General features: G+C 66.4%; 50 protein-coding genes and 1 riboswitch. Of the genes, 19 read left to right on the forward strand and 31 right to left on the reverse strand.

All coding sequences use genetic code 11. From position 1 onward, the window contains the following. Positions 1 to 131: 131 nt before the first annotated feature. From NJF35_RS21735 to cobO, 10 genes are read right to left on the reverse strand one after another with little or no spacing between them, the layout of a single operon-like run. Complete coding sequence (locus NJF35_RS21735) at positions 132 to 872, reverse strand: adenosylcobinamide-GDP ribazoletransferase (protein WP_225788293.1); 741 nt, start codon at positions 870 to 872, stop codon at positions 132 to 134. Position 873: 1 nt separating this feature from the next. After that, positions 874 to 1,443 (reverse strand): alpha-ribazole phosphatase family protein, encoded by a 570-nt coding sequence (gene cobC, locus NJF35_RS21740; protein WP_225788294.1) that lies wholly within the window; start codon positions 1,441 to 1,443, stop codon positions 874 to 876. Further along, a complete protein-coding gene (gene cobT / locus NJF35_RS21745) occupies positions 1,440 to 2,495 on the reverse strand; it encodes a nicotinate-nucleotide--dimethylbenzimidazole phosphoribosyltransferase (RefSeq protein WP_225788295.1) in 1,056 nt (351 codons plus the stop codon). The genes cobC and cobT overlap by 4 nt, the downstream gene beginning before the upstream one ends. After that, entirely contained in the window at positions 2,492 to 3,013 is a 522-nt protein-coding gene (cobU, locus tag NJF35_RS21750; protein WP_225788296.1) for a bifunctional adenosylcobinamide kinase/adenosylcobinamide-phosphate guanylyltransferase, read from the reverse strand. The genes cobT and cobU overlap by 4 nt, the downstream gene beginning before the upstream one ends. Position 3,014: 1 nt before the next feature. Beyond that, the gene (locus NJF35_RS21755) at positions 3,015 to 4,469 is read right to left on the reverse strand and encodes a cobyric acid synthase (protein WP_225788297.1); all 1,455 of its coding nucleotides are present in this window, start codon (positions 4,467 to 4,469) and stop codon (positions 3,015 to 3,017) included. Next, positions 4,466 to 5,458, reverse strand: a complete 993-nt coding sequence (cobD, locus tag NJF35_RS21760) for a threonine-phosphate decarboxylase CobD (protein WP_253091472.1) — start codon at positions 5,456 to 5,458, stop codon at positions 4,466 to 4,468. Before cobD ends, NJF35_RS21755 begins: the two co-directional genes overlap by 4 nt. Then, the gene (gene cbiB, locus NJF35_RS21765; RefSeq protein ID WP_225788299.1) at positions 5,451 to 6,359 is read right to left on the reverse strand and encodes an adenosylcobinamide-phosphate synthase CbiB; all 909 of its coding nucleotides are present in this window, start codon (positions 6,357 to 6,359) and stop codon (positions 5,451 to 5,453) included. Before cbiB ends, cobD begins: the two co-directional genes overlap by 8 nt. After that, the gene (gene bluB / locus NJF35_RS21770; RefSeq protein ID WP_225788300.1) at positions 6,356 to 7,006 is read right to left on the reverse strand and encodes a 5,6-dimethylbenzimidazole synthase; all 651 of its coding nucleotides are present in this window, start codon (positions 7,004 to 7,006) and stop codon (positions 6,356 to 6,358) included. Before bluB ends, cbiB begins: the two co-directional genes overlap by 4 nt. Continuing rightward, entirely contained in the window at positions 7,003 to 8,298 is a 1,296-nt protein-coding gene (locus NJF35_RS21775) for a cobyrinate a,c-diamide synthase (RefSeq protein WP_225788301.1), read from the reverse strand. Before NJF35_RS21775 ends, bluB begins: the two co-directional genes overlap by 4 nt. After that, positions 8,295 to 8,906 (reverse strand): cob(I)yrinic acid a,c-diamide adenosyltransferase, encoded by a 612-nt coding sequence (gene cobO / locus NJF35_RS21780; protein ID WP_225788302.1) that lies wholly within the window; start codon positions 8,904 to 8,906, stop codon positions 8,295 to 8,297. Before cobO ends, NJF35_RS21775 begins: the two co-directional genes overlap by 4 nt. Positions 8,907 to 9,023: 117 nt before the next feature. Then, positions 9,024 to 9,247: riboswitch (cobalamin riboswitch) on the reverse strand. A 150-nt stretch (positions 9,248 to 9,397) separates the two neighbouring features. Between cobO and NJF35_RS21785 the strand changes: the two genes are divergently transcribed. Next, positions 9,398 to 9,976 (forward strand): hypothetical protein, encoded by a 579-nt coding sequence (locus NJF35_RS21785; protein ID WP_253091473.1) that lies wholly within the window; start codon positions 9,398 to 9,400, stop codon positions 9,974 to 9,976. Between the two features lie 97 nt (positions 9,977 to 10,073). Continuing rightward, on the forward strand, positions 10,074 to 11,390 hold the full coding sequence (locus NJF35_RS21790; protein ID WP_253081116.1) for a PQQ-dependent sugar dehydrogenase: 1,317 nt from the start codon (positions 10,074 to 10,076) through the stop codon (positions 11,388 to 11,390). Positions 11,391 to 11,539: 149 nt separating this feature from the next. Here NJF35_RS21790 and NJF35_RS21795 read toward each other — a convergent pair whose 3' ends face one another. From NJF35_RS21795 to NJF35_RS21815, 5 genes are all read right to left on the reverse strand, one after another. After that, positions 11,540 to 12,076, reverse strand: a complete 537-nt coding sequence (locus NJF35_RS21795) for a C40 family peptidase (protein WP_225788305.1) — start codon at positions 12,074 to 12,076, stop codon at positions 11,540 to 11,542. A gap of 140 nt (positions 12,077 to 12,216) precedes the next feature. Beyond that, the gene (locus tag NJF35_RS21800; protein ID WP_225788306.1) at positions 12,217 to 12,855 is read right to left on the reverse strand and encodes a C40 family peptidase; all 639 of its coding nucleotides are present in this window, start codon (positions 12,853 to 12,855) and stop codon (positions 12,217 to 12,219) included. Positions 12,856 to 12,982: 127 nt separating this feature from the next. Then, positions 12,983 to 13,687, reverse strand: a complete 705-nt coding sequence (hda, locus tag NJF35_RS21805) for a DnaA regulatory inactivator Hda (protein ID WP_225788307.1) — start codon at positions 13,685 to 13,687, stop codon at positions 12,983 to 12,985. Positions 13,688 to 13,837: 150 nt separating this feature from the next. Beyond that, positions 13,838 to 14,911 (reverse strand): AI-2E family transporter, encoded by a 1,074-nt coding sequence (locus NJF35_RS21810; RefSeq protein ID WP_225788308.1) that lies wholly within the window; start codon positions 14,909 to 14,911, stop codon positions 13,838 to 13,840. 12 nt (positions 14,912 to 14,923) lie between these two features. After that, positions 14,924 to 15,985 (reverse strand): DUF2066 domain-containing protein, encoded by a 1,062-nt coding sequence (locus NJF35_RS21815; RefSeq protein ID WP_225788309.1) that lies wholly within the window; start codon positions 15,983 to 15,985, stop codon positions 14,924 to 14,926. A gap of 301 nt (positions 15,986 to 16,286) precedes the next feature. Between NJF35_RS21815 and purM the strand changes: the two genes are divergently transcribed. The 4 genes from purM (at position 16,287) to NJF35_RS21835 (ending at position 19,354) form a co-directional block, all read left to right on the forward strand. Further along, positions 16,287 to 17,345, forward strand: coding sequence for a phosphoribosylformylglycinamidine cyclo-ligase (purM, locus tag NJF35_RS21820; RefSeq protein ID WP_225788310.1), 1,059 nt, complete (start codon positions 16,287 to 16,289; stop codon positions 17,343 to 17,345). Then, positions 17,345 to 17,998 (forward strand): phosphoribosylglycinamide formyltransferase, encoded by a 654-nt coding sequence (gene purN / locus NJF35_RS21825; protein WP_225788311.1) that lies wholly within the window; start codon positions 17,345 to 17,347, stop codon positions 17,996 to 17,998. Before purM ends, purN begins: the two co-directional genes overlap by 1 nt. An 8-nt stretch (positions 17,999 to 18,006) precedes the next feature. Continuing rightward, complete coding sequence (locus NJF35_RS21830; protein ID WP_225788312.1) at positions 18,007 to 18,717, forward strand: DUF3108 domain-containing protein; 711 nt, start codon at positions 18,007 to 18,009, stop codon at positions 18,715 to 18,717. Between the two features lie 454 nt (positions 18,718 to 19,171). Next, a complete protein-coding gene (locus tag NJF35_RS21835) occupies positions 19,172 to 19,354 on the forward strand; it encodes a hypothetical protein (protein ID WP_225788313.1) in 183 nt (60 codons plus the stop codon). A gap of 144 nt (positions 19,355 to 19,498) precedes the next feature. Here the strand turns inward: NJF35_RS21835 and NJF35_RS21840 are convergent, their stop codons facing one another. From NJF35_RS21840 to NJF35_RS21870, 7 genes are all read right to left on the reverse strand, one after another. Further along, positions 19,499 to 20,038, reverse strand: coding sequence for a DUF2058 domain-containing protein (locus tag NJF35_RS21840; protein WP_225788314.1), 540 nt, complete (start codon positions 20,036 to 20,038; stop codon positions 19,499 to 19,501). Between the two features lie 26 nt (positions 20,039 to 20,064). Beyond that, complete coding sequence (gene mazG, locus NJF35_RS21845) at positions 20,065 to 20,898, reverse strand: nucleoside triphosphate pyrophosphohydrolase (RefSeq protein ID WP_225788315.1); 834 nt, start codon at positions 20,896 to 20,898, stop codon at positions 20,065 to 20,067. A 133-nt stretch (positions 20,899 to 21,031) separates the two neighbouring features. Continuing rightward, positions 21,032 to 23,272 carry a GTP diphosphokinase gene (relA, locus tag NJF35_RS21850; protein ID WP_225788316.1) on the reverse strand — a complete coding sequence of 747 codons (2,241 nt, stop codon included), beginning with the start codon at positions 23,270 to 23,272 and terminating at the stop codon, positions 21,032 to 21,034. Between the two features lie 98 nt (positions 23,273 to 23,370). Further along, positions 23,371 to 24,729 (reverse strand): 23S rRNA (uracil(1939)-C(5))-methyltransferase RlmD, encoded by a 1,359-nt coding sequence (gene rlmD, locus NJF35_RS21855; RefSeq protein ID WP_225788317.1) that lies wholly within the window; start codon positions 24,727 to 24,729, stop codon positions 23,371 to 23,373. Continuing rightward, a complete protein-coding gene (cysM, locus tag NJF35_RS21860; RefSeq protein ID WP_225788318.1) occupies positions 24,729 to 25,628 on the reverse strand; it encodes a cysteine synthase CysM in 900 nt (299 codons plus the stop codon). Before cysM ends, rlmD begins: the two co-directional genes overlap by 1 nt. A gap of 121 nt (positions 25,629 to 25,749) precedes the next feature. Next, positions 25,750 to 27,162, reverse strand: coding sequence for a sensor histidine kinase (locus NJF35_RS21865; RefSeq protein WP_225788319.1), 1,413 nt, complete (start codon positions 27,160 to 27,162; stop codon positions 25,750 to 25,752). A 2-nt stretch (positions 27,163 to 27,164) separates the two neighbouring features. Continuing rightward, complete coding sequence (locus NJF35_RS21870; RefSeq protein WP_253091474.1) at positions 27,165 to 27,890, reverse strand: response regulator transcription factor; 726 nt, start codon at positions 27,888 to 27,890, stop codon at positions 27,165 to 27,167. 229 nt (positions 27,891 to 28,119) lie between these two features. Between NJF35_RS21870 and NJF35_RS21875 the strand changes: the two genes are divergently transcribed. The 4 genes from NJF35_RS21875 to NJF35_RS21890 all read left to right on the forward strand — a co-directional run bounded on the left by NJF35_RS21875 (position 28,120) and on the right by NJF35_RS21890 (position 32,865). Further along, positions 28,120 to 30,876 carry a response regulator gene (locus NJF35_RS21875; protein WP_253091475.1) on the forward strand — a complete coding sequence of 919 codons (2,757 nt, stop codon included), beginning with the start codon at positions 28,120 to 28,122 and terminating at the stop codon, positions 30,874 to 30,876. 129 nt (positions 30,877 to 31,005) lie between these two features. Next, positions 31,006 to 31,995 (forward strand): 2-hydroxyacid dehydrogenase, encoded by a 990-nt coding sequence (locus NJF35_RS21880; RefSeq protein ID WP_225788322.1) that lies wholly within the window; start codon positions 31,006 to 31,008, stop codon positions 31,993 to 31,995. A 31-nt stretch (positions 31,996 to 32,026) separates the two neighbouring features. Further along, positions 32,027 to 32,464: a hypothetical protein gene (locus NJF35_RS21885; protein ID WP_253091476.1), complete on the forward strand. Its 438-nt coding sequence runs from the start codon at positions 32,027 to 32,029 to the stop codon at positions 32,462 to 32,464. After that, positions 32,461 to 32,865, forward strand: a complete 405-nt coding sequence (locus NJF35_RS21890) for an META domain-containing protein (RefSeq protein ID WP_225788324.1) — start codon at positions 32,461 to 32,463, stop codon at positions 32,863 to 32,865. The genes NJF35_RS21885 and NJF35_RS21890 overlap by 4 nt, the downstream gene beginning before the upstream one ends. An 18-nt stretch (positions 32,866 to 32,883) precedes the next feature. Here the strand turns inward: NJF35_RS21890 and NJF35_RS21895 are convergent, their stop codons facing one another. Continuing rightward, positions 32,884 to 33,345 (reverse strand): TlpA disulfide reductase family protein, encoded by a 462-nt coding sequence (locus tag NJF35_RS21895; protein WP_225788325.1) that lies wholly within the window; start codon positions 33,343 to 33,345, stop codon positions 32,884 to 32,886. Positions 33,346 to 33,431: 86 nt separating this feature from the next. On the opposite strand from NJF35_RS21895, the gene arsC reads away from it, so the two are divergent. From arsC to NJF35_RS21910, 3 genes are read left to right on the forward strand one after another with little or no spacing between them, the layout of a single operon-like run. Further along, positions 33,432 to 33,785: an arsenate reductase (glutaredoxin) gene (gene arsC / locus NJF35_RS21900; RefSeq protein WP_253081559.1), complete on the forward strand. Its 354-nt coding sequence runs from the start codon at positions 33,432 to 33,434 to the stop codon at positions 33,783 to 33,785. Beyond that, positions 33,782 to 34,387: an NAD(P)H:quinone oxidoreductase gene (gene wrbA / locus NJF35_RS21905; protein ID WP_253091477.1), complete on the forward strand. Its 606-nt coding sequence runs from the start codon at positions 33,782 to 33,784 to the stop codon at positions 34,385 to 34,387. The genes arsC and wrbA overlap by 4 nt, the downstream gene beginning before the upstream one ends. Beyond that, complete coding sequence (locus NJF35_RS21910; RefSeq protein ID WP_253091478.1) at positions 34,380 to 34,787, forward strand: DUF2069 domain-containing protein; 408 nt, start codon at positions 34,380 to 34,382, stop codon at positions 34,785 to 34,787. The genes wrbA and NJF35_RS21910 overlap by 8 nt, the downstream gene beginning before the upstream one ends. A gap of 39 nt (positions 34,788 to 34,826) precedes the next feature. On the opposite strand, the gene NJF35_RS21915 is transcribed toward NJF35_RS21910, so the two are convergent. Both NJF35_RS21915 and ttcA read right to left on the reverse strand, forming a co-directional pair. After that, positions 34,827 to 35,498: a DNA-3-methyladenine glycosylase I gene (locus NJF35_RS21915; protein ID WP_225788329.1), complete on the reverse strand. Its 672-nt coding sequence runs from the start codon at positions 35,496 to 35,498 to the stop codon at positions 34,827 to 34,829. A 3-nt stretch (positions 35,499 to 35,501) separates the two neighbouring features. Then, positions 35,502 to 36,326 (reverse strand): tRNA 2-thiocytidine(32) synthetase TtcA, encoded by an 825-nt coding sequence (ttcA, locus tag NJF35_RS21920; RefSeq protein ID WP_225788330.1) that lies wholly within the window; start codon positions 36,324 to 36,326, stop codon positions 35,502 to 35,504. Between the two features lie 253 nt (positions 36,327 to 36,579). Here ttcA and NJF35_RS21925 point away from each other — a divergent pair, with 253 nt between their 5' ends. Together NJF35_RS21925 and NJF35_RS21930 are read left to right on the forward strand one after the other, a co-directional pair. Continuing rightward, positions 36,580 to 37,179, forward strand: coding sequence for a Yip1 family protein (locus NJF35_RS21925; protein ID WP_225788331.1), 600 nt, complete (start codon positions 36,580 to 36,582; stop codon positions 37,177 to 37,179). A gap of 126 nt (positions 37,180 to 37,305) precedes the next feature. After that, on the forward strand, positions 37,306 to 37,800 hold the full coding sequence (locus NJF35_RS21930) for a SprT family zinc-dependent metalloprotease (protein WP_225788332.1): 495 nt from the start codon (positions 37,306 to 37,308) through the stop codon (positions 37,798 to 37,800). 239 nt (positions 37,801 to 38,039) lie between these two features. Here NJF35_RS21930 and NJF35_RS21935 read toward each other — a convergent pair whose 3' ends face one another. The 4 genes from NJF35_RS21935 to NJF35_RS21950 all read right to left on the reverse strand — a co-directional run bounded on the left by NJF35_RS21935 (position 38,040) and on the right by NJF35_RS21950 (position 42,510). After that, positions 38,040 to 39,362, reverse strand: a complete 1,323-nt coding sequence (locus NJF35_RS21935) for a dicarboxylate/amino acid:cation symporter (protein WP_225788333.1) — start codon at positions 39,360 to 39,362, stop codon at positions 38,040 to 38,042. A gap of 393 nt (positions 39,363 to 39,755) precedes the next feature. Continuing rightward, a complete protein-coding gene (locus NJF35_RS21940; RefSeq protein WP_225788334.1) occupies positions 39,756 to 41,102 on the reverse strand; it encodes an ATP-binding protein in 1,347 nt (448 codons plus the stop codon). Further along, a complete protein-coding gene (locus tag NJF35_RS21945; protein ID WP_225788335.1) occupies positions 41,099 to 41,776 on the reverse strand; it encodes a response regulator in 678 nt (225 codons plus the stop codon). The genes NJF35_RS21940 and NJF35_RS21945 overlap by 4 nt, the downstream gene beginning before the upstream one ends. A gap of 131 nt (positions 41,777 to 41,907) precedes the next feature. Next, entirely contained in the window at positions 41,908 to 42,510 is a 603-nt protein-coding gene (locus tag NJF35_RS21950; protein WP_225788336.1) for an outer membrane protein, read from the reverse strand. A gap of 129 nt (positions 42,511 to 42,639) precedes the next feature. On the opposite strand from NJF35_RS21950, the gene NJF35_RS21955 reads away from it, so the two are divergent. Next, positions 42,640 to 43,431 (forward strand): dienelactone hydrolase family protein, encoded by a 792-nt coding sequence (locus NJF35_RS21955; protein WP_225788337.1) that lies wholly within the window; start codon positions 42,640 to 42,642, stop codon positions 43,429 to 43,431. 112 nt (positions 43,432 to 43,543) lie between these two features. Continuing rightward, the gene (locus NJF35_RS21960; RefSeq protein WP_225788338.1) at positions 43,544 to 44,245 is read left to right on the forward strand and encodes a 4'-phosphopantetheinyl transferase; all 702 of its coding nucleotides are present in this window, start codon (positions 43,544 to 43,546) and stop codon (positions 44,243 to 44,245) included. Between the two features lie 3 nt (positions 44,246 to 44,248). Here NJF35_RS21960 and NJF35_RS21965 read toward each other — a convergent pair whose 3' ends face one another. Then, entirely contained in the window at positions 44,249 to 45,853 is a 1,605-nt protein-coding gene (locus NJF35_RS21965; RefSeq protein WP_253091479.1) for an ATP-binding protein, read from the reverse strand. Next, positions 45,850 to 46,563: a response regulator transcription factor gene (locus NJF35_RS21970; protein WP_253091480.1), complete on the reverse strand. Its 714-nt coding sequence runs from the start codon at positions 46,561 to 46,563 to the stop codon at positions 45,850 to 45,852. Before NJF35_RS21970 ends, NJF35_RS21965 begins: the two co-directional genes overlap by 4 nt. A gap of 758 nt (positions 46,564 to 47,321) precedes the next feature. Between NJF35_RS21970 and NJF35_RS21975 the strand changes: the two genes are divergently transcribed. After that, entirely contained in the window at positions 47,322 to 50,201 is a 2,880-nt protein-coding gene (locus NJF35_RS21975) for a ribonucleoside-diphosphate reductase subunit alpha (protein ID WP_225788341.1), read from the forward strand. A 256-nt stretch (positions 50,202 to 50,457) separates the two neighbouring features. Continuing rightward, the gene (locus tag NJF35_RS21980) at positions 50,458 to 51,711 is read left to right on the forward strand and encodes a ribonucleotide-diphosphate reductase subunit beta (protein WP_225788344.1); all 1,254 of its coding nucleotides are present in this window, start codon (positions 50,458 to 50,460) and stop codon (positions 51,709 to 51,711) included. Positions 51,712 to 51,844: the final 133 nt, after the last annotated feature.

The following is a 51,844-nucleotide window of genomic DNA, read 5'->3' on the forward strand; positions in this document are numbered from 1 at the left end:
CCAGCAGCTCTTTGGGGATTTTGGGCAGGTCACGCAAGGGTTTCTTTTTGGTTGGCATACATGCACCTCTTACTCATGTTATGCCCGAACACAAAATTTCTGACACCCTCCCCCAGATGGCAGCCAAAGCCTTAACCGACCGGCAACAGTGCCACCCCCAGCACCACCGCCAGTTCCAGTATCTCCAGCATCGCCCCCGCCGTATCGCCGGTGGTACCGCCCAGGCGCCGGCACATCACATGACGCAACCAGGCGAACACCAGCGCTGCAAGCAGCAGCATGGCCAGCCCGCGCCACCCGCCAACGACCACGCAAAACCCGGCACTGGCCAACAGCACCCATCCCGCCCCACGCCTGGGCAGGTGTTCGGCAAGAGCCTGCCCCAGACCGCCCGGACGCACATAGGGCGTGGTCATGAACAACCCCAGCAAGGCAGCTCGCCCCACCACCGGCGCAAGCACCAGCATGACTCCCGCGCCTCTTTCCACCAGCACCCACAGGGCACAGAACTTCAATAGCAACACCAGCACCAGGGTCACCACGGCGATCGGGCCGCTGCGCGGATCCTTCATGATCCGCAAGGTACGCTCGCGATCGCCGAAACCGCCCAGCCAGGCGTCGGCACTGTCGGCCAGGCCATCCAGGTGCAGGGCACCACTGAGCACGACCCACAACACCAGCAGCAAGGCCGCGTGCAGCGGCGCCGCCGTGCCCTGCAACAGATGACTGGCCAACCACAGCAACAAGCCGAACGACAGGCCTACCAGCGGGTAGTACAACAGCGACCGCCCCACCTCCCGAGGTGCCGGCATGCCCGGCAGGCGTACCGGCAGGCTGCTGAGAAACTGCAGGGCAATCCAGAACGGCGACATCTCAGCAGCGCTCCTGTAGCCGGCCGTCGCTGCCCAGGGCCAGACGCACCAAAGCACCGTGCCCAACCTCCACCTGCAGCAGTTGCTCGCGCGGCAAACCACGGGCCTGGGCCAGCAGCAGGCGCATCACGCCACCATGGGTGACCAGCAACACCCGCTTGCCGGCATGCTGCCGCCCCAGGCCATCGAGGGCAGCCAGGACCCGCTCGGCAAAAGCGCTCACCGGCTCGCCCCGAGGCGGCGTGAAGGCATAGGGATCAGCCCAGAAGCGCCCCAGGGCATCGGCCTGGTCCTGCATGATCTGCGCCGCGCTGCGCCCTTCCCAGTCACCGAAATGCAACTCGCGCACACCGGCCTCCAGTTGCACCGGCAAACCCAGCCGTGCCCCCAGCTCGTCGGCGAACTGCGCGCAACGGCGCAGCGGCGAACTGACCAGCGCATCCCACGGGCCGGCCTGGGCCACGGCCTCGCGCATCTGCGCCCAGCCCTGCTCGGTCAGGAGGTCGTCGAGGCTGCCGCGCAAGCCCCCGCCCCGTTCGGTCTCGCCGTGACGCAACATGTCGAGGATCATGCCGGACGGTCCGCCACCGCCGCCTCGGCGAACGTCGCCATCTGCCCGTGCAGGGCACAGGCCAGGCGCAACAATGGCACCGCCAGCGCCGCACCGCTGCCCTCGCCCAGGCGCAAGCCAAGGGCCAGCAGTGGCTGCGCCTCGAGAGCTTCCAGCACGGCCTGGTGACCGGGTTCGGCCCCCTGGTGGGCGAACAGCAGCCAGGGGCGGCTCTGGGGATTCAGGCGCGCCGCCACCAGGGCGGCAACGCTGCAGATGAAGCCATCCACCAGCACCGCCACGCCCTGCTGGGCACAGGCCAGGTAGGCACCGGCCAGGGCCGCGATCTCGAAACCACCGACACAGGCCAGGGCCTGCAGCGGATCGTCCGCGCGCAGCCCGTGCGATGCCAGGGCGCGCTCGATCACATCGGCCTTGTGGCGCACGCCGGCGCTGTCCAGGCCGGTCCCCGGGCCACTGAGCGCGCGTGCCGGGCACCCCAGCAAGACGCTGGCCAGGGCGGCGGCGGCCGTGGTGTTGCCGATGCCCATCTCGCCACCGATGAACAACTGCACGCCCTGCTCGCTGGCACGTCGCACGCTGTCGCGGCCGGCCTGCAAAGCGGCACCTAGCTGTACCTCGGTCATTGCCGGGCGACGGGCGAAGTTCGCCGTGCCGCTGCCCAAGCGCAGGTGGTGCACGCCTGGCAGTTCCAGGTCGGGCTCGATGGTGCCCAGGTCGACCACTTCCAGGCGTGCCTCCAGTTGCCGCGCCAGCACGCTGATCGCCGCGCCGCCACCGACGAAGTTGCGCAGCATCTGCCCGGTCACGGCCTGCGGGTAGGCGGAGATCCCCTCCTCCACCACGCCATGGTCGCCCGCGAAGACAGTGATGGCGACCCGCTCCAGGGTCGGCCGCTCGCGCCCTTGCAAACCGGCCAGGTGCACCGCCAGGTCCTCCAGTTGGCCGAGCGAGCCGGCAGGCTTGGTCAGTTGCCGTTGGCGCGCACGGGCCTGCTCCATGGCGGCGGTGTCGAAGGGTTGGCAGGCATCGCGCCACCAGGGCTGGTTCATAGAGCGGGTCCTTTGAGCATGAGGGGAAGGCCGGCCACGGTCAGCACTACGCGCTCGCAGCGTTCGGCCACGGCCTGGTGCAACCAGCCGGCCTGGTCGACGTAACGGCGCGTCAGCTCGCCCATGGGCACCACGCCCAGACCGGTTTCGTTGCTGACCAGGATGAGCGTTCCGGGCAGCGTCCCCAGGCTGTCGAGCAGCGCGTCACGCTCCTGGGCCAGGCGTCGTTCATCGTCGAGCATCAGCAGGTTGGTCAACCACAAGGTCAGGCAGTCCACCAGCAGGCAGCGCCCTTCGGCGGCCTCGGCCCGCAGCACGGCGGCCAGGGCCAGGGGTTCCTCGATCAGCCCCCATTGCGCAGGACGGCGCTGGCGATGCAGGCGGACACGTTCGTTCATCTCGCCATCCAGCGGCTCGCTGGTGGCGATGTAGGTCACCGGCAGGCCGCAGGCAGTGGCCAGTTGCTCGGCCAGGCGGCTCTTGCCGGAGCGGGCGCCGCCGAGGATCAGGTTGCGCATGTCAGGCGACTCCACAAAGCTGGCGCAGGCGCGCGGTATCCAGGTGCTTGTCCACCAGGTCGGCCAGGCGCTCGATGTCACGTTCGCGCAAGGCTTCGTAGTCGATGGCCTCGGCATCTTCCAGGCCCGCCCAGCGCAGCAGCGCGGCGCACGACTGGCTGCCTTCGAACAGGCCATGCAGGTAGGTGGCGAGGATCTGCCCGTCGGCGCTGACGGCACCGTCGCAACGGCCATCGGCCAGTTGCACGGCCGGGTGTTCCAGGGCCGGGCCACGGGTGACGCCAGCATGGATTTCGTAGCCCGCGACAGGCGCCTGCTCCAGGCCCAAGGTGCCGCAGACGTTGCGCAATTGTTTGTCGGCCTCGAGCACGGTGACGTAGTCGAGCAGGCCAAGCCCCGGGCTGGAGCCCGCCGCCCCTTCCAGGCCCAGCGGGTCATGCACGGCGTGGCCGAGCATCTGCAGGCCGCCGCAGATCCCGATGAGCTTGCCGCCATAGCGCAGGTGGCGAGCGATGGCGGTGTCCCAGCCACGCTCGCGCAGTTGCGCCAGATCGCCGCGCACGCTCTTGGAGCCGGGCAGGATGATCAGGTCGGCGGGTGGGACAGGCTGGCCCGGGCCGATGAACTGCAGGTCCACCTGGGGGTGCAGGCGCAGCGGGTCGAAGTCGGTATGGTTGCTGATGCGCGGCAGCACCGGGACGATCACCTTGAGCACCCGCTCGCCCTTGGCGGCCTGGCGCACGTCGATGCCGTCCTCGGCCTCCAGGTGCAGGTCGCTGACGTAGGGCAACACGCCCAGCACCGGCTTGCCGGTGCGCTGCTCCAGCCAGTCCAGGCCCGGCTGCAACAGGGCGATGTCGCCACGGAAGCGATTGATGACGAACCCCTTGACCCGCGCCTGCTCGCTCGGCGACAGCAGCTCGAGGGTACCGACCAGGTGGGCGAAGACCCCGCCGCGATTGATGTCGGCCACCAGAATCACCGGGCAGTCCACCGCTTCGGCAAAGCCCATGTTGGCGATGTCGCCGGCCCGCAGGTTGATCTCCGCCGGCGAGCCCGCGCCTTCGACCATCACCACCGGGTAGGCTGCACGCAGACGCTGGTGCGAAGCCAGCACGGCCTGCATAGCGATGGCCTTGTAGTCATGGTAGGCGACGGCGTTCATGCTGGTGACGGCACGGCCGTGGACGATCACCTGGGCGCCGGTGTCGCTGTTGGGCTTGAGCAACACCGGGTTCATATCGGTATGCGGCGCCAGCCGGCAGGCCTGGGCCTGCACCGCCTGGGCGCGGCCGATCTCGCCACCGTCGGCGGTCACCGCGCTGTTGAGCGCCATGTTCTGCGGCTTGAACGGCACCACGCCGATGCCCTGGCGCAGCAGCCAGCGGCACAGTGCGGTGACCAGCGTGCTCTTGCCGGCATCGGAGGTGGTGCCTTGCACCATGAGCGTGGTCATGCCGATTCCTTCTGGTAGTCCGCCAGCGCCTGGCGCAGGCGTTGCTCGTGTGCGGCACTGGCGGGCAGCCCCAGGCGCACCGCCGGCGGCTGCTCGAACAGGCGCACGAGGATGCCGCGTCGGGCGAGAAAGTCATGGAGGTGGGCGGCGTGCGGCGTGCGCACGTATTGGAACAGGTCGCAGCCACCCGCCGCAGGCAGGCCAGCCGCCTCGAGCAAGGCGGCCAGGCGCTGGCTGGCCTGGGCGCAGCGGGCAATTTGCGCCGGGTGCGCCGATCGCTCGCTGAAACAGGCCTGCCCCAGCACCCGGGTCGGGCCGCTGATGCTCCAGGGGCCAAGCGCTTCGGCCAGGCGCTGCAGCAAGGGTGGCTCGGCCATCACGAAACCCAGGCGCACGCCTGCCAGGCCGAAGAACTTGCCGAACGAGCGCAGCACGATCAACCCAGGGCGCGCGGCGCAATCGACCAGGCTGTCGGCGGGGGTGTTGTCCATGAAGGCCTCGTCGACCAGCAGCCAGCCACCGCGCCGCGCCAGACGGGCATGCCAGCCGAGCAGGCGTTCGCGGGGCAGTCGCCGCCCGGTCGGGTTGTTGGGGTTGACCAGCACCAGCACATCGAGGCTGTCGAGGCTGTCTTCGACCTGGGCGTCATCCAACTCGACCAGTGCGTGCCCTGCCCGCCGCCAGGCATGCGGGTGCTCGGCATAGCACGGCGCAAGCACACCGACCCGGCCTGCCGGGCGCAGGTAGGGCAAGGCCTGGATCGCCGCCTGGGAACCGGCCACCGGCAACAGCGCGCTGGCGCCATAGTAGGTGCGCGCCGCCTGCTCCAGGCCGTCCTCGGTCTCGGGCAGGCGTGCCCAGGCCTCCAATGGGATCGCTGGAATCGCATAGGGCCACGGGGCGATGCCACTGGACAGGTCGAGCCACTGCTCCCGGGGGATACCGTACTGCCGCACCGCACGCAGCAGTCGGCCACCATGTTCAAGCATTCAGATAGGCTCCCAGGCAGATCACCAGCAACCACAGCCACACACCGCGCTGCACCAGGCTCCAGCCGCGCTCGATGGCCTGGGCGTCGGCCACCGGCCCTTCGCCCAGGCGCGCACGCACATGCAGTTCGCCGTGGTACACCGCCGGGCCGCCCAGCTCCACGCCCAGGGCACCGGCGCCGGCGGCCATCACCGGGCCGGCGTTGGGGCTGTCCCACTGGGGCCCCTGCTGACGCCAGCAGGCCAGGGCCAGTCGGGTTTTGCCGAGCAGGGCGTAGGTCAGCGCCACCAACCTGGCGGGCAGGTAGTTGAGTACATCGTCGATGCGCGCCGCGGCCCAGCCGAAGCGCTCGAAGCGTTGGTTACGGTAGCCCCACATGGCATCGAGGGTATTGCTCAGGCGATACAGCACCACGCCTGGGGCACCGGCGACGACGAACCAGAACAGCGCGGCGAACACCGCATCGCTACCGTTCTCCAGCACCGACTCGGTGGCCGCCCGGGCCACGGCGGGCTCGTCCAGCTCGCGGGTTTCGCGGCTGACCAGGTAGCCCACCCGCTGCCGGGCCGCGCCCAGGTCGCCACGCCGCAGGGCCTCGGCCACCGGCAGCACATGCTCGCCGAGGCTGCGCAGGCCCAGGGCGCAGTACAGCGCCAGCACGTCCACCAGCCAGCCGACATAGGGCAGCCAGGACAGGATCAGCGCCAGCAGGGTCAGCGGCACCACCGCCAGGCACCAGGCGCTCACGCCGTGGCTGCGCCAGCCGCGCCCGCCGGCGTTGAGGCGTTGCTCCAGGCGCGACGCCAGGTTGCCGAAGGCCACCAACGGATGGCGCCGCCGGGGTTCGCCCAGCAACGCATCGAGGGCCACGCCGGCCACGGTCAGCAGGGCCACGCTCATGGCCGTTCTCCCCATTGGTTCTCGTACAGCATCTCGCCCAAGGGCTTCTCCTCGGCCCAGTTCTCCAGCACCAGCATCGGCCCGGCATAGAACTGCGCCACAGGCCCCAGGCACAGCACCGCCACCGGCTTGGCGCCAGCGGGCATGCCCAGCAGTTGGGCCAGGGCCTGCGGTTCGAACAGCGACACCCAGCCCATGCCCAGGCCCTCGGCGCGCGCCGCCAGCCAGAGGTTCTGGATCGCGCAGGCCAGGGAGGCCAGGTCCATTTCCGGCAGGGTGCGGCGGCCGAAGATGTGCGCCTCGCGGTTGTCCATCAGCGCCGCCACCAGCACTTCGGCGCAGTCGTGGATGCCTTCGACCTTGAGTTTCATGAAAGCGTCGGAGCGCTCGCCCAAGGCTTCGGCGGTGCGCACGCGCTCCTGCTCCACCAGCGCCTGGATCTGCCTACGCAGCTCGCGTCGGCTGATGCGAATGAAGCGCCAGGGCTGCATCAGGCCGACGCTCGGCGCCTGGTGCGCGGCGGCCAGCAGGCGGGCCAGCAGCGCTGGCGCTACCTCACCGCCGATGAAATGGCGCATGTCGCGGCGCTCGCCGATGGCCCGGTAGACCGCGGCGCGCTCGGCGTCGCTGAAGGCGTGTTCGCTCATGGCCGCAGCAGCGCCGCCGCCGCGTCAGGGTTGGAGGGGAAATAGAAGTGGATGTACGACGCCGTCAGTCGTCCCTGGCGATAGACCGCCTCGTTGCCACGACCGCCGTTGGGGCTTTGGCCGCGGGCGATCGGTTCGAGCGGGGTGCTGGTCAGGGAGTGATGATAAGTATGCCCGCGCAGGGTCCCTTCCGGAAGTTCCACAGCCTGCAGCGCCAGGGCCGCCAGGCGCTTTTGCATCACCGCTTCGCCCGGCAGCAGGCCGAGCAGCGTGGCGCGCTCACCGGCCACGTCGGTCAAGGCCTCGAGCAGGTAGAGCATGCCACCGCACTCGGCCAGCAGCGGCTTGCCCTGGGCGTGATGGGCGCGGATCGCCTCGAGCAGAGGGGCATTGGCCGCCAGGGCCTGGTGATGCAGCTCAGGGTAGCCCCCTGGCAGGTAAAGGCTGTCTACCGTGGGCAGTTCCCGGTCGTGCAAGGGCGAGAAGAAGCGCAGTTCGGCGCCCAGCTCGCGCAACAGATCGAGGTTGGCGCCATAGGTGAAGGCGAAGGCTTCGTCACGGGCCACGCCGATGCGCACACCGGCCAGCGACGGCCTGGGGGCGATAGGGTCGGGTTCGGCAAAGGCCACCGCTGGCGGCAGCGTGGCGTCGCAACTGGCGCCCAGGGCCTCGGCCGCGGCGTCCAGGCGCAGGTCCAGGTCGTTCAGCTCGTTGGCCTGGACCAGCCCCAGGTGGCGGCTGGGCAGCTCGATGCCACGCTCGCGGGAGAGCCCGCCGTACCAGCGCAGGCCCTCGGTCAGGCTGCCCTCGAGCAGTTGCGCATGGCGCAGGCTGCCGACGCGGTTGGCCAGCACCCCGGCGAACGGCAGGTCCGGCTGGTAGCGTGCCAGGCCCAAGGCCAGGGCGCCGAAGGTCTGGGCCATGGCTGTGCCATCGATCACCGCCAGCACGGGTACACCGAAGTGACGCGCCAGGTCGGCGCTCGACGGTGTGCCGTCGAACAGCCCCATGACCCCCTCGATAAGAATCAGGTCGGCCGTGCCCGCCGCTTCCCAGAGCAGGCGGCGGCTTTCCTGCGCGCCGATCATCCACAGGTCGAGCTGGTACACCGGTGCACCGCTGGCCCGTTCGAGGATCATCGGGTCGAGAAAATCCGGCCCGCACTTGAACACCCTCACCTTGCGCCCGAGGTTGCGGTGCAGGCGCGCCAGGGCGGCGGTGACCGTGGTCTTGCCCTGGCCGGACGCCGGTGCTGCGATCAGCACCGCCGGACAATGCCGGGGTCGGCTCATAGTTCCACGCCCTTCTGCGCGCGGATGCCGGCCTGGAAGGCGTGCTTGACCATGCCCATCTCGGTGACGGTATCGGCCAGCTCGATCATCTGCGGCTTGGCGGCACGGCCCGTGACGATGACGTGCTGCATCGGCGGACGGGCCTGGATGTCCGAGAGCACCTGGTCGAGGTCGAGGTAGCCGTGTTTGAGGGCGATGTTCAGCTCGTCGAGCACCACGAACTGCACGCCCGGGTCCTGCAGCAGTTGGCGCGAAACCGCCCAGGCCGCCTCGGCGGCGGCGATGTCGCGCTGGCGATCCTGAGTCTCCCAGGTGAAGCCCTCGCCCATCACGTGGTAGCGCACCTGCTCGGGGAAGCGCCGGAAGAACAGCTCTTCGCCGGTGCTGTTGCGGCCCTTGATGAACTGCACGACGCCGCATTGCAGGCCGTGGCCCAGGGCCCGGGCAAGCATGCCGAAGGCCGAGCTGCTCTTGCCCTTGCCGTTGCCGGTGAGCACCAGCAGCAAGCCGCATTCGTTGGGCGCGTTGGCGATGCGTTCGTCGATGATCGCCTTCTTGCGCTGCATGCGCGCCAGGTGGCGTTCGTCGCGTTCGGTGGATTCGCTCATCAGGGTTCTCCGCAGGCTGTCGGCACGGATGGGCGACGACAGGTCGATAGGCGGGCAGACGGAGAACGCGCAGGGGCCATGGCGGACGCCACGGTGCACCGCGCATCACCCTCCGTGATGCCGTTGGCAGTGACAGGCCGGTCTCCGGGCTCGTGAGCAGGGCCTGGGCCCATGGGCCGCGCGCCTTCCCGGATGCCTGCATCCAGTGGCCCTGCGCGGTCCTCGACTCACCTACCGTTGCGGGGGCAGCGCCGGAATCGCGCCTTGCTGGCGCCCACCGGCTTCCCAGTTTCACCCTGCCCAGCCTCGGCTGGCAGAGCACCTGAAACACGCCGCGAAGGTTAGAGGGTTGCACCCGGAGCGTCAATGAAACGAGGCCGATCTGGCCTGGATCAATGGCCGATCCGGCCGCTTGTAACAAACTGAAAGCAGTGATATCACATAGACATCAATTTTCGCTGAACGCGATCACAACGACAGGAGAGCGCAGCATGCAAGGCCTGATCATCAATGACCCGCGCCTGGAGTTCCTGCGCCCGGCGCTGGAGCGCTGGCCGGAATGCATCGACCGCTTCAACCAGGTCCATGGCGACAACGAAGCCCCGTACTGGCATGGCACCGCGGCCAACACCGGCCTGCTCGCGGCCGCGGCCTGGCAGGCCGAACTGGTGGCGCTGGAACAGTCCATGAGCAAGAAGCAACGTGACGAGGGCGAGCGCGAGGGCCGCTGCGACCTGTCCATCAGCACCTCGGAAGACAGCGTCCACCTGCGCGCCAGCCAGCGCTGGCCGCGCATCGCCCGCCTGGACCTGAGCACGGCTGTGCAGGAAACCGCCGCCCTCGCCCGGCAGATCGCCTATCCCAGCCAACTCAAGGTCGGCGCCCTGTTCGTCAGCCCGTGGAAAGCCGGCCAGCATGCCAGCCCCGAGGAGTTGCAGGACCTGGTCGACGACCTGCAAAAGCACAGCGCTTGCGCCATCGCCTGGTATTTTCCCTACGCCTATCGCAAGTTGCACAATGAAGCGGCGCAGTACTTTCCCGGCGTGGCGCTGCTGCTCAAGCAGGCCTGAGCGGGGCCCAGCTAGCCGAATGCGCCCTACCGACAAGTTGAACCTCGACGGTGGCCCGTCGCTCTGATTCCACATGAGCCCCCACGAGGACCCGAGCATGGACAGGATGCATATCGCGCTACTGCTGGCCCTGGCCGTCAGCCTCGGCGGCTGCGGAGAATCCGCGCGCCTGGACGTCAGCGACGGATCGGGACCGTCCCCGCAACTGCCCGAGCCGAACAAGACCTTGATCCCGACCGTCAACATCGCCCCGGCGATCGGCTGGCCGGAGGGCGCCAAGCCCACGTCGGCGACCGGCACCCAGGTGGTGGCCTTCGCCGAGCACCTCGATCATCCCCGCTGGCTCTACGTGCTGCCCAACGGCGACGTGCTGGTGGCCGAGACCAACGCCCCGGCCAAGCCCGACGACGGCAAGGGAATCCGTGGCTGGGTCATGGGCCAGGTGATGAAACGGGCCGGCGCCGGCGTACCCAGCGCCAACCGCATCACCCTGCTGCGCGACGCTGACCGTGATGGCGTCGCGGAAATTCGCACCACCTTCATCGAAGGGCTCAACTCACCCTTCGGCATGGCCCTGGTGGGCAAGGACTTCTACGTGGCCGATACCGACCGCCTGTTGCGCTTCCACTACGAGCCGGGGGCCATGCAGATTCGCGCTGAAGGCAAGAAAGTGGTCGACCTGCCCGGCGGCCGGCTCAACCACCACTGGACCAAGAACGTGATCGCCAGCCCCGATGGCAAGAAGCTCTATGTCACGGTGGGCTCCAACAGCAATGTCGGCGAAAACGGCCTGGACCAGGAAGAAGGCCGTGCGGCGATCTGGGAGGTGGACCCGGCCAGCGGCCAGCACCGGATCTTCGCCTCCGGCCTGCGCAACCCCAACGGCCTGGCCTGGGAACCACACAGCGGTGCGTTGTGGACGGCGGTCAACGAGCGCGACGAGATCGGTAGCGACCTGGTGCCGGACTACATCACCTCAGTCAAGGACGGGGGCTTCTATGGCTGGCCGTTCAGTTACTACGGCCAGCATGTGGACCGGCGGGTCGAGCCGCAGGATCGGCAAAAGGTCGCCCAGGCCATCGTGCCGGACTACGCGGTGGGGCCGCATACCGCATCCCTCGGGCTGACCTTCGCCCAGCCGGGTGTGCTGCCGGCGCCGTTCGAGCAGGGGGCGTTCGTGGGCCAGCATGGGTCGTGGAACCGCAAGCCGCACAGTGGCTACAAGGTGATCTTCGTGCCGTTCAGCACCGAGGGGAAACCCGCCGGGAAGCCGATCGACCTGTTGACGGGGTTTCTCGATGGCAAGGGCAAGGCCATGGGGCGGCCGGTGGGCGTGATCAATGACCAGCGGGGCGGGTTGCTGGTGGCCGATGATGTCGGGAACGTGATCTGGCGGGTGAGCAAGGAGCAGTGAGGGGCTTGGGCTGGCCTGTGCCGGCCCATTCACGGCGGTTCGTGCCCCGACAAGCCCGCCCTCACAGGTTCACCACTGATCTTGAGGCAACGGTGAACCTGTGGGGCTGCCAGGTAGCCCCGATGCCGTTTCGCAGGCGGGCATCGGACTCAGGGATTGCGCGCCAGGTGCCCCGGCGGCAGCACCCGCTTGGCCTGCAGGTAGGCCCGGGCCCAGTAGCTGTTGGACAGGTAATCCAAGCGCACCGTCCCGCCCGTGGAAGGTGCATGCACGAACCGCCCCTCCCCTACGTAGATCCCCGCATGGCTGACCTGCGACCCACCGTTGGTGGCGAAGAACACCAGGTCCCCGGACTGCAGCGAACCGATATCCACGTTCGGCGCCCGCATGACGATCATCTCGCGGGTCGAGCGCGGCAGGCTGATCCCCGCCGCATCCCGGTACACGTAGCCGATCAGCCCACTGCAGTCGAACCCGGCGTCCGGCGTGTTGCCGCCCCAGCGATAGGGCGTGCCCACCAGGCCGATAGCCCGGAACAGCACGTCGTCGGCCACCGGCGAGGACGCCGCCTGCGCGTTGAAGGTAACGGGGGCCTTGGCCACCGGCGCAGGTGCCGGGGCTCGGCTGGAACAGGCGGCGAGCAGTGCCGCCAGGGAAAGGAGTGCGAAGCGCGCCATCATCGCCATGGCCAGAACTTCCTGTCGAGACCGTTCGGCCGTAGCCGAAGTCAAAAGAGTTGAGAATTCAGATTAGACGCTTTTAGTAAATGCGCACGGCGGCGAGCTTTTTCAGCATCGCCGCCGTGGCAGGGTACAGCATTTTGATATCAGTTGCGCGAGATCGTGGTCGGCGCCATGGCCAAGGCGCGCTTGGCCTCGAGGAAGGTCTTGCTCCAGTAGCGGTCACCGAGGTTGTCGATGCGCACGCCACCGCTGCGGCGGCTGCTGGAGTGGATGAACTGGTTGTCACCCAGGTAGATGCCGGCATGGCTGACCCGGCCACGACCATTGGTGCTGAAGAACAGCAGGTCGCCAGGCTTGAGCTTGTTGCGGGCAACCTTGGGGGCATCGACGTTGATCATCTCGCGGGTCGAGCGCGGCAGGTTGAGGCCGGCCTCCTCGCGGAACAGATAGCCGATGAAACCGCTGCAATCGAAGCCGGACTTCTCCGAAGTACCGCCGAAGCGATAACGGGTGCCGATCAGCGACATGCCACGCTCCAGGATGCTGTCGGCCAGGGCCGGCAGTTCGTAGGGCTTGCCGTTGCTGGAAAAAGTGTCCAGGTCTTCCTCGGTGGCCAGCGGCTCCTCGGCGAAAACGGAAGAGGCGGAAGGCTTGGCCATGGCCGCGGACTGGGCGGTGACGGGCTGTTGATCCTGCGGTTGGGTAACCGGGCCTTGGGTGGCGCAGCCGAAAAGCAGGCTCACGAGTGCAAGTGGCACGAGGGGTGCGAAGCGCTTGAGCATGGGCACGACCGTGTCTGTAGTCCTTTAGAAGGGGGAAACTATGCCCTCTATCATGGCCATTTGCAAATTTTATCGAAAAAAATGTGACTTTTCCGTTTCGAGGCTCTGGCCCGCTACTTTCGGGGGCTCACCAGCCCAGGGTTTCCTTGAGGAAGGGGATGGTCAGCTTGCGCTGCGCTTGCAGCGAAGCCTGGTCCAGGCGCTCGAGCAGATCGAACAGCGCGCTCATGCTACGCGTGCCCCGGGTCAGGATGAAATGGCCGACCTCGTCGGTCAGGTGCAGGCCACGGCGCGAGGCCCGCAGTTGCAAGGCCCGCAGCTTGTCTTCGTCGGACAGGCCACGCATCTGGAAGATCAGTGCCAGGGTCAGGCGCGACTTGAGGTCCGGCAGCTTGATCGGCAGCTCGCGTGGCGAACTGGACGCCGCCAGCAGCAGGCGTCGACCGCTGTCGCGCAAGCGGTTGAACAGGTGGAACATGGCCTCTTCCCAGTCGGCCTTGCCAGCGATCACGTGCAAGTCGTCGATGCACACCAGCTCGTACTGCTCCAGGTAGTCGAGCAGTTCCACGCCACGGTCGAGCAGTTGCGCCAGGGGCAGGTAGACAGCCGGCTCGCCCAGTTGCTGGAAGCGGTGGGTGGCGGCCTGGAGCAGGTGGGTACGGCCAACGCCCTGTTTGCCCCACAGGTAGATGAGGCTCTCGGTCCAGCCGGCGTCGGCCTCGCAAAGCCGCTCGACGTAGCCCAATGCCGCGGCATTGGCGCCCGGATAATAGTTGATGAAGGTGGCGTCATCGCGCAGGCGCACACCCAGGGGCAACTGGATCGGTTTCATGCTGGCGGGCGGTCGCGAGGACCACAGGGGGCCTTTGGTGAACAGTGTGCAAAGTCTATACCCGCAACGCGGGCGGCACAATCGGCGCAGCTTGGAGAGCAAGCAAAATCAATGACTTGCACCTGCTTCCCCAGGGCTACGCCGCTGCGTTCACAACGGCGGATCGATATCCCCGGCATACATGTCCGATTCCTTGTACAGGTCGTGCACATGCCGCAGCAGCACCATGATCACCGCCGCCACCGGCAACGCCAGCAGCACCCCGGTGAAGCCGAACAGCTCACCGCCGGCAAGGATGGCGAAGATCACCGCCACCGGGTGCAGGCCGATGCGATCGCCCACCAGCAGCGGCGTCAGCACCATGCCTTCGAGGGCCTGGCCGACCATGAACACCGCGATGATGCCGAGCATGGGGTACAGCTCGCCGCCGAACTGGAACAACCCGGCGACCAACGCCGCGCCGATGCCGATGATGAAGCCCATGTACGGCACGATGGCCGCCAGCCCTGCCAGCAGGCCGATCAGCAGGCCCAGTTCCAGCCCCACCAGCATCAGGCCGCCGGCATAGATCAGGCCGAGGGCGACCATCACCAGCAACTGGCCACGGACGAACGCCCCCAGCACCTCATGGCATTCGCCGGCCAGCCCCACCACCTGCGCCTCGCGCTGGCGTGGCAGGAGGCTGCGCAGCTTGGCCATCATCAGGTCCCAGTCGCGCAGCAGGTAGAAGCCCACCACCGGGATGAGCACCAGGTTGGCCAGCCAGGCGATCAACGCCAGGCTCGAGGCGGTGGCCTGGGACAGCAGCATGCCGACGATGTCGGTGGTCTGGCCCATGTGCGCGCCGATGGCGGCCTTGATCTTGTCGAACTTCCAGAAGCCATCGGCCAGGCCCAGGCGGCTCTGCACCCAGGGCAGGGCCACGTGCTGCAGCCAGTCGAGCATCTGCGGCGCCAGCTCGTACAGGCGCACCAGCTGCTTGGCCAGCATGGGGATCAGCACCAGCAGCAGGGCCAGGAAGATCAGGGTGAACAAGCTGAACACCACGACCACGCCCCAGGTCCGCGACAGGCCCAGGCGCTCCAGGCGGTCGACCAGCGGGTCGGCCAGGTAGGCCAGGAGAATACCCACCAGGAAGGGCGAAAGGATGTTGTGCAGGCAGTACAACAGCACGGCGACCAGCAGGGCCACGCCCAGCCAGGCCCAACGGCGTAGATCGGTCATGAGCGGCGCTCCCTACCAGCGAAACCGCAGGCCATCGAACGGCTTGGGCGCGGCCGCCTGGGCCGCGCCTGGCTGCTGCGCCGCCGGGTCTTCGGAGGTGGCGGGTGCCGGGGGCACCGCATCGGCCGGCAGTTCCTGCAGTTTGGCCAGGCCCAGTTGCGCGCGCAGTTGCTCGCGATTGCCGGTGACACTGTAGGTCAGGGTGTCGCCCTCGGCCTGTCGCAGGCGCGGGCCGTAGGGTTCGAGCACGCGGCCGAGTTCGGCGTAGCGTTGCAGGTTCATGCCCTGTACCTGTACCTGCAGCTCGCCGCTGGCGCCCGGGCGGGTGGCGTAGCGCGGTGCCAGGCGGCTGCTCACCGCCAGCATCACGGCATCGGCCAGGGCCGCCTGGTCGGGGCCCTCGGCCTTGCCCCGCTCACGCTGCTCGCCCAGCCACAGTTGCCAGGTGCCCTGCCACTTGCCGTCGGTCTCCTGGGCATGCACCGCCAGCAGGGCATCGGCGCCATAGCGCTCGGAGGCTTCGCGCAGCGGCGCCGGGTCATTGCCTTCCAGTTGCTTGGCATTGGCCACCAGTTGCTCCTGCAAGTCGGCCAACGGCAGGCGCAGCGGTAGGCCGCGATGCTGGGCGGCACGGCGCAGGGGGCCGGCACTGGACTGGCCATCGCCGACCAGGTTGCTGCCTTCGACGCTGTCGTTCAGCCACCAGCCGAGGATCGACGGCCGGTTGCTGCCCCACAGCGCCAGACCGGCTTGGCGCAGGGCGCGCTCGGTGCTGCCGGGGTCGAATTCGACCAGCACGGATTCGGGCGGGCCGGCCTCGGTGCCGACCTGGTTGATGATCTGCCGTGGGTCCTTGCGCAGGCCGGCCAGCGCCGGGCTCTGCGCCGCCTTGGGGTCGCCGGTCAGGCGCAACACGAGGGTTTCCAGGGCCTTGCCGGTGGCCTGGGCGCGCGCTTCGCTGCCCTGCCCCTCGATGGGTTCGCGGACCTGATAGAGCCCGGAAACGGTTTCGGCCTGGGCGACGGTGCCGGCCAGAGCCAGGCAAGCCACAGCCAGGTGATTGATAAAACGCATGGCGGATTCCTGTCCAGGTGAGCTGCAAGCTACAAAGCTGCAAGAAAAGGCAGATCGATGCACGCCCCGCTTTTTCTTGCAGCTTGCAGCTTATACAGAAGCGACCACGCCAACCACCCACGGCCAGTTTTTGCCAATTTCCCGGCCTGCCCGTCGGCCTGAGGATGGCCGCTGCACAGCAACCCTGATAAAATCGCGCGCCTTCGCAGACCAGTGACGTACAGGCAGCCGCCGCTCCCCGAGCCGGCCTTGGCCGCCCTGGTCGTTTTTCCGAATCCCTCCCTCCTAAAGGCCTGGATCAATGAGCAAGCAACCCTCCCTGAGCTACAAGGACGCCGGTGTAGACATCGACGCCGGCGAAGCACTGGTCGAACGCATCAAGGGCGTGGCCAAGCGCACCGCGCGCCCTGAAGTCATGGGTGGCCTGGGCGGCTTCGGCGCCCTCTGCGAGATCCCGGCCGGCTACAAGCAGCCGGTTCTGGTCTCCGGCACCGACGGCGTCGGCACCAAGCTGCGCCTGGCGCTGAACCTGAACAAGCACGACAGCATCGGCCAGGACCTGGTCGCCATGTGCGTCAACGACCTGATCGTCTGCGGCGCCGAGCCGCTGTTCTTCCTCGACTACTACGCCACCGGCAAGCTCAACGTCGATGTCGCCGCCACCGTGGTCACCGGCATCGGCGCCGGTTGCGAGCTGGCCGGCTGCTCCCTGGTGGGCGGCGAAACCGCCGAGATGCCGGGCATGTACGAAGGCGAGGACTACGACCTGGCCGGCTTCTGCGTCGGCGTGGTGGAAAAGTCCGAGATCATCGACGGCTCCAAGGTGGCCACCGGCGACGCCCTGATCGCCCTGCCCTCCTCCGGCCCGCACTCCAACGGCTACTCGCTGATCCGCAAGATCCTCGAAGTGTCCGCTACCGACATCGACAACACCCAGCTCGACGGCAAGCCACTGGCCGACCTGCTGATGGCGCCGACCCGCATCTACGTCAAGCCCCTGCTCAAGCTGATCAAGGACACCGGCGCGGTCAAGGCCATGGCCCACATCACCGGCGGCGGCCTGCTGGACAACATTCCGCGCGTACTGCCCGACAACGCCCAGGCGATCATCGACGTGGCCAGCTGGCAGCGCCCGGCGGTGTTCGACTTCCTGCAGGAAAAAGGCAACGTCGACGAGCACGAGATGCACCGCGTACTGAACTGCGGCGTCGGCATGGTCATCTGCGTGGCCCAGGACCAGGTCGACAGCGCCCTGCAGGTGCTGCGCGAAGCCGGTGAACAGCCATGGGTCATCGGCCGCATCGCCGAGGCCCCGGCCGGCGCTGCCCAGGTCGAGCTGCACAACCTCAAGGCGCACTGATGCCGAGCGAGACCTGCAACGTAGTGGTATTGCTGTCGGGCTCCGGCAGCAACCTGCAAGCGCTGATCGACAGCAGCCGCGGCGAAGACAGCCCGGTGCGCATCCGTGGCGTGATCTCCAACCGTGCCGACGCCTATGGCCTGCAGCGCGCCCAGGCGGCCGGTATCGCCACCGCCGTGCTGGAGCACACCGGCTTCGAGGGCCGCGAGGCCTTCGACGCGGCACTGATGGCGTTGATCGACGGCTTCGAGCCGGACCTGGTGGTACTGGCCGGTTTCATGCGCATCCTCACGGGTGGCTTCGTCCGTCACTACCAGGGCCGCCTGCTCAACATCCACCCGTCGTTGCTGCCCAAGTACAAGGGCCTGCATACCCACCAGCGGGCACTGGAGGCCGGCGATAGCGAACACGGTTGCAGCGTGCACTTCGTCACCGAGGAACTCGACGGCGGCCCTCTGGTCGTACAGGCAGTGGTTCCGGTGGCGCCGGATGACACGCCGCAGGCCCTGGCTGAGCGGGTTCACCGCCAGGAACACCAGATCTACCCGCTGGCGGTGCGCTGGTTCGCCGAAGGACGCTTGCGTCTGGGCGCACAGGGTGCATTACTGGATGGCCAGCCGCTGGCGGCCAGCGGCCACTTGATTCGACCCTAGGAGAACTTATGCGTCGTGCCCTGCTCTTGGCTCTCGCCGTGCTCGCCCTGCCTCTCCAGGCAGCTGATCTGAAGCCTTTCTCGGCCAGCTACACCGCCGACTGGAAACAGCTGCCCATGAGCGGCACCGCCGAGCGCAGCCTGGAAAAGAATGCCAACGGTACCTGGAGCCTGAACTTCAAGGCATCCATGATGATCGCCAGCCTGACCGAGCAAAGCACCCTGCGCCTGGACAACGACACCCTGCTGCCGCAGAAGTACCACTTCGAGCGTGGCGGCCTGGGCAAGGCGAAGAAGGTCGACCTGGACTTCGACTGGACCAGCAAGAAGGTCACCGGCAGCGATCGTGGCGACGCGATCAACCTGCCGCTCAACCGCGGCGTGCTGGACAAGTCGTCCTACCAGCTGGCCCTGCAGCATGACGTGGCCGCCGGCAAGAAGAGCATGACCTACCAGGTGGTCGACGGTGACGAGATCGACACCTACGACTTCCGCGTGCTCGGCACCGAGAAAGTGGCCACCAAGGCCGGCCAGGTCGACGCGGTCAAGGTCGAGCGCGTGCGCGACCCGAGCCAGAGCAAACGCATCACCGAGCTGTGGTTCGCCAAGGACTGGGACTACCTGCTGGTACAACTGCGCCAGGTCGAGACCGATGGCAAGGAGTACGTGATCGTGCTGCAGGACGGCACGGTCGACGGCAAGTCGGTGAAGGGCAACTGACACCCGCTCCACTGCCTGCGCCAACCGAAACCCCGCCACTGTGCGCAATGCCGGTCAGTTAAGACGTTCAGTTGTCATTTGGGGCCGCTTCGCGCCCCATCGCCGGCAAGCCGGCTCCCACACTGTCCGTGCAAACCGCATCATGTGTGGTCGCCGCGGTCCCTGTGGGAGCCGGCTTGCCGGCGATGGGCTGCAAGGTAGCCCCAAAAATGACAAAGCGCCGCTTAACTGACTGACATTAGCCACTGTGCGGGGTTTCTTTTTTGCTTCGAGCGGCACGCTGCAAGCTGTTTGCGGGCCTGATGCCGAGCAAGGTGTCGAGGCCGCGCATTCTCTTGAAGCCAGGCTTCATGAAACATGTTTCATGGCCGATTTATTTACTTAGCCTGCTAACAAACTCTATAAAGAAGTCCTGCGACACGTTGCCGCAGTCAACCGAAAGTGGAGTTTACCGATGACAGTCCAAGTAACCGAACGCGACGAATCGAAAATGTCCCACGAAAGCCAGGCCTGCGGCCTGCGGATCTGGGACGTGCATCAGCAGGGTGAACTGGTGGGCATGTTCCACACCGAGCAAGAAGCCCAGCAGTACCGCACCGAGCTCGAATGCCTGGAAAGCCAGCGCGCTGTGCAATGACCGGACGTTCCCAGGAAAAAACGCGCCAAGGCGCAATGCCTGTCAGTTAAGCGGCGCTTTGTCATATTTGGGGCCGCTTCGCGCCCCAAATGACAACTGAAAATCTTAACTGACCGGCATTGAGCCAAGGCTGTTTTTCGTGGCTTACCACATGAGATCGTCAGGGATCTTGTAGGCCGCGTAGGGATCGTCCTCGTCCGCCTCCTCGACATGGGTGTTGAGCAGCAGCACGCGCTTGGGATCGCGCTCCTGGATCTTCACCGCGGCCTCGCGTGGGATCACTTCGTAGCCACCGCCATGAGCGACGATCGCCAGGGCGCCATTGCTGAGCTTGCTGCGCATCAAGGCATTGACGGCAATACGCTTGACCTTCTTGTCATCGACGAAGTTGTAGTAGTCCTCGGTATTGAGCTTGGGCAGGCGGGTCGCCTCGATCAACTGCTTGACCTGCGCGGCACGGGCCTTCTGCTCGGCCTTCTCCTGGAGCTGGCGGTTCAGCTCCTGGTCCTTCCTGGCCTTCTCGGCCATGGCCTCCTTGGCCAGGCGCTGCTGGGTATCGTCGACTTCGACCTGGCCCTTGTGTTCCAGGCGCTTCTGTTTCTTCTCGGCTTTGTTAGCCTGCTTGACCTGCTTCTGGTTGACCAGACCGGCCTTGAGCAATTGATCGCGAAGGGAAAGGCTCATGGGTGTTCACTCACTTATGCAACAGCTCAGCCGCAGCTGGGCAGGTTCTTTTCCTGACGCTTGGCTTCGCCCCAGAGGGCGTCCAACTCGTCGAGGGTACGATCTTGGATGGACAGGCCCTGCTCGCGCAATGCCTGCTCGATGAAACGGAAGCGCCGCTCGAACTTGCGGTTGGCGCGGCGCAGGGCATTTTCCGGGTCGTGCTTGAGGTGGCGGGCCAGGTTGACGGTGGCGAACAACAGGTCGCCGACTTCGTCCTCCAGGGCCTCGGCATCGCCATCGGCCATGGCCTGCAACACTTCGTCCAGCTCCTCGCGGACCTTGTCCAGCACCGGCAGCGCCTCGGGCCAGTCGAAACCGACCGTGGCCGCGCGCTTTTGCAGCTTGGCCGCCCGCGACAAGGCCGGCAGCGTCGCCGGTACATCGTCGAGCAGCGACAGTTGCTCGGGCTCGCTCTTTTCCGCGCGCTCCTCGGCCTTGATCGCTTCCCAACGCGACTTGACCTGGGCCTCGCTCAGGCGCGGGGTATCCAGCGGTGCGTAGAGGTCGCCGGTGGGGAAAACATGGGGATGGCGGCGGATCAGCTTGCGGGTAATGGCATCGACCACGCCGGCGAACTCGAAGCGCCCCTCCTCCCGGGCCAGCTGGCTGTAGTAGACCACCTGGAACAACAGGTCGCCCAGCTCGCCCTGCAGGTGCTCGAAATCACCGCGCTCGATGGTGTCGGCGACCTCGTAGGCCTCCTCGAGGGTGTGCGGGACGATACTGGCGTAGTCCTGCTGCAGGTCCCAGGGGCAACCGTGCTGCGGGTCGCGCAGGCGGGCCATGAGGTGCAGCAGGTCGTCGAGGGTGTAGGTCATAGGTGTCTCTTCCTCGCGGGGGCCATGCCCCCGATCGCTGGCAAGCCAGCCCCCACGAAGAGGCTGCCATGCCCGGTGCCCGTGGGAGCCGGCGTGCCGGCGATGGGCCGCACAGCGGCCCCATTGCAGTGTTTCAAGGGGTACGATTACGCCGCGTCTCGATGATGTTCGGCAACTGCGAGATCCTGCCCAGCAGGCGCCCCAGGGCGTTCAGGCCAGGAATCTCGATGGTCAGCGACATCAGCGCGGTGTTGTCGTCCTTGTTCGAGCGGGTATTGACCGCCAGCACGTTGATCTTCTCGTTGAGCAGCACCTGCGACACGTCGCGCAGCAGGCCCGGGCGGTCGTAGGCGCGGATGACGATGTCGACCGGGTAGGTCTGCACCGGCACCGGGCCCCAGTTGACCTGGATCATCCGCTCCGGCTCCTTGCCGGCCAGTTGCAGCACCGAGGCGCAGTCCTGGCGGTGGATGGTCACGCCGCGGCCCTGGGTGATGTAGCCGACGATGGCATCGCCCGGCAGCGGCTGGCAGCAGCCGGCCATCTGCGTGAGCAGGTTGCCGACCCCCTGGATCTGGATGTCGCCACGCTTGCCGGACTTGGCGCTGCTGGCCTTGCGCGGGACCAGCTCGATCTGCTCGTTGCGCTCCGGCTCGAGCAGTTGCTGGGCGGCGTTGACCATGTGCGCCAGGCGCAGGTCGCCGGCACCGAGGGCGGCGAACATGTCCTCGGCGGTCTTGACGTTGGCCTTTTCCGCCAGGCGCTCGAAGTCCACCTGGGGCAGGCCCAGGCGGCTCAGCTCGCGCTCGAGCAGGGTCTTGCCGGCGGCGACGTTCTGGTCGCGCGCCTGCAGCTTGAACCAGTGGACGATCTTGGCCCGCGCCCGCGAAGTGGTGACGTAGCCCAGGTTGGAGTTCAGCCAGTCGCGGCTGGGGCTGCCGTGCTTGCTGGTGATGATCTCCACCTGCTCGCCGGTCTGCAGGCTGTAGTTGAGCGGCACGATGCGCCCGTTGATCTTGGCGCCGCGGCAGTTGTGGCCGATCTCGGTGTGCACGCGGTAGGCGAAGTCCAGCGGAGTGGCACCCTTGGGCAGGTCGATGGCATGGCCGTCGGGGGTGAACACATAGACCCGGTCCGGCTCGATGTCGACGCGCAGTTGCTCGGCCAGGCCGCCGATGTCGCCCAGCTCCTCGTGCCACTCCAGCACCTGGCGCAGCCAGGAAATCTTCTCTTCATAGTGGTTGGAGCTGGACTTGACGTCGGTGCCCTTGTAGCGCCAGTGGGCGCAGACGCCCAGCTCGGCTTCCTCGTGCATGCCGTGGGTGCGGATCTGCACCTCCAGCACCTTGCCCTCTGGGCCGATCACCGCCGTGTGCAGGGAGCGGTAGCCGTTCTCCTTGGGGTTGGCGATGTAGTCGTCGAACTCCTTGGGAATGTGCCGCCACAGGGTATGCACGATACCCAGCGCGGTATAGCAGTCGCGGATTTCCGGGACCAGCACGCGCACGGCGCGCACGTCGTAGATCTGGCTGAACTCCAGGCCCTTGCGCTGCATCTTGCGCCAGATGGAATAGATATGCTTCGCCCGGCCACTGATGTCGGCCTTGACCCCGGTGGCCAGCAGTTCGTTCTGCAACTGGTTCATCACGTCGCTGATGAAACGCTCGCGGTCCAGCCGGCGCTCGTGCAGGAGCTTGGCGATCTGCTTGTACTGGTCGGGCTCGAGGTAGCGGAAGGACAGGTCCTCCAGCTCCCACTTGATATGACCGATGCCCAGGCGGTGCGCCAGTGGCGCATAGATGTCGAACACCTCGCGCGCCACGCGCAGGCGTTTCTCGTCGTCGGCGGCCTTGACCGCACGAATGGCGCAGGTACGCTCGGCCAGCTTGATCAGCGCCACGCGCACGTCATCGACCATGGCCACGAGCATCTTGCGCAGGTTCTCGACCTGCGCTTGGGAGCCGAGCACCAGCGACTGGCGCGGGCTGAGGCTGGCGCTGATGGCAGCCATGCGCAACACGCCGTCGATCAGCTTGGACACCACCGGACCAAAGCGCTGCCCGACCTCGGCCAGGGTCACCTTGCCCTCGCGCACCGAGCGGTAGACCACCGCCGCCACCAGGGAGTCCTGGTCGAGCTTGAGGTCGGCAAGGATTTCGGCGATCTCCAGCCCCGCCTGGAAGCTGGAAGTGCCATCGGCCCAGGAATGCTTGGCCGGGTTGCCCTTTTTCTCCACCTCATGGGCGAATTCGCAGGCCTCCTTGAGCGCCTCGCGATCCAGCGCCGAATCGACGCTCACCACATGATCCAGCCATGCTTCGAGATTGATACTGCCGTCGGTATTGACCGGCTGGTGCACTCTCACCTGTACCATCTTTTTTCTACCTTTCCATACAGCGCACCACGCGGGTGCGCTGGCAATCACCGTGCAGCCCCCCATTCCCTGGGAACCGCACCAAGGGGCCAGCCTGGCTAGCCCGCTTCGAATAACGCCATGGCCTCGACATGCGCCGTCTGAGGAAACATGTCGAGAATCCCGGCCCTTGTTAACCGGTACCCTTGGCCGACCAGCACCTGGGCGTCTCGCGCCAGCGTGGCCGGGTTGCATGACACATAGACCAGCCGCCTGGCCTTGAGGCGGGCGATGCCTTGCACCACCTCGAAGGCACCGTCGCGCGGTGGATCCAAGAGTACCGCAGAAAAGCCTTCGGCGGCCCATCCGGCGCCCGCCAAAGGCTGCGATAAATCGGCCTGAAAAAACCGTGCGTTATGCACGTCGTTGTCCCGGGCATTGGCCGCCGCCCGGTCCACCATGGCCTGCACACCCTCCACCGCCACCACCTCGCGGGCCTGGCGGGCCAGCGGCAGGGCGAAGTTGCCCAGGCCGCAGAACAAGTCCAGCACCCGCTCCTCGGCGTGCGGCGCCAGCCAGGCCAACGCCTGCTCGATCATCGCCGTGTTGACCTGGGCGTTGACCTGGACGAAGTCGCCTGGCCGCCAGGCCAGCTCCAGCCCCCAGGGCTCGAGGGCAAACCCCAGCGTCTGCCCGGGCTCGACCGGTGCCGGCTCGCCCTCGCCCTGCAGCCATAGCTGGGCACCGGCCTGCTTGCAGAAGGCCTGCAGGCGCGCCAGATCGTCCGCCGGCAGCGGCGCCACATGACGCACCAGCACCGCCTCAGCGGTACCACTGAACAATTCGACGTGGCCCAGCGCCTGGGGCTTGCCCAGGCTGCGCAGCACGGTCGGCAGGTGGCGCAGGATCGACTGCAAGGGTTGTACCAGCACCGCGCACTCGTCGATGGCGACGATGTCCTGGCTGGCCTCGGCACGGAACCCCACCGCCAGTTGGCGGGCCTTCGCGTCCCAGCGCACGGCGACCCGCGCCCGCCGCCGGTAGCCGAACTCCGGCCCGCTCAAGGGAGCCGCCCACGCCTCGGGCTGCACGCCGGCGACCCGTTGCAGTTGCTCGGCCAGCAGGCGCTGCTTGAGCGCCAGTTGGCCTTCATGGGGCAGGTGCTGCAGGTTGCAGCCTCCGCAGCGCGCATAGTGGCGGCACGGCGCTTCGCGGCGCTCGGGGCTGGCCTGCAGGACCCGCTCCAGGCGTGCCTCGACCACCTTGCCGCGGGCACCGAGCACCCGCGCCTCGACCGCCTCGCCCGCCAGGGCACCGCTGACGAACCAGGTGCGCCCGTCATGGAAGGCGATGCCACGGCCATCGCCGGCCAGGCGCTCGATCTGCAGGTGCTGCTTCTTGCCCACCGGCACCTGGGCCGCACGGTTGCCGCCGGCCGGCTGGAAGCGCAGGCCGCCGCTGCTTTTCTTCCTGGACATCAGTTCGCGTCGAACAGGCCGGTGGACAGGTAACGGTCGCCGCGATCGCAGATGATCGCCACCATCACCGCGTTCTCGACCTCCCGGGACAGGCGCAGCATGGCCGCGACCGCACCACCGGAAGACACGCCACAGAAAATGCCCTCTTCGCGGGCAAGGCGGCGGGTGGTCTGCTCGGCTTCCTCCTGGGACATGTCGACCACACGGTCGACCCGGCTGGCGTCGAAGATCTTCGGCAGGTATTCCTCGGGCCAGCGGCGGATGCCGGGGATGGCCGAGCCTTCCATCGGCTGCAGGCCGACGATCTGCACCGCTGGGTTCTGCTCCTTGAGGTACTGGGAGCAGCCCATGATGGTGCCGGTGGTGCCCATGGAGCTGATGAAGTGGGTGATGCTGCCCTGGGTCTGCTGCCAGATCTCCGGACCTGTGCTGGTGTAGTGGGCGATCGGGTTGTCGCCGTTGGCGAACTGGTCGAGAACCAGGCCCCGACCCTCGGCCTGCAGCTTCTCGGCCAGGTCGCGGGCACCTTCCATGCCCTCCTCCTTGCTGACCAGGATCAGCTCGGCGCCATAGGCGGTCATCGCCGCCTTGCGTTCGGCGGTGGAGTTGTCCGGCATGATCAGGATCATCTTGTAGCCCTTGATCGCCGCTGCCATGGCCAAGGCGATACCGGTGTTGCCGGAGGTGGCCTCGATCAGGGTGTCGCCGGGCTTGATCTGGCCACGCAGTTCGGCGCGGGCGATCATCGACAGCGCAGGGCGGTCCTTGACCGACCCGGCGGGATTGTTGCCTTCGAGCTTGAGCAGGAGGGTATTGCTGGTTTCACCGGCAATGCGCTGCAGGCGAACCAGGGGCGTATTGCCGACGCAATCGGCGATGGTTGGGTACTGCAAGGTCATGGGCGTATTTCACAATCCGGACGGCAGGGGCGCCTATCATACCGGCAAACCTTTCCCGGCCATATCACGCAATCTGTGGTCGCTATAACTACAAGCTATAAAGCACGTGCGAACCGGCCATCTAGACGCCCACCACAGGCGCCTGGTTCAGCGCGGCACCTGTCGGGCTGGGCTTGTCCCACGAGGGGGCCTGCACATGCACCGGCAGGCGCATGTACAGGCGCAGGCCCTGCTTGCCGTTTTCTGCCCAGAGCGTGCCGCCCTGGCGCTGGATGGCACTGCGGGCGATGCTCAGGCCGAGGCCGAAACCACCATCGCCGGGGCGGGAGCCGTCCAGGCGCGAGAACGGCGCGAAGATCCGTTCCAGGTCCTGCTCGGCCACCCCGCCGCCCTGGTCTTCCAGCCAGATCCGCCAATGGTTGCCCTCGCGCTGCCCGCCCAGGCGCACCACACCCTGCGCGGGCGAATGACGGATGGCGTTGCGAAGCATGTTCTCCAGGGCTTGGGCGAGGAGGTTGAGGTTGCCTTGCACCCAGCAGTCGGCGGGCACCTCGCAGCGCAGCCGGGCCGGCGACCAGCCGCTCTCGTAGCAGGCGTCCTCGGCGAGCATGTCCCACAGCGCCTGGAACTGGATCGGCTCGAGGTTCATCGGCGCGCGCTCGGCATCCTGCCAGGCCAGTTGCAGGGTGTCCTCGACCAGTTGCTGCATGCAGTCCACCTCGCGGGTCAGGCGTTCGCGCAGGCGTTGCAGGTCGGTCTCGCCGTCGCAGGCCACGCGCAGGCGGCTGAGGGGGGTGCGCATCTCGTGGGACAGGTCGCGCAACAACTGTTGCTGCAGGGCCACGGTGCCCTGCAGGCGCTCGGCCATCTGGTCGAAGGCACGGGCCAGTTCGCCCAGCTCGTCATGCCGGCCGATGGTTCGCGCGTCCAGGCGCGCCGACAACTGGTCGGCGCGCCAGGCATTGGCCTGCTCGCGCAACTGGTTCAGCGGCACGATCAGCATCCGGTACAGGCCGACGCACAGCAGCAGGGTGAACAGCCCCGGGATCACGCCGTTGGTGAGGACCTGCCAGAACAGCCGGTACTGGCCAGGGTTGAAACGCTCCGGCAGCTCGATCACCAGCATGCCCTGCTCCGGTGCATCGGGGAACGGCAGGCGCAGCCAGGGCTGGCCGATGCTGCGCCGGCTCATGGGCCAGTCGACGCCCCGCAGGCGGGTCAGGTGCTGGATGTGTTCGGGGGTCAGCGTGGCGCTGCCCAGCGGCTGCAGCTCGGCATCGAACACCCCGACCCAGCCGGACTCGCGCTGGCGCATGTCGGCCAGCCAGCGATCGACCCCGGCCCGGCCGCCTTCGCGCCAGGCCCGCTCGGCCTCCACCGCATAGCCGCGCAAGTGCTGCCGGGCCGACTCGGCCAGGAAGGCGTTCTGGGTTTCCATGTGCCGGCCCCAGGTGTAGCTCAGGCCGATCATCAGCAGGCAGAACCCCACCAGCAGGATCGCCAGCTTCCAGAACAACGAATGACGGTCGAGCACGCTCAGTCCACCTCGCCGGCACTGAGGACATAGCCCTTGCCCCAGACCGTGCGCAACTGCCGCTCCTGGTAGCCGATCACCTTGAGCTTGCGGCGGATCTGGCTGACATGCATGTCGAGGCTGCGGTCGTGGCGGGAATAGCCGCGCTGCAGCACCTGCTGGTAGAGAAAGGGTTTGCTCAGCACTTCGTCCTGGCTGCGGTTGAGGGTGTCCAGCAAGCGGTATTCACTGGGTGTAAGCCCCGCCCATCGGCCATCCAGGCACACGTCGCAGGCGTCCTCGTCGAAGCGCAGCTGCCCAGGCGCCGACTCACGCGATGGCTGGTGGCGTCGCTCGAGGGCCACGCGTCGCAGGATCGCTTCGATGCGCACCTGCAGTTCGGTCATGCTGAAGGGCTTGGGCAAGTAGTCGTCGGCACCGCGCTGAAAACCCGTGATGCGATCGGCCTCCGCGCCCAGCGCCGACATCAGGATCACCGGCGTGCTGCTGCGCCGGCGCAACTGGGCCAGGGCATCGAGGCCATTGAGGCCATTGAGGCCGGGCAGCAGGATATCCAGCAGGACCACGTCGAATGCCTGGCGACCGGCGGTTTCCAGACCCTCCAGGCCGTTGCGGCACCAGGTCACCTGGAAGCCGCCACGTTGCAGTTCCTCGCGCAGGTAGGCGCCGAGCACGGGGTCGTCCTCGATGGCGAGAATGCTGGATGTTTGAATAGCTACGGGATTCATTGGCTTCTGACATTGATTCTCAATTGCGCAATTATTGAGCAAGCTGTCTTGCCAACGCAACCGGCTCGCGACCGGTTGCGCTTTTATGCTGGCGGTGCAGCCCCTGTCTTCCCGGCAAGGACCGTATGAAACAGATACAAATGAGTGCATTGGCCTGGCAGCCGGGGTAACGTTCCGCCTGGGTCCGTCCGTACACCGACGGCATGCAAGCACATGACAGGAGACGAGTGTGCTAGATCGCTTGGGAATCAGAAGCCGGGTCCTGTTGCTGGCCCTGCTGCCGGCCAGCCTGATGGCGCTGGTGCTGGGCAGCTATTTCACCTGGTTGCAACAGAACGAATTGCGTACCCAGTTGCTCCAGCGCGGCAAGATGATCGCCGAGCAACTGGCACCGCTGGCCGCCCCGGCCCTCGCCAAGCAGACCCAGGACCAGCTCGGGCGCATCGCCGCCCAGGCCCTGGAACAGGCCGACGTGCGCGCCGTGGCGTTCCTGCGCCCCGACCGTACCGACCTGGCCCATGCCGGCCCGAGCATGCTCAACCCACCGCCCAGCGGTGGCACCGGCACCCAGTTGCTGCACCGCACTGGCAACGATGCCACCCGCTACCTGATGCCGGTATTCGGCCATCACCGCGACCTGGCCACCCATGCGGTCCCCGCCGAGGCCGAGCGCCTGCTCGGCTGGGTCGAGATCGAGCTGTCCCATGACGGCACCCTGCTGCGCGCCTACCGCAACCTGTTCACCAGCCTGCTGCTGATCCTCGCCTGCCTGGCCCTCACCGCCCTGCTCGCCCTGCGCATGAGCCGCACGATCAACGACCCGATCGCACGCATCAAGCATGCGGTCAACCAGCTCAAGGACGGCAACCTGGAAGAACGCCTGCCAACCATGGGCAGCCACGAGCTGGACGAGCTGGCCGCGGGCATCAACCGCATGGCCCAGACCCTGCACAACGCCCACGAGGAGCTGCAGCACAGCATCGACCAGGCCACCGAGGACGTGCGCCAGAACCTGGAAACCATCGAGATCCAGAACATCGAGCTGGACATGGCGCGCAAGGAGGCCCTGGAGGCCAGCCGGATCAAGTCCGAGTTCCTGGCCAACATGAGCCACGAGATCCGCACCCCGCTCAACGGTATCCTCGGCTTCACCCACCTGTTGCAAAAGAGCGAGCTGACGCCACGCCAGCTCGACTACCTGGGCACCATCGAGAAATCCGCCGACAACCTGCTGGGGATCATCAACGAGATCCTCGACTTCTCCAAGATCGAGGCCGGCAAGCTGGTGCTCGACAGCATCCCTTTCAACCTGCGCGACCTGATCCAGGACACCTTGACCATCCTCGCCCCGGCCGCCCACGCCAAGCAGCTGGAGCTGCTCAGCCTGGTCTATCGCGACACGCCGCTGTCGCTGGTCGGCGACCCGCTACGGCTCAAGCAGATCCTCACCAACCTGGTGAGCAACGCCATCAAGTTCACCCGCGAAGGCACCATCGTCGTGCGCGCCATGCTCGAGGACGAGCAGGAAGACAGCGTGCAACTGCGCATCAGTGTCCAGGACACCGGCATCGGCCTCTCGCCCCAGGATGTGCGCACCTTGTTCCAGGCCTTCAGCCAGGCCGACAACTCGCTGTCGCGCCAGCCCGGCGGCACTGGCCTGGGCCTGGTGATTTCCAAGCGCCTGATCGAGCAGATGGGTGGCGAGATCGGCGTCGACAGCACCCCTGGCGAGGGCTCGCAGTTCTGGATCAGCCTTAGCCTGCCCAAGGCCCATGACGATCCCCAGGAAGCGCCGTTGCAGGCGCTGCTCGGCCGCCGCGTCGCGATCGTCGATGGCCATGAGCTGGCCCGCCAGGCCCTGGAGCACCAGTTGGAGGACTGCGGCCTGAGCGTCAGCCTGTTCGCTTCCTTCGAGCAACTGCTGCAGGGCGTGCAAGCGGCCAGCCAGGCCGGCCAGCCGTTCGAGTTCGCCGTGCTCGGCGCCAACCTGGGTAACCTCTCGCCCGAGCAGCTCGGCCGCTACCACCCGCAACTGGAGCGTTTCGGCTGCCGGTGCGTGGTGCTGTGCCCGACCACCGAGCAGGCGCTCTACCACCCCTACCTGCCCAATGCCCACGGCCAGTTGCTGTCCAAGCCGACCTGCACGCGCAAGCTGCGCCGCCTGCTGCTGGAACTGCTGCAGCCGCGCCGGCTGGCCAGCGAGCCGCGTGGCGCCGCCGGCCAGCGGGTGCCGAAGATCCTGTGCGTCGACGACAACCCGGCCAACCTGCTGCTGGTGCAGACCCTGCTCGAAGGCCTGGGCGCCGAGGTGCTGGCGCTCGACAACGGCTATGCGGCGGTCCAGGCGGTACAGGACGAACCCTTCGACCTGGTGCTGATGGACGTGCAGATGCCCGGCATGGACGGCCGTGCCTGCACCGAGCAGATCCGCCAGTGGGAAAGCAGCCAGAGCGGCCCGGCATTGCCCATCGTCGCGCTGACGGCCCATGCCATGGCCAACGAGAAGCGTGCCCTGCTGCACAGTGGCATGGACGACTACCTGACCAAGCCGATCAGCGAGCGCCAACTGGCCCAGGTGGTGATGAAATGGACCGGCTTCAGCCTGGCTGCGCCGCAAGCGGAACGCAGCCCTGAGCGCCTGCCTGACAGCAGCGAGCTGAAGGTGCTCGACCCCGAGGAGGGCCTGCGCCTGGCTGCCGGTAAACCGGACCTGGCCGCCGACATGCTGGCCATGCTGCTGGCGTCGCTGGAGAGCGATCGCGAAGCCATCCGTGCCGCCCGCGAAGCCGGTGATCGCACGGCGATGATCGAGCGGGTGCATCGCCTCAACGGTGCCTCGCGCTATTGCGGTGTACCGCAGCTGCGCGCGGCCTGCCAACGCAGCGAGACCCTGCTCAAGCAGGACAGCCCCCAGGTGCAGCAGGCCCTGGACGAGCTGGACAGGGCCATCACCCGGTTGGCTGCACAGGCGCGCTTGAGCGCCTGACTGCGCCATTGAGGCCGCTTCGCAGCCTGTTCGCGACACAAGGCAATCCATCCATTTGCCCGCCCCAGATCAACACCTGCCCCGGCAGGCTGGCTAGACTGCCGACACCACCAACAAGGAAGAGCCGCCATGCGCATCCTGTTGTTCAGCAGTCAGCACTACGACCAGGAAAGCTTCCTCCGGGCAGCCACCGACAGCGGCCTGGAGCTGCATTTCCAGGCCGCGCGCCTGACCCTCGACACCGCCGCCCTGGCCGCCGGCTTCGAGGTGGTCTGCGCCTTCATCAACGACGAACTGGATGCACCGGTCCTCGAGCGCCTGGCCGCCGGCGGCACCCGCCTGGTCGCCCTGCGCTCGGCCGGCTACAACCATGTCGACCTGGCTGCCGCCCAGCGCCTGGATCTGGCGGTGGTGCGAGTACCGGCCTATTCGCCACATGCCGTGGCCGAACATGCCGTGGCCTTGATCCTGGCCCTCAATCGCCGCCTGCACCGGGCCTACAACCGCACCCGCGAAGGCGACTTCACCCTGCACGGGCTGACTGGCTTCGACCTGCACGGCAAGACCGTCGGGGTGATCGGCACCGGCCAGATCGGCGCAGCCTTCGCCCGCATCATGGCGGGCTTCGGCTGCCGGCTGCTGGCCTACGACCCCCACCCCAACCCCGAGCTATTGGCCCTCGGGGCGCGTTACCTGGCGTTGCCCGAGCTGCTGCGCGAGGCGAAGATCATCAGCCTGCACTGCCCGCTGACCGAGCAGACCCGCCACCTGATCAACGCCCAAAGCCTGTCCTGGCTGCAGCCCGGCGCCATGCTGATCAACACCGGGCGGGGCGCGCTGGTCGACACCCCGGCACTGATCGACGCGCTCAAGAGCGGCCAGTTGGGCTACCTGGGGCTGGATGTCTATGAAGAGGAGGCCCAACTGTTCTTCGAAGACCGTTCCGACCTGCCGCTGCAGGATGACGTGCTGGCGCGGCTGCTGACCTTCCCCAACGTGATCGTCACCGCACACCAGGCATTCCTCACCCGCGAGGCGCTGGACGCGATCGCCGCGACCACGCTCGACAATGTCGTCCGCTGGGCGGCGGGCGATCCGCGCAACACCGTGGAAGGTTAATGCTAGGATACGCGGCAATTCTGGAGGACCCATGGTCGAACACGATTTCCGCTACACCCTATTCAACCCGCAACACACCCTGATCGAGTGCCGCGCGCTGGCGCCGGGCCGCTACCAGGTGACCGGCAACGGTGGCTCGATCCAGAAAGACGATGCCCTGTTGGTCACCCTCAAGGGCAGCAAGGGCCTGTCCATGCGCCTGGCCGTGGAAAGCGTACGCCACCTGATCACCCCCCCTGGCCAATGGGTCGCCGTGGCCAGTGGCCCGGTGTTCAACGAGCTGGAGATCCTCAACTGGCAGGTCAAGTGCGACAGCTGCGATGCCGTGCTGGACTTCGAGTTCGCCGTGGATGCCAAGCTCGGCAACAAGGCCCGTCAGCCGGCGGCCAGTGCACGTATCGCCGAGCTGGGCTGGGCCAGCCGTGGCGAGCAGCACCTGTGCCCGCAATGCCAGGAGAGCGCCCGGTGAAACACCTGTTGACCGCCGCGCTGCTGGCCTGCGGCCTGCTCGGCTGCGCCGCCGAGCCCTCGAAGCTGCAGCAGGAGCACAGCTACGTGCTGGAATGGATCGGCGAGCGCCCGCTGATCGACTACAGCCGCCTGACCCTGACCCTCGCCAGCGATGGCCGTGCCTACGGCAATGCCGGCTGCAACCATTGGTTCGCGTCCTACACGCTGGAGGGCGAACGCCTGAGCTTCGGCAAGGTGGGCAAGACCCGCAAGCTCTGCGCGCCGGCGCTGATGGACCAGGAGCGACGCTTCCTGGAAGCCTTGGAGACGGTGCAACGCTGGGATGTCTCGCCGATCGAACAGGTACGCTTCTGGCCTGCCGAGGGCAAGCCTCTGCGTTTCTGGCCTGAGGAAGGGTGACGGCTTGCAGCTTGCCGCTTACCCCCTAAGCGCCTTGATCTTCGCCTGCAGCCCTTCGAGCGTCTGCTCGCCCATCAGTTGCTCACGCACCTTGCCCTTGTCGTCGATGATGTAGGTCACCGGCAGCGCCTCGCTGCGTGGCAGGTCGTAGCGCTCGGCCGGGTCCTGGGCCAGCACGGTGAAGGCGATGCCCAGCGTCTCGGCGGCCTGCTTGAGGTCCTGGCCCTGCAGGCCATCGAAGTTCACCCCGACCACCTTGATGCCCTGGCCTTCCCACTGCCGGGCCGCGGCGTTGAGTTCGGGAATCTCGGTACGGCACGGGCCGCACCACTCGGCCCAATAGTTGAGCACCAGCCACTGTCCGTCGAGCTGCTCGGCCTTTACCGTGTTGCCGTGCTGGTCCACGCCGTAGTCTGCACCGCAACCGCCGAGCAACAGGCTCGCGGTGATGGCCAGTACAGCTGCCAAACGCCTTGCCATGGGTCAATCCTTCTCGAAGTTTTAAAGCCTATGCGTCAGTCGCTGCGGTTAGAATAGCCGCCACACCCCGTTGGATGCGACCCGTCATGACCGACCTGACCCTGTATCATAACCCGCGCTGCTCGAAATCCCGCGGCGCCCTGGAACTGCTCGAAGCGCGCGGCCTGGCCCCGACCATCGTGCGCTACCTGGAAACCCCGCCGGACGCCACCACCCTCGAAGCCCTGCTCGGCAAGCTGGGCATCGCCCCACGCCAGCTGCTGCGCACCGGCGAGGACGAGTACAAGGCCCTCGGCCTGGCCAACCCGGAACTGACCGATGCGCAACTGATCGAGGCCATGGTCCAGCACCCGAAACTGATCGAGCGGCCGATCCTGGTCGCCGGCGACAAGGCGGTGGTCGGTCGTCCTCCGGAGAAGGTACTGGAGATCCTGCCGTGAGCGATCCGTACATCCTGGTCCTGTACTACAGCCGCCACGGCTCGACCAGCGAGATGGCCCGGCACATCGCCCGTGGTGTCGAGATGACCGGCCTGGAAGCGCGCCTGCGCACCGTGCCGGCGATCTCCACCGAGTGCGAGGCGGTGGCGCCGGACATTCCCGCCAGCGGTGCGCTCTACGCCACCCTCGACGACCTGCGCCACTGCGCAGGCCTGGCCCTGGGCAGCCCGACCCGCTTCGGCAACATGGCGGCGCCGCTCAAATACTTCCTCGATGGCACCAGCAGCCTGTGGCTGGGTGGCGAACTGGTCGGCAAGCCGGCTGGCGTGTTCACCTCCACCGCCAGCCTGCATGGCGGCCAGGAAACCACCCTGCTGTCGATGATGCTGCCGCTGATCCACCACGGCATGCTGGTGATGGGCCTGCCATACAGCGAATCGGCGCTGCTCGAGACCCGTGGTGGTGGTACGCCCTATGGGCCCAGCCACCATGCCGGTGCCGATGGCAAGCGCGAACTGGACAACCACGAGATCGCCCTGTGCCGTGCGCTCGGCCAACGCCTGGGGAATACCGCCAAGGCCCTGGAGAGCCAGCGTGGCTAAGAAGCCCCTGCCCCCAGTGGCCTGGCTGGAGCCTCGCCTGCGCCTGGCGCGGGCACTGGGGCTGGCGTTCTTTCTCGGCTTGATCGCCCTGCTGGTGGTGAACAACCTGTTCTTCGCCAACCTGCATGGGGCACGGGTCGAGGTGATCCTGGCCATCGAACTGGTGCCCCTGCTCCTGCTGCTGCCGGGCATGCTGCTGGGCAGTGCCCGGGCGCACGCCTGGACCTGCTTCGTGGTGAACATTTATTTCATCAAGGGCGTGCTGGCGGCGTTCGACCCGGCGCGGGCGGTGTTCGGCTGGATCGAGGTGCTGGTGAGCCTGGGGTTGTTCGTCAGCGGGCTTCTTTATGTGCGCTGGAAGTTCCAGCATGAGCGGAGGCTGGCTGGGGAAGGGTGTTGAACCCTTCGCGGGCGTGCCCGCGAAGGGGGCGCCGCAGGCTCAATGGTTGACGGTATGCGCCAGCATCACCGACAGCTGGCACAGCGGCCGCCCGCTCTCCTCGTGCCACTGGTTGAACGCCTGCTGCACCAGCGCCAGGTCGCGCTGGCTGGTGGGCTGCTTGTCGATCACGCCCTGGGCGATCAAGGCGGCGCTCATGTCATCGGTGGGGATGAAGGTGTCCTTGCCGACCATGCGCAGGAAGCGTGGCGCCGACAACCCGCCCAACTGGTTGCCATGCTTGGCCAGGAACTTCCACAACCCGACGATATCGGTCACCGGCCAGTCGGCGATGAACGCGCCGAAGCTGCCGTGCGCCTTCTGCACGTCGAGGATCATCTGCGCGTTGCGCGGCACGCTCTTGAGCTTGCCCAAATGGCGGATGATGCGCTCGTCCTGCATCAACCGCTCCAGGTGCTCGGCGCCCATCAGCACCACCTTGTGCGGGTCGAAGCCGAAGAACACCTGCTCGAACGCTGGCCACTTGGCGTCCACCAGGCTGTGCTTGAGCCCGGCGCGGAACACCCGCAGGGCCAAGGTCGACAGGTAGCGATCGTCGCTGATGTCGCGTAACTGGGCCGGCGTCCTGGGCTGCGGCAGGAAGGCCTCCAGGGCCGCCGCCGAGCCGAAGCGGTTCAGGCAGTATTCATGCAGCCACCGATAGTCGCGCATGGGTCAGATATTCAGCACGTCGAGAAAGCGCGGCGTGGCGCTCTCGTCGATCTTCAGGCCGGCGAAGTCGAACAGGTTGCGGTCGGCCAGTTGCGACGGCGCCACGTTCTGCAGGGCCCGGAAGATGTTCTCGGTACGCCCCGGGTGCTTGCGCTCCCACTCCAGCAGCATCTCCTTGACCACCTGGCGCTGCAGGTTCTCCTGGGAACCGCACAGGTTGCAGGGGATGATCGGGAACTGCTTCATGTCCGAGTAGGCCTGGATGTCCTTCTCGCTGCAGTAGGCCAGCGGGCGGATCACCACGTTGCGGCCGTCGTCGGCACGCAGCTTGGGCGGCATGCCCTTGAGCGAGCCGTTGAAGAACATGTTGAGGAAGAAGGTCTCGACGATATCGTCGCGGTGATGCCCCAGGGCCATCTTGGTCGCGCCGATCTCGTCGGCGAAGGTGTACAGGGTGCCACGGCGCAGGCGCGAGCACAGCGAGCAGGTGGTCTTGCCCTCGGGAATCAGCTCCTTGACCACCGAGTAGGTGTCTTTCTCGACGATGTGGTACTCGATGCCCAGGGTCTTGAGGTAGGCCGGCAGCACCTCTTCGGGGAAGCCCGGCTGCTTCTGGTCCATGTTCACCGCGACGATCTCGAAGCGGATCGGCGCCACCTTCTGCAGGTGCAACAGAACATCGAGCATGGTGTAGCTGTCCTTGCCGCCGGACAGGCAGACCATGACCTTGTCGCCATCCTCGATCATGTTGTAGTCGGTGATGGCTTCGCCGGCGAGACGCCGCAGGCGTTTTTGCAGTTTGTTCTGGTTGACCGAGAGGGTGCCCATAGCGCTTGGATCCGCGAGGTGTGACAAAAGCCGGCTATTTTACGCACAAACCGAGCGTTGGCGTAGGCCATTCCGATAAAGAATCAAGAGCCCGCCTGACAGCGCAATTTGCTCTAAAAAGCCGGTTTTATGCGGGTAACGGCTTCCTATACTGCGACATAAGGCCACAAGACCGCTTGCATCGGTGTCCTGGCCTCGGGCCACAAGCGCTCCACTTGGGGGGCGTTTGGCAACGACGATAGGAGTGACCGGCATGATCCATCACGTTCTGGGGCTGTTTACCCATCCTGATCAGGAGTGGCGGGAGATTCGTGGCGAGGAAGAAAGCATCAGCCACATGTACCTGACCCACACGTTGATATTGGCGGCGATCCCGGCGGTATCGGCGTTCATCGGCACGACCCAGGTCGGCTGGGTCATCGGCGACAGGCCGGCGGTGATGCTGACCATGGAAAGTGCGCTATGGATGAGCATCATGTCCTACCTGGCGATGCTCGCCGGCGTCGCGGTGATGGGCGCCTTCATCCACTGGATGGCGCGCACCTACGATGCCAACCCTTCCATGGCGCAATGCATCGCCTTCGCCACCTATACCGCCACCCCGCTGTTCATCGGTGGTCTGGCGGCGCTCTACCCGCACCTGTGGCTAGGCATGCTGGTGGGCACGGCGGCGATCTGCTACACGGTCTACCTGCTGTATGTCGGCCTGCCGACCTTCATGAACATCCCCACCGACGAGGGCTTCCTGTTCTCCAGTTCGGTGCTGGCGGTAGGCCTGGTGGTGCTGGTGGCGATCATGGCCGCCACCGTGATCATCTGGGGCCTGGGCGTGGGGCCTGTCTATACCAACTAGATCGATTCCAACACTGGGGCATCACCAGGGGCCGCCGCAAGGCGGCCTCTGGCCGTGCGCAGACCGATGGCTCGGCAGGCGCCTGGCGCTTGCGGCATAATGCCCGGCCAGGAGAACCCGCCTGCCATGCCCGAACTGCTCAGACAACGCGTCGAAACCTGCTACCAGCAAGCCGAAGCCTTCTTCAAACGCCCCTTCCCGCGCCCGGAAGTCAGCTTCAAGCTGCGCGGCCAGAAGGCCGGCGTCGCCCACCTGCACGAGAACCTGCTGCGCTTCAACCTGCAGCTGTATCGCGAGAACCAGGAAGACTTCCTGCGCCAGACCGTGGCCCATGAGGTCGCCCACCTGGTGGCGCACCAGCTGTTCGGCGACAGCATCCAGCCCCATGGCGAGGAATGGCAGTTGATCATGCGCGGGGTGTACGAGTTGCCGCCGCATCGCTGCCACAACTATGCCGTGGAGCGGCGCACGACGATGCGCTACATCTATCGCTGCCCATGCCCGGAGAGCGACTTTCCGTTCACCGCGCAGCGGCACAAGCTGGTGCGCCAGGGGCGGCGCTACCTGTGCCGGCGGTGTCGGCAGATATTGGTGTACAGCGGGGAGACTCGCCTCGAGTAGCCGGCGAGCGGGCTTGCCTCAATGGCGGTTCTTGCTGCCATTCGGGGCCGCTTCGCGCCCCATCGCCGGCAAGCCGGCTCCCACACGGTCCTGAGCAAGCCACATCATTTACGGTCGACTCGAACCCAGTGGGAAGCCGGCTTGCCGGCGATGGGCTGCAAGGCAGCCCCAAAAATGACAGAACGCCGCTTAACTGACAGGCATTGCCCCAAGGGTCGCCTGTTCCATTCAAGCAAGGATCAGCGGGCCGGACCTTCGGCCACGCCCAGGTCGTCGACCGGACGAGGGTCGACCAGCGGCGAACCGCCAGACGCCAGCTCGGCCTGCAACTGGTCGGTATCCAGCTCGTTGACCCACTTGGCCACGACCACGGTGGCGACGGCGTTACCGATCAGGTTGGTCAGGGCACGGGCCTCGGACATGAAGCGGTCGATACCCAGGATCAGCGCCAGGCCGGCAACCGGCAGGTGGCCGACGGCCGACAGGGTGGCGGCCAGGACGATGAAGCCCGAACCGGTGACCCCCGCCGCCCCCTTGGAGGCGATCAGCAGCACCAGCAGCAGGGTGATCTGGTGGGTGATGTCCATGGTGGTGTCGGTGGCCTGGGCGATGAACACCGCGGCCATGGTCAGGTAGATCGAGGTGCCGTCCAGGTTGAACGAATAGCCGGTGGGGATCACCAGGCCGACCACGGACTTCTTCGCGCCCAGGCGTTCCATCTTGGCCAGCATGCGCGGCAGGGCCGACTCCGAGGAGGAGGTGCCCAGGACGATCATCAGCTCTTCACGGATGTAGCGGATCAGCTTCAGCACGCTGAAACCGTGGGCACGGCAGATGGAGCCCAGGACCACCAGGATGAACAGCAGGCAGGTGAGGTAGAAGCAGATCATCAGGTAGCTCAGCTGCACCAGCGAGCCGACGCCGTACTGGCCGATGGTGAAGGCCATGGCGCCGAAGGCACCGATCGGGGCCAGCTTCATGATCATGTTGATGATGTTGAACATGACGTGGGCGAAGCGGTCGATCAGGTCGAGCACCGGCTTGCCGTAGCTACCCAGGCGGTGCAGGGCGAAGCCGAACAGCACGGAGAACATCAGCACCTGCAGGATGTCGCCATTGGCGAAGGCACCCACCACGGTGTTGGGGATGATGTTGAGCAGGAAGCCGACGGTGCTCTGCTGCGCGCCGGCGGCGGCATAGGCGGCGACGCTGCTGGCGTTCAGGGTGCTGACGTCGACGTGCATGCCGGCGCCCGGCTTGACCACGTTGACGACCACCAGACCGATGATCAGGGCGATGGTGGAGACGATCTCGAAGTACAGCAGCGCGTAGCCGCCGGTCTTGCCGACCGACTTCATGCTCTGCATGCCAGCGATGCCGCTGACCACGGTGCAGAAGATGATCGGGGCGATGACCATCTTGATCAGTTTGACGAATCCGTCACCCAGGGGTTTGAGAGCGACGCCGGTTTCCGGGGCGTAGTGGCCGAGCAGGATACCGATGGTGATGGCGACCAACACCTGGATATACAGGGATTTGTACAGCGGCTGACGTGTCGTCATGGCTAATTTTCCTCAAGTGTGCCGGCTCCACCCTTCCCAGGGTGTCGGGGCACCTAAAGCGCGAACCCTCCTGCACCTGGAGGGATTTGTCGTTGTGTTCGAGCTGCCTGGGCAGGTCTGCAGGGTCGATAGCAAGGGCGGTGCCAAAATGCCCAGCATGGGTGCAGGCCCCGTGTTTTCGGGGCTTTGCTGCCCAATGACAGGGCAGTCGCGCAGGAGGAGGTTGGCGGATTTCCGCCCGCCGGCGGGAATCGAACAGGCAGGGTTGGCGGGAATCCGCCCGGTTGGCGGTGGGCTTTACCGCGTCATTCGCGCACTTGCAGTGTTGGGTTTGGAGAATGCTGGGGCCGCTTCGCAGCCCCAATGCGGACGGGTATTGGGCCGAGCCTACGCTCAATCGAGATGGAAGACGATGCGAAAGGCCGCCCCGCCCAGTGGGGAATCGTCCAGGCTCAGCTCGGCGTCGTAGCTGTCGATGATGTCCTTGACCACCGCCAGGCCGATGCCCTGCCCCGGGTGCTGGCGATCGAGGCGCTCGCCACGCTGGAGGATGCGTTCACGCTGGTCGGGTGGCACACCAGGGCCGTCGTCCTCGATGCACAGCACCAACCGCCCCGGTGGTGTCTCCAGGCCCACGCGCACCCGGCCGAGGCTCAGGCGGTAGGCGTTCTCCAGCAGGTTGCCGAGCAACTCCAGCAAGGCCCCCTGCTCCATCGGCACCCACGCCTGCTGCGCAATGTCGAGCTCGACGCTCACGCGCTTGTCGCGGTAGACCTTGTCCAGCGTGCTGCACAAGGTCTCGAGCAGCGGCCGCAGGATCACCCGGTGGCGCACCAGCCCACTCTTGCGCAGGCTGGCGCGCTGCAACTGGTAGTCGATCTGCTGGCTCATGCGCTCGATCTGGCTTTGCAGCACCCGCGCCTGCTCGCGCTCGCCGCTGCCCTGGCCCATGCTCTCGCCTACGCCCTGCAACACGGCCAGCGGGGTTTTCAGGCTGTGCGCCAGGTCATCCAGGGAGTCACGATAGCGCTGGCGCTGCTCGCGCTCGCTGTGCAACAGGCGGTTGAGCGAACCGGTCAGGCGCAGCAGTTCGCGCGGGTGTTCGCGGCTCAGGCCATCGCGCACGCCCGCCTCCACCTCGTCCAGCTCCACGCTCAGTTGCCGCAGCGAACGCAGGCCCCAGGTCAGCCCGGCCCAGAGCAACACCATCAGCGCCAGCAACGCCGCGCCGAAGCCCAGGTAGAGCTTCTCGCGCAGGCCGTCGAGGGTGTGCTGGTACTCGCGCACCGGCTGCAGGGCGACGATGCTGAAGGCCGCGCTCTTGCCACCGAGCAACTGGACCTCGACGTCATAGACGAAGAACTCCTCGCCGTCGTCCTGGCGGATGCGAGCGAACTCGTTGCCACGCCCGTCGTAGCGTGGGCGGTAGTTGATGTTCTGGTCGGACGTGGCCCGCGAGCGCCAGACCAGCCGGCCCTCGCGGTCGAAGATGTAGCCCAGGAGGCCGGTATAGGGCAGGTTGTAGCGTTCGTCCGGCAACAGCGTCGGCATGTGCAAGCGACCATGCTCGATGCGCGCCGCCGAGATCAGGGTGGTCACGTCCGAGGCCAGGCGTTGCTCGATCGACTCCTGCAGGGCCAGGCTGAAGGCCTTCTGCAAGGCCGGCAACAGCGCCAGCATGAACAGCAGGGCCAGCAGCGCGGCGGCCAGCATCAGCCGCAGGCGCAGGGAACGGATCATCGGCAGCGCTCGGTGAACAGGTAGCCCAGGCCGCGCACCGTGTCGATCGGCTTGAAGCCACGGTCGCCCTCCAGCTTGCGGCGCAGGCGGCCGACCAGCACTTCGATGACGTTGGGGTCGCGCTCCTCGTCGTCTGGATAGAGCTGCTCCATCAGGCGCTCCTTGGCCACCACCTGCTGGTGATGGCGCATGAGGTACTCGAGGATGCGGTATTCGTAGGCGGTCAGCGCCAGCGGCTGGTCGTCCAGGGTCGCCTGCTTGCGGTTGAGATCCAGCACCAGTGGGCCGGCGGCGATGGTCGGCTGGGTGAAGCCGCTGGAACGGCGCAACAGGGCATTGAGGCGGGCTTCCAGCTCCTCGAACTGGAAGGGCTTGACCACGTAGTCGTCGGCACCGGCGGCCAGGCCTTCGACCTTGTCCTGCCAGTTGCCACGTGCAGTGAGGATCAGGATGGGAAAGCTCTTGCCCTGGCTGCGCAGCTGGCGGATCAGGTCCAGCCCGCTCATGCCCGGCAGGCCCAGGTCGACTACCGCCAGGTCGTGGTGGTACTGATCGGCCTGGTAAAGCGCTTCTTCGGCCTCGGCGACCGCCTGGACCACATGCCCGCTCTCGCTCAGGCGCGTGTACAGGTGATGGCGCAGCAGCGCCTCGTCCTCGACCACCAGCAATTTCATGCCACTCTCCTTAAATTACGACGCCGGCGTCGCTGCCTGAAGCCTTCCGTATCGCGGCTTCGTCATCCTGGGACGCGAAGCGGCCCCAAATGACCAAGCACCGTGGGGCCGCTACAGCATACCAGCGCGGGTCAGAACCGGTAGTTGGCCGACAGGTAGGTCTGGGCGCTGCTGGTCAGGCGCAGGGTGCCGACCTTCGGACCGCCGTGCTCCACCAGCTCGGTGCTGGCATTGCTACGCAGGTAACGATAACCCAGCTCCACCGAGGCGTTGTCGGTGACCTGCTGCAACACACCGGCCTGCAGGCCCACGGCATAGCCCATGTCGGTGTCGCGGCTATAGCCGGAAGACTCCTGGGACAGCTTGGTCACGCCCAGGCTGCCACCGCCGAACAGCTGGGTGGTGTCGCCCACCGGCAGGAACACATCGTAGCTGCCGAGCAGGTTCTCCTGGCGCAGCTTGAGGCCGCTGTGCTCGCCCGAGACGTTGTCGTAGGTCAGGTAATAGCGGCCCTGGTCGTTCACCTTGCCCAGGCGCACGCCCCAGGTGTCGTCCTTGCCGATGATGCCGTCGCTGTTCAGGTGGCCGGCGTTGCGTTGCAGCAGGCCGGACTTGCGTACCTTGTCGCTGGTCTGGCCGTAGGTCAGGCTGGCGAAGGTGTCATCGGCAGCCTGGGCGGTGAGGCTGGCGGCGCAAACGGCCATGGCGACCATCAGGGTGTTGAGTGTTTTCATGGGTTGGCTACTCCAGTTGGATGCGTTGTCTGTGTCTGGGGGCTAGAGTAGGGAAGGTGCCCTGAACCGCCGCTGAACCCTGGCTGAACCCTGGCTGAACGAATCACACCCTGTGAAGGAGTACCGACCATGCGTTCCTTGCTTGCCCTGGCCCTGATGTGCGCCACCGCCCTCGCCCAGGCGGCGGTGCAGACCCGTGAAATCCCCTACCAGGATGCCGACGGCCAGCGCCTGGTGGGCTATTACGCCTACGACGACGCCGTCGAAGGCAAGCGCCCCGGCGTCGTCGTGGTGCATGAATGGTGGGGGCTGAACGACTATGCCAAGCGCCGTGCCCGGGACCTTGCCGCCCTTGGCTACAGCGCCCTGGCCATCGACATGTACGGCGATGGCAAGAACACCGAGCATCCCGAGAATGCCCAGGCCTTCATGGCCGCTGCGATGAAGGATCCCAAGGCCGCGACCCGGCGCTTCGATGCCGGCCTCGAGTTGCTCAAGCTGCAGCCCTATACCGACGAGGCCAAGCTGGCCGCCATCGGCTACTGCTTCGGCGGCAAGGTGGTGCTCGACGCTGCCCGCCGTGGCGTGCCGCTGGCCGGGGTGGTGAGCTTCCATGGCGCGCTGGCCACCCAGGCCCCGGCCGCGCCTGGCAGTGTCAAGGCCAGGATCCTGGTGGAGCATGGCGCGGCCGACAGCATGATCACCGAGCAGCAGGTGAAGGCGTTCAAGAAGGAGATGGACGCCGCCGGGGCGAGCTTCGAGTTCGTCAGCATCCCCGGGGCCAAGCATGGCTTCACCAACCCGGATGCCGACCGGCTAAGCCATGGGGAACATGGCGGGCCGGACATTGCCTACAACAAGGCGGCGGACGAGAGCTCCTGGGCGGACATGCAGGCGTTTTTCAAAAAACTGTTCGACTGACGAGGCATTGGGGCCGGTGCGCGGCCCATCGTCGGCTTGTCGGCGGTGGGCTGCAAGGCTCCCTGGTAGATCAAGCTCCCATGCCGCTTGATCGGCTGGCACAATAGCCTGCATGAACACACTCCCGTCCTGCTGCACCCCCCTCCAGCACCACTGGCCCCTGCCCCGCCCGGTCCCCGGCGCGGTATTGGTCAGTTGCACCTTCGACCCCAGCCACCTGGCCGCCGACGACTTCCAGCGCGCCGGTATCGAGCAGAGCGCCAGCCTGCAACGCTCGGTGGCCAAGCGCCAGGCCGAGTACCTGGCCGGCCGGGTCTGCGCCCGCGCCGCACTGCAACGCCTGGACGGGCGCGACTACGTGCCGGGCACCCACGAGGACCGCTCGCCGATCTGGCCGGCCGGCATCCATGGCTCGATCACCCACGGCAAGGGCTGGGCCGCCGCGGTGGTGGCCGCCGAGGGCGCTTGCCAAGGCCTGGGCCTGGACCAGGAGAGCCTGCTGGACGACGAGCGCGCCGAGCGCCTGGCCGGCGAGATCCTCACGCCGGCAGAGCTCCAGCGCCTGGATCGCGCGCAGGTCGGCCTGGCCGTGACCCTGACCTTCTCGCTCAAGGAAAGCCTGTTCAAGACGCTCTACCCGCTGACCCGGCAGCGCTTCTATTTCGAGCACGCCGAACTGCTGGAGTGGTCCACCGACGGCTTCGCCCGCCTGCGCCTGCTCACCGACCTGTCCCCCCAATGGCACAACGGCCGAGAACTGGAAGGCCAGTTCCGCGTCGCCGATGGCCACTTGCTCAGCCTGGTCAGCGTCTGACCTTCACTCCGGCGCCTGGGCCCGTGGCCAGTTCAGGCTGAAGCAGGCGCCGCCCAACTGCTCGCTGCGCCCCACCACGGCCCGCCCGCCGTGCCAGTAGATGATCCGCCGTACGATGGAAAGCCCCAGGCCATGCCCGCCCGAGGCACGTGTGCGGCTGTCGTCCAGGCGCGTGAAAGGCGTGAAGATGCGATCCCAGACGCCCTCCGGGATCCCCGGCCCGTCGTCCTCCACGTCGATGCGACAGCGCTGCTGGCCGATCTGGTAGCTCAAGCGAACCTGCGACTCGGCATGGCGCATGGCATTGCCCACCAGGTTCTGCAGGGCTCGGTGCAGGTAGCGTGGCTCGGCCTCGACCCAGGCCCCCGTGGCCTCGCCCCCCTGGCATTCGCCACGCACCACCTTGACCTCGGCACGCAGGGGGGCCAGTTCCTCGATCACCCGATCCAGCAGGGCATCCAGGTCCACCGCCTGGAACGTCAGCGCCGGTGCGCCCTGCTCCAGGCGGGCGTAGGTCAGCATCTCGTCCACCAGTTTGTCCAGGTCCTGGATGTCGCTGTCCATGCCGGCCAGGTGCTTGGCCCTGGCCTGTTCGGTACTGGCGCTTTCGATCATCTCCAGGCCGAAGCGCAACCGCGCCACCGGTGTGCGCAGCTCGTGGGACACCGCCCGCACCAGTTCACGCTGCATGGTCAGGGAGCGCTGCAGGTGTTCGGCCATGTCGTTGAAAGCAGTCGCCAGGCGCCCCACCGAATCGGCATCGCCCGCCGGCACGCGGGTATCCAGGCTGCCCTTGGCCAACCGGGTGGCGGCGATCTCCAGGCCCGACACGCGCCGCTCCAGCTGGCGCACCAGCAGGTAGACCACCAGGCCGATCAGGCACAGGCCGAGGAAGGCGATGAGCACCAGCAACTGCGGTGGGTAGAGGTTGAGCTGGTACAGCGGGCCGATCTCCAGCACCCAGGGCGAGCCGGCCAGCCCCGAGAACACCCGGATGGCGTCGCCATCCTTGCCCAGGGCCATCACCGTGTCGCCCTCCTCTACCCGACGCCGCTGGTCGTCGTCCAGGCCGACCCGCTCCAGGCGCTGCAAGGCGATATCGAAGCCAAACCCCTTGCTCTGCTTGATCTCTGCCAGGCGCCGCTGCTGTTCGGTCACCGGGTAGCGCACCAGCTCGTCGGCCAGCAGGAACAGGGTGGCGCGCGCCAGTTGCTCGCTGACCTGCTTGACCTGGGCGACCAGCAGCTCGGCCTCCTGGCCGACCTGGCGCAGCACCCGGACCGCATGCGGGCCGGTCTTCTCCACCACCACCAGGCCACGGCGCAGGCGGGCCCGCTGGCTGCCATCGAGGGTGAGCGCCGACAGGGGCTGCAAGTCCAACGGCACACCGAGCAGGCGCTCCCAGATCACCAGCGAGCGCTTGCGCTCCACCTCGTTCTGCAGCGCCAGGTTGTCGGCCATCAGGCTGAATGTCCCCTGGGCCAGGCGCTCACGGTGCTGGCCGGCACGCACTTCGTTGACCAGGTGCAGGCTGAGCACGCCCAGCACGGCCACCAGCACCAGTACCGCGAGCATACCGCCATAGATGCGCAGGAAGATCGAGTTCATGGGCCGGGTGCCTGGGCAGCCTCGCCGACGAACAGGTAGCCCTTGCTGCGCAGGGTCTTGATCAGACGCGGGTGGATCGGGTCGTCGCCGATCTTGGGACGGATCTTGGAGATGCGCACGTCGATGGAGCGGTCCTGGCCGTCGTAGCCGACGCCACGCAAGGAGGTGAAGATCTCTTCGCGCGACAGCACGCGCCCGGTGTTGCTCGCCAGCAGCCAGAGCAGGTCGAACTCGGCGCCGGTCAGGTCGATCGCCTGTTCGCCCAGCCAGGCCTCGCGCAGGCGGTTGTCGATGCGCAGGGCGCCGAACTGCAACTGCTGGCGCTTGCTGTCGGGTGTCTCGCTGCGGCGCAGCAGGGCATTGATGCGCGCCAGCAGCAGCCGTGGGCGCACCGGCTTGCAGACATAGTCGTCGGCGCCCAGGTCCAGCCCTTGCACCTGGTCGAGCTCGTCGCCGCGGGCGGTGAGCATGAGGATGGGGCCGGCGTACTGGCCACGCACCCGCCGGCAGATGCTCAGGCCGTCCTCGCCAGGCAGCATCAGGTCGAGGATCACCAGGTCCGGCTGGCTGTCGACGATACGCCGCGCGGCACGGCCACCGTCGCCCTCCACCGCCACCTCGAAACCGTTGGTTTGCAGGTATTCGGCGGTGAGCTCGGCCAGGCGCTGGTCGTCCTCGACGATCAGGATGCGGTTGCTGGGCTGGTCCATGGGCCTACCTCGATGTTGTTGTCGTTATGCAGGGCTGGGGCTGCCATGTTGCCGAGGCGGGCCGCTTCGCAGCCCATTGCCCGTCACCGAAGCGCAACATCGCCCCCGGATACTACGTTCCGCGCCGGGTACTGCCAACCTCGCCCTCGCCCCTGGACTGAACCGTTTTTTGTGATAGGGTTCGCGCCCGCCAAAATCCGCAGCGAGGCATTGGGACGCAGAAAAAAGGTGAAAACCACTGGGCATAAGGCCTACAGCGAATACCCACGGATCACACACAAAGTACGCACAAGTTATCCACAGGCGCTCGCCTTGCAAAGACCCCGATACCGCATTATCTTGTATCCCCATCGCAGCGAACCACTAGATATTGGGTTTCGCGCAAAATCACAAACACAAGTCGCCAGGCAAATTCAAGCGATTTTTCTGGCTGAACTTCAGGTGATTTCAGCAGCCAAACCGCTCCTGCGGAGGCGACCGAGGCAAGCCCTTGCAGGGCCTTGTTCGGGCATGGGTGTTGCAGGCTACGCCGGGCACTCATCAGCAACAGTTTTTGGGCGCAGCCCAGAACCTTTGACTTCGGCCAGGGAGCGGCAGGTTATTGCCCCTTATTCCTGAGTCTGTCCCGAAGTCGGTACGCCCGAGCGGGCGGATGCGCGCGCACGACGCATCCCCGCCCGGGTCATCGAGCAAGTGGACGGAACGGTGGGCGCCCAAAAGGCGCCTGAACAATATAGAAACTGTGGAGACACCCACCCATGCAAACCGACACAACTCGCGAGAACCCGCAGGCCAAGGCGCCGCAGGCCGCCGATTCGAATCAGGATCTGGCTGCCACCGCCCCAGGCCAACTGCGTGTGATCAAGCGCAACGGCACTGTCGTCCCCTACACCGACGACAAGATCACCGTGGCCATCACCAAGGCGTTCCTCGCAGTTGAAGGCGGCACCGCCGCCGCCTCGTCGCGCATCCATGACACCGTCGCCCGCCTGACCGAGCAGGTCACCGCGACGTTCAAGCGCCGCATGCCGTCGGGTGGCACCATCCACATCGAAGAAATCCAGGACCAGGTCGAACTGGCCCTGATGCGCGCCGGCGAGCAGAAGGTCGCCCGCGACTACGTGATCTACCGCGAGCAACGCGCCAAGGAGCGTGCCACCCGCGCCAACACCGACAGCGTGGTCGAGCCGCACCCGACCATCCGCATCACCCTGGCCGACGGCAGCCTGGCGCCGCTGGACATGGCGCGCCTGAACACCATCATCAGCGAGGCCTGCGAAGGCCTGGCCGAGGTCGATGGCGAGCTGATCCAGCGCGACACCCTGAAGAACCTGTACGACGGCGTGGCCATCAAGGACGTCAACACCGCCCTGGTGATGACCGCCCGTACCCTGGTCGAGCGTGAACCGAACTACTCCTTCGTCACCGCCCGCCTGCTGATGGACACCCTGCGCGCCGAGGCCCTGGGCTTCCTGGACGTGGCCGACAGCGCCACCCACCACGAGATGGCCGAGCTGTACGCCAAGGCCCTGCCGGCCTACGTCGAGAAAGGCGTCGAGTTCGAGCTGCTCGACCCGGCCCTCAAAGGCTACGACCTGGAGCGCCTGGGCAAGGCCATCGACCACGAGCGTGACCAGCAATTCACCTACCTGGGCCTGCAGACCCTCTACGACCGCTACTTCATCCACAAGGATGGCGTGCGCTTCGAGCTGCCGCAGGTGTTCTTCATGCGCGTGGCCATGGGCCTGGCGCTGCAGGAGAAAGACCGCGAAGCCCGTGCGATCGAGTTCTACAACCTGCTGTCGTCGTTCGACTACATGGCCTCGACCCCGACCCTGTTCAACGCCGGTACCCTGCGTCCGCAGCTGTCGAGCTGCTACCTGACCACCGTGCCGGACGACCTGTCGGGCATCTACAAGGCCATCCACGACAACGCCATGCTGTCGAAATTCGCCGGTGGCCTGGGCAACGACTGGACCCCGGTGCGTGCCCTGGGCTCGTACATCAAGGGCACCAACGGCAAGTCGCAGGGCGTCGTGCCGTTCCTGAAGGTGGTCAATGACACCGCCGTCGCGGTCAACCAGGGCGGCAAGCGCAAGGGCGCGGTCTGCGCCTACCTGGAAACCTGGCACCTGGACATCGAGGAATTCCTCGAGCTGCGCAAGAACACCGGTGACGACCGTCGCCGTACCCACGACATGAACACCGCCAACTGGATCCCAGACCTGTTCATGAAGCGCGTCTTCGACGACGGCAAGTGGACCCTGTTCTCGCCCTCGGAAGTCCCCGACCTGCACGATCTGACCGGCAAGGCCTTCGAAGAGCGCTACGAGTACTACGAAGCCCTGACCGAGTACAACAAGATCAAGGTGTTCAAGGTCGTCCAGGCCAAGGACCTGTGGCGCAAGATGCTGTCGATGCTGTTCGAGACCGGCCACCCGTGGCTGACCTTCAAGGACCCGTGCAATCTGCGCTCGCCGCAGCAGCACGTGGGCGTGGTCCACAGCTCGAACCTGTGCACCGAGATCACCCTGAACACCAACGCCGACGAAATCGCCGTGTGCAACCTGGGTTCGATCAACCTGCCGAACCACATCACCGACGGCAAGCTGGATACCGCCAAGCTGGCGCGTACCGTCAAGACCGCCGTGCGCATGCTCGACAACGTGATCGACATCAACTACTACTCGGTGCCGCAGGCGCAGAACTCGAACTTCAAGCACCGCCCGGTCGGCCTGGGCATCATGGGCTTCCAGGACGCGCTGTACCTGCAGCACATCCCGTACGGCTCGGACGCTGCCGTGGAGTTCGCCGACCGCTCCATGGAAGCGGTCAGCTACTACGCCATCCAGGCCTCGTGCGACCTGGCCGACGAGCGTGGTGCCTACGAGACCTTCCAGGGCTCGCTGTGGTCCAAGGGCATCCTGCCGCTGGACTCCCAGCAGATCCTGATCGAAGCCCGTGGCGCCAAGTACATCGACGTCAACCTGGACGAGACCCTGGACTGGGCGCCGGTGCGTGAGCGCGTCAAGAAAGGCATCCGCAACTCGAACATCATGGCCATCGCGCCGACCGCGACCATCGCCAACATCACCGGCGTGTCACAGTCGATCGAGCCGACGTACCAGAACCTGTACGTGAAATCGAACCTGTCGGGCGAGTTCACCGTGATCAACCCGTACCTGGTCCGCGACCTCAAGGCCCGTGGCCTGTGGGACTCGGTCATGATCAACGACCTGAAGTACTACGACGGTTCGGTCCAGCAGATCGAGCGTATCCCGCAAGAGCTGAAGGACCTGTACGCCACCGCCTTCGAAGTCGAGACCCGCTGGATCGTCGAAGCGGCCAGCCGTCGCCAGAAGTGGATCGACCAGGCCCAGTCGCTGAACCTGTACATCGCCGGCGCCTCGGGCAAGAAGCTCGACGTGACCTACCGCATGGCATGGTTCCGTGGCCTGAAGACCACCTACTACCTCCGTGCCCTGGCCGCGACCAGCACCGAGAAGTCGACCATCAACACCGGCAAGCTCAACGCCGTCTCCAGCGGCGGCGACAGCGCCCCGGTCCAGGCTGCTGGCCCAGCCCCGGTGCCGAAGGCCTGCGCGATCGACGAGCCTGACTGCGAAGCCTGCCAGTAAGGCTCGCTGAGGCTTCCTCCGGGAAGCCTCTTTTCTGTGCCACGGCACAGACCCTGTGGGAGCGGGTTTGCCCGCGAAAGGGCCACCGCCCTCCTACAGCCAGACACAACAAGCCGGGGCCCCACCGCCCCGGTCAGCCCTTCCCCGGGCACATCAGATTTGCGTGCACCGCAGTACCCCCGAACCGGGGCTCAAGCACCGCAACCAAGATCCACCGGCCATACTTGTAGATGGCCCTCGAGCAGGAGCACTTACCATGCTGAGCTGGGACGAATTCGATAAAGAAGACGGCGAAGTCGCCGCCAAAGGCAACACCGCTGCGCAGGGCAACGCCGCCGCTGCCACCCTCGACAAACTGGACAGCGCCGGTGACGCCGCCGCCCAGGAAGCCCGCCAGGCCAGCGCCGCCGACTCCGACGCGGTCAAGCGCGCCAAGGCCGCCCTGGACGAACTGGACATCGCCGAAGGCCTGGCCGAGCTGGAAGGCTCCAGCGCCCGCGTGCGTGTCGACGAGAAGCGCATGATCAACTGCCGCGCCGACCTCAACCAGTTGGTACCGTTCAAGTACGACTGGGCCTGGCAGAAGTACCTCGACGGCTGCGCCAACCACTGGATGCCGCAAGAGGTCAACATGACCGCCGACATCGCCCTGTGGAAGAGCCAGGACGGCCTGACCGAGGACGAGCGCCGCATCGTGATGCGCAACCTCGGCTTCTTCTCCACCGCCGACTCCCTGGTGGCCAACAACCTGGCCCTGGCCGTGTACCGCCTGATCACCAACCCCGAGTGCCGCCAGTACATCCTGCGCCAGGCCTTCGAAGAGGCGATCCACACCCACGCCTACCAGTACTGCATCGAGTCGCTGGGCATGGATGAAGGCGAGATCTTCAACATGTACCACGAGATCCCGTCGGTCGCTAAGAAGGCGGCCTGGGGCCTGAAGTACACCCGCGCCATCTCCGACCCGGAATTCAACACCGGCACCGTCGAGACCGACAAGGAGCTGCTGCGCAACCTGATCGCCTACTACTGCGTGCTGGAAGGCATCTTCTTCTACTGCGGCTTCACCCAGATCCTGTCCATGGGCCGCCGCAACAAGATGACCGGCGTGGCCGAGCAGTTCCAGTACATCCTGCGTGACGAGTCGATGCACCTGAACTTCGGTATCGACGTGATCAACCAGATCAAGATCGAGAACCCGCACCTGTGGGATGCGGCGATGAAGGAAGAAGCGACCCAGATGATCCTGCAAGGGACCCAGCTGGAGATCGAATACGCCCGCGACACCATGCCACGCGGCGTGCTGGGCATGAACGCGGCGATGATGGAGGACTACCTCAAGTTCATCGCCAACCGTCGACTGACCCAGATTGGGTTGAAGGAAGAGTATCCCGGGACGACCAATCCGTTCCCTTGGATGAGCGAGATCATGGACCTCAAGAAGGAGAAGAACTTCTTCGAGACACGGGTGATCGAGTATCAGACGGGTGGGGCGTTGAGCTGGGATTAAACCTAAAGGGCTGCCAAATGGCTAATGCTGTTCACTTAAGTCTGATGTGACATCGATTGGGGCTGCCTTGCAGCCCTTCGCGGGCAAGCCCGCTCCCACAGGATCGTGCATTTGCAGCGTACTTGTGGGAGCG

Source organism: Pseudomonas guariconensis (assembly GCF_024127895.1).
Lineage (GTDB): Bacteria > Pseudomonadota > Gammaproteobacteria > Pseudomonadales > Pseudomonadaceae > Aquipseudomonas > Aquipseudomonas guariconensis_B.

Coding starts and splice junctions, on each gene's coding strand:
- NJF35_RS21735 (WP_225788293.1), bottom strand. CDS start 872: ATGTCGCCGTTCTGGATTGCCCTGCAGTTTCTCAGCAGCCTGCCGGTA.
- cobC (WP_225788294.1), bottom strand. CDS start 1,443: ATGATCCTCGACATGTTGCGTCACGGCGAGACCGAACGGGGCGGGGGC.
- cobT (WP_225788295.1), bottom strand. CDS start 2,495: ATGAACCAGCCCTGGTGGCGCGATGCCTGCCAACCCTTCGACACCGCC.
- cobU (WP_225788296.1), bottom strand. CDS start 3,013: ATGCGCAACCTGATCCTCGGCGGCGCCCGCTCCGGCAAGAGCCGCCTG.
- NJF35_RS21755 (WP_225788297.1), bottom strand. CDS start 4,469: ATGACCACGCTCATGGTGCAAGGCACCACCTCCGATGCCGGCAAGAGC.
- cobD (WP_253091472.1), bottom strand. CDS start 5,458: ATGCTTGAACATGGTGGCCGACTGCTGCGTGCGGTGCGGCAGTACGGT.
- cbiB (WP_225788299.1), bottom strand. CDS start 6,359: ATGAGCGTGGCCCTGCTGACCGTGGCCGGCGTGGCCCTCGATGCGTTG.
- bluB (WP_225788300.1), bottom strand. CDS start 7,006: ATGAGCGAACACGCCTTCAGCGACGCCGAGCGCGCCGCGGTCTACCGG.
- NJF35_RS21775 (WP_225788301.1), bottom strand. CDS start 8,298: ATGAGCCGACCCCGGCATTGTCCGGCGGTGCTGATCGCAGCACCGGCG.
- cobO (WP_225788302.1), bottom strand. CDS start 8,906: ATGAGCGAATCCACCGAACGCGACGAACGCCACCTGGCGCGCATGCAG.
- NJF35_RS21785 (WP_253091473.1), top strand. CDS start 9,398: ATGCAAGGCCTGATCATCAATGACCCGCGCCTGGAGTTCCTGCGCCCG.
- NJF35_RS21790 (WP_253081116.1), top strand. CDS start 10,074: ATGGACAGGATGCATATCGCGCTACTGCTGGCCCTGGCCGTCAGCCTC.
- NJF35_RS21795 (WP_225788305.1), bottom strand. CDS start 12,076: ATGGCGATGATGGCGCGCTTCGCACTCCTTTCCCTGGCGGCACTGCTC.
- NJF35_RS21800 (WP_225788306.1), bottom strand. CDS start 12,855: ATGCTCAAGCGCTTCGCACCCCTCGTGCCACTTGCACTCGTGAGCCTG.
- hda (WP_225788307.1), bottom strand. CDS start 13,687: ATGAAACCGATCCAGTTGCCCCTGGGTGTGCGCCTGCGCGATGACGCC.
- NJF35_RS21810 (WP_225788308.1), bottom strand. CDS start 14,911: ATGACCGATCTACGCCGTTGGGCCTGGCTGGGCGTGGCCCTGCTGGTC.
- NJF35_RS21815 (WP_225788309.1), bottom strand. CDS start 15,985: ATGCGTTTTATCAATCACCTGGCTGTGGCTTGCCTGGCTCTGGCCGGC.
- purM (WP_225788310.1), top strand. CDS start 16,287: ATGAGCAAGCAACCCTCCCTGAGCTACAAGGACGCCGGTGTAGACATC.
- purN (WP_225788311.1), top strand. CDS start 17,345: ATGCCGAGCGAGACCTGCAACGTAGTGGTATTGCTGTCGGGCTCCGGC.
- NJF35_RS21830 (WP_225788312.1), top strand. CDS start 18,007: ATGCGTCGTGCCCTGCTCTTGGCTCTCGCCGTGCTCGCCCTGCCTCTC.
- NJF35_RS21835 (WP_225788313.1), top strand. CDS start 19,172: ATGACAGTCCAAGTAACCGAACGCGACGAATCGAAAATGTCCCACGAA.
- NJF35_RS21840 (WP_225788314.1), bottom strand. CDS start 20,038: ATGAGCCTTTCCCTTCGCGATCAATTGCTCAAGGCCGGTCTGGTCAAC.
- mazG (WP_225788315.1), bottom strand. CDS start 20,898: ATGACCTACACCCTCGACGACCTGCTGCACCTCATGGCCCGCCTGCGC.
- relA (WP_225788316.1), bottom strand. CDS start 23,272: ATGGTACAGGTGAGAGTGCACCAGCCGGTCAATACCGACGGCAGTATC.
- rlmD (WP_225788317.1), bottom strand. CDS start 24,729: ATGTCCAGGAAGAAAAGCAGCGGCGGCCTGCGCTTCCAGCCGGCCGGC.
- cysM (WP_225788318.1), bottom strand. CDS start 25,628: ATGACCTTGCAGTACCCAACCATCGCCGATTGCGTCGGCAATACGCCC.
- NJF35_RS21870 (WP_253091474.1), bottom strand. CDS start 27,890: ATGAATCCCGTAGCTATTCAAACATCCAGCATTCTCGCCATCGAGGAC.
- NJF35_RS21880 (WP_225788322.1), top strand. CDS start 31,006: ATGCGCATCCTGTTGTTCAGCAGTCAGCACTACGACCAGGAAAGCTTC.
- NJF35_RS21885 (WP_253091476.1), top strand. CDS start 32,027: ATGGTCGAACACGATTTCCGCTACACCCTATTCAACCCGCAACACACC.
- NJF35_RS21895 (WP_225788325.1), bottom strand. CDS start 33,345: ATGGCAAGGCGTTTGGCAGCTGTACTGGCCATCACCGCGAGCCTGTTG.
- arsC (WP_253081559.1), top strand. CDS start 33,432: ATGACCGACCTGACCCTGTATCATAACCCGCGCTGCTCGAAATCCCGC.
- NJF35_RS21915 (WP_225788329.1), bottom strand. CDS start 35,498: ATGCGCGACTATCGGTGGCTGCATGAATACTGCCTGAACCGCTTCGGC.
- ttcA (WP_225788330.1), bottom strand. CDS start 36,326: ATGGGCACCCTCTCGGTCAACCAGAACAAACTGCAAAAACGCCTGCGG.
- NJF35_RS21925 (WP_225788331.1), top strand. CDS start 36,580: ATGATCCATCACGTTCTGGGGCTGTTTACCCATCCTGATCAGGAGTGG.
- NJF35_RS21930 (WP_225788332.1), top strand. CDS start 37,306: ATGCCCGAACTGCTCAGACAACGCGTCGAAACCTGCTACCAGCAAGCC.
- NJF35_RS21935 (WP_225788333.1), bottom strand. CDS start 39,362: ATGACGACACGTCAGCCGCTGTACAAATCCCTGTATATCCAGGTGTTG.
- NJF35_RS21940 (WP_225788334.1), bottom strand. CDS start 41,102: ATGATCCGTTCCCTGCGCCTGCGGCTGATGCTGGCCGCCGCGCTGCTG.
- NJF35_RS21945 (WP_225788335.1), bottom strand. CDS start 41,776: ATGAAATTGCTGGTGGTCGAGGACGAGGCGCTGCTGCGCCATCACCTG.
- NJF35_RS21950 (WP_225788336.1), bottom strand. CDS start 42,510: ATGAAAACACTCAACACCCTGATGGTCGCCATGGCCGTTTGCGCCGCC.
- NJF35_RS21955 (WP_225788337.1), top strand. CDS start 42,640: ATGCGTTCCTTGCTTGCCCTGGCCCTGATGTGCGCCACCGCCCTCGCC.
- NJF35_RS21960 (WP_225788338.1), top strand. CDS start 43,544: ATGAACACACTCCCGTCCTGCTGCACCCCCCTCCAGCACCACTGGCCC.
- NJF35_RS21965 (WP_253091479.1), bottom strand. CDS start 45,853: ATGAACTCGATCTTCCTGCGCATCTATGGCGGTATGCTCGCGGTACTG.
- NJF35_RS21970 (WP_253091480.1), bottom strand. CDS start 46,563: ATGGACCAGCCCAGCAACCGCATCCTGATCGTCGAGGACGACCAGCGC.
- NJF35_RS21975 (WP_225788341.1), top strand. CDS start 47,322: ATGCAAACCGACACAACTCGCGAGAACCCGCAGGCCAAGGCGCCGCAG.
- NJF35_RS21980 (WP_225788344.1), top strand. CDS start 50,458: ATGCTGAGCTGGGACGAATTCGATAAAGAAGACGGCGAAGTCGCCGCC.